This is a genomic window from Wolbachia endosymbiont (group A) of Pogonocherus hispidulus (assembly GCF_964028195.1).
Lineage (GTDB): Bacteria > Pseudomonadota > Alphaproteobacteria > Rickettsiales > Anaplasmataceae > Wolbachia.
Window position 1 is genome coordinate 173,014 of sequence record NZ_OZ034750.1, and the last position, 57,671, is coordinate 230,684.

47 protein-coding genes, 3 tRNA genes and 2 pseudogenes (2 of these 52 only partly in view) are annotated in these 57,671 nt (G+C 36.0%); 23 read left to right on the top strand and 29 right to left on the bottom strand.

What is annotated here, in order from left to right:
- Window positions 1-900 carry the 5' portion of a hypothetical protein gene (locus tag ABWU58_RS00860; protein ID WP_353283307.1) on the bottom strand. The gene continues 396 nt to the left of window position 1, outside the view, so the window shows 900 of its 1,296 coding nt (coding positions 1-900); the start codon lies at window positions 898-900; the stop codon falls past the left edge of the window.
- Window positions 901-986: 86 nt separating this feature from the next.
- Window positions 987-3,131 (bottom strand): ComEC/Rec2 family competence protein, encoded by a 2,145-nt coding sequence (locus ABWU58_RS00865; RefSeq protein ID WP_353283680.1) that lies wholly within the window; start codon window positions 3,129-3,131, stop codon window positions 987-989.
- Window positions 3,132-3,229: 98 nt separating this feature from the next.
- Between ABWU58_RS00865 and ABWU58_RS00870 the strand changes: the two genes are divergently transcribed.
- Window positions 3,230-3,306, top strand: a tRNA-Met gene (locus ABWU58_RS00870).
- A gap of 497 nt (window positions 3,307-3,803) precedes the next feature.
- On the opposite strand, the gene ABWU58_RS00875 is transcribed toward ABWU58_RS00870, so the two are convergent.
- Entirely contained in the window at window positions 3,804-3,926 is a 123-nt protein-coding gene (locus tag ABWU58_RS00875; protein WP_353283308.1) for a hypothetical protein, read from the bottom strand.
- 318 nt (window positions 3,927-4,244) lie between these two features.
- On the opposite strand from ABWU58_RS00875, the gene terL reads away from it, so the two are divergent.
- Window positions 4,245-5,687: a phage terminase large subunit gene (terL, locus tag ABWU58_RS00880; RefSeq protein WP_353283681.1), complete on the top strand. Its 1,443-nt coding sequence runs from the start codon at window positions 4,245-4,247 to the stop codon at window positions 5,685-5,687.
- A 48-nt stretch (window positions 5,688-5,735) separates the two neighbouring features.
- On the opposite strand, the gene pdxH is transcribed toward terL, so the two are convergent.
- Genes pdxH through ABWU58_RS00895 form a run of 3 tightly spaced genes read right to left on the bottom strand, consistent with a single transcriptional unit; the run spans window position 5,736 to window position 7,379 of the window.
- Entirely contained in the window at window positions 5,736-6,311 is a 576-nt protein-coding gene (pdxH, locus tag ABWU58_RS00885; RefSeq protein WP_410542050.1) for a pyridoxamine 5'-phosphate oxidase, read from the bottom strand.
- Between the two features lie 16 nt (window positions 6,312-6,327).
- Window positions 6,328-7,143, bottom strand: a complete 816-nt coding sequence (gene mutM / locus ABWU58_RS00890) for a bifunctional DNA-formamidopyrimidine glycosylase/DNA-(apurinic or apyrimidinic site) lyase (protein ID WP_353283310.1) — start codon at window positions 7,141-7,143, stop codon at window positions 6,328-6,330.
- 17 nt (window positions 7,144-7,160) lie between these two features.
- Window positions 7,161-7,379: a hypothetical protein gene (locus ABWU58_RS00895; RefSeq protein ID WP_353283311.1), complete on the bottom strand. Its 219-nt coding sequence runs from the start codon at window positions 7,377-7,379 to the stop codon at window positions 7,161-7,163.
- 19 nt (window positions 7,380-7,398) lie between these two features.
- Between ABWU58_RS00895 and ABWU58_RS00900 the strand changes: the two genes are divergently transcribed.
- Window positions 7,399-7,471: transfer RNA gene (locus ABWU58_RS00900), tRNA-Thr, on the top strand.
- A 33-nt stretch (window positions 7,472-7,504) separates the two neighbouring features.
- Here the strand turns inward: ABWU58_RS00900 and ABWU58_RS00905 are convergent.
- From ABWU58_RS00905 to ABWU58_RS00915, 3 genes are all read right to left on the bottom strand, one after another.
- Window positions 7,505-9,031, bottom strand: a complete 1,527-nt coding sequence (locus ABWU58_RS00905) for an acyl-CoA carboxylase subunit beta (RefSeq protein ID WP_353283312.1) — start codon at window positions 9,029-9,031, stop codon at window positions 7,505-7,507.
- 118 nt (window positions 9,032-9,149) lie between these two features.
- The gene (locus ABWU58_RS00910) at window positions 9,150-10,016 is read right to left on the bottom strand and encodes a hypothetical protein (protein WP_353283313.1); all 867 of its coding nucleotides are present in this window, start codon (window positions 10,014-10,016) and stop codon (window positions 9,150-9,152) included.
- 5 nt (window positions 10,017-10,021) lie between these two features.
- Window positions 10,022-10,237, bottom strand: coding sequence for a hypothetical protein (locus ABWU58_RS00915; RefSeq protein ID WP_353283314.1), 216 nt, complete (start codon window positions 10,235-10,237; stop codon window positions 10,022-10,024).
- A gap of 131 nt (window positions 10,238-10,368) precedes the next feature.
- Here ABWU58_RS00915 and der point away from each other — a divergent pair, with 131 nt between their 5' ends.
- The 7 genes from der (at window position 10,369) to ABWU58_RS00950 (ending at window position 20,482) form a co-directional block, all read left to right on the top strand.
- Window positions 10,369-11,778 (top strand): ribosome biogenesis GTPase Der, encoded by a 1,410-nt coding sequence (gene der / locus ABWU58_RS00920; RefSeq protein WP_353283315.1) that lies wholly within the window; start codon window positions 10,369-10,371, stop codon window positions 11,776-11,778.
- Window positions 11,775-12,296, top strand: a complete 522-nt coding sequence (locus tag ABWU58_RS00925) for a disulfide bond formation protein B (RefSeq protein ID WP_353283316.1) — start codon at window positions 11,775-11,777, stop codon at window positions 12,294-12,296. Before der ends, ABWU58_RS00925 begins: the two co-directional genes overlap by 4 nt.
- Window positions 12,271-12,813: a demethoxyubiquinone hydroxylase family protein gene (locus ABWU58_RS00930; RefSeq protein WP_353283317.1), complete on the top strand. Its 543-nt coding sequence runs from the start codon at window positions 12,271-12,273 to the stop codon at window positions 12,811-12,813. The genes ABWU58_RS00925 and ABWU58_RS00930 overlap by 26 nt, the downstream gene beginning before the upstream one ends.
- Before the next feature lie 171 nt (window positions 12,814-12,984).
- The gene (locus tag ABWU58_RS00935; protein ID WP_353283318.1) at window positions 12,985-17,469 is read left to right on the top strand and encodes a hypothetical protein; all 4,485 of its coding nucleotides are present in this window, start codon (window positions 12,985-12,987) and stop codon (window positions 17,467-17,469) included.
- Window positions 17,470-17,473: 4 nt separating this feature from the next.
- On the top strand, window positions 17,474-18,784 hold the full coding sequence (locus ABWU58_RS00940) for a hypothetical protein (RefSeq protein WP_353283319.1): 1,311 nt from the start codon (window positions 17,474-17,476) through the stop codon (window positions 18,782-18,784).
- A gap of 114 nt (window positions 18,785-18,898) precedes the next feature.
- Window positions 18,899-19,879, top strand: coding sequence for a phospho-N-acetylmuramoyl-pentapeptide-transferase (gene mraY, locus ABWU58_RS00945; RefSeq protein WP_353283320.1), 981 nt, complete (start codon window positions 18,899-18,901; stop codon window positions 19,877-19,879).
- Between the two features lie 6 nt (window positions 19,880-19,885).
- Window positions 19,886-20,482, top strand: a complete 597-nt coding sequence (locus tag ABWU58_RS00950) for a ribonuclease HII (protein ID WP_010082329.1) — start codon at window positions 19,886-19,888, stop codon at window positions 20,480-20,482.
- An 11-nt stretch (window positions 20,483-20,493) separates the two neighbouring features.
- Here the strand turns inward: ABWU58_RS00950 and virB9 are convergent, their stop codons facing one another.
- The 3 genes from virB9 to ABWU58_RS00965 form a co-directional block, all read right to left on the bottom strand.
- Window positions 20,494-21,276 (bottom strand): P-type conjugative transfer protein VirB9, encoded by a 783-nt coding sequence (gene virB9, locus ABWU58_RS00955; protein ID WP_353283321.1) that lies wholly within the window; start codon window positions 21,274-21,276, stop codon window positions 20,494-20,496.
- A gap of 187 nt (window positions 21,277-21,463) precedes the next feature.
- On the bottom strand, window positions 21,464-21,919 hold the full coding sequence (mlaD, locus tag ABWU58_RS00960; RefSeq protein WP_353283322.1) for an outer membrane lipid asymmetry maintenance protein MlaD: 456 nt from the start codon (window positions 21,917-21,919) through the stop codon (window positions 21,464-21,466).
- Window positions 21,920-21,921: 2 nt separating this feature from the next.
- On the bottom strand, window positions 21,922-22,236 hold the full coding sequence (locus tag ABWU58_RS00965) for an NADH-ubiquinone oxidoreductase subunit NDUFA12 family protein (RefSeq protein WP_353283323.1): 315 nt from the start codon (window positions 22,234-22,236) through the stop codon (window positions 21,922-21,924).
- A 64-nt stretch (window positions 22,237-22,300) separates the two neighbouring features.
- On the opposite strand from ABWU58_RS00965, the gene ABWU58_RS00970 reads away from it, so the two are divergent.
- Genes ABWU58_RS00970 through purF form a run of 3 tightly spaced genes read left to right on the top strand, consistent with a single transcriptional unit; the run spans window position 22,301 to window position 26,327 of the window.
- Complete coding sequence (locus ABWU58_RS00970; protein ID WP_353283324.1) at window positions 22,301-23,767, top strand: proton-conducting transporter membrane subunit; 1,467 nt, start codon at window positions 22,301-22,303, stop codon at window positions 23,765-23,767.
- 45 nt (window positions 23,768-23,812) lie between these two features.
- Window positions 23,813-24,916 (top strand): rod shape-determining protein RodA, encoded by a 1,104-nt coding sequence (gene rodA / locus ABWU58_RS00975; protein WP_353283325.1) that lies wholly within the window; start codon window positions 23,813-23,815, stop codon window positions 24,914-24,916.
- A 25-nt stretch (window positions 24,917-24,941) separates the two neighbouring features.
- Window positions 24,942-26,327: an amidophosphoribosyltransferase gene (purF, locus tag ABWU58_RS00980; RefSeq protein WP_353283326.1), complete on the top strand. Its 1,386-nt coding sequence runs from the start codon at window positions 24,942-24,944 to the stop codon at window positions 26,325-26,327.
- Window positions 26,328-26,346: 19 nt separating this feature from the next.
- Here purF and ABWU58_RS00985 read toward each other — a convergent pair whose 3' ends face one another.
- From ABWU58_RS00985 to ABWU58_RS01030, 10 genes are all read right to left on the bottom strand, one after another.
- Window positions 26,347-26,856 carry a DNA-3-methyladenine glycosylase gene (locus tag ABWU58_RS00985; RefSeq protein ID WP_353283327.1) on the bottom strand — a complete coding sequence of 170 codons (510 nt, stop codon included), beginning with the start codon at window positions 26,854-26,856 and terminating at the stop codon, window positions 26,347-26,349.
- Window positions 26,857-26,912: 56 nt separating this feature from the next.
- Window positions 26,913-27,935 (bottom strand): hypothetical protein, encoded by a 1,023-nt coding sequence (locus ABWU58_RS00990; protein ID WP_353283328.1) that lies wholly within the window; start codon window positions 27,933-27,935, stop codon window positions 26,913-26,915.
- Window positions 27,936-28,025: 90 nt separating this feature from the next.
- Complete coding sequence (gene ruvB / locus ABWU58_RS00995) at window positions 28,026-29,000, bottom strand: Holliday junction branch migration DNA helicase RuvB (RefSeq protein WP_353283329.1); 975 nt, start codon at window positions 28,998-29,000, stop codon at window positions 28,026-28,028.
- Window positions 28,997-29,578, bottom strand: a complete 582-nt coding sequence (gene ruvA, locus ABWU58_RS01000; RefSeq protein ID WP_353283330.1) for a Holliday junction branch migration protein RuvA — start codon at window positions 29,576-29,578, stop codon at window positions 28,997-28,999. The genes ruvB and ruvA overlap by 4 nt, the downstream gene beginning before the upstream one ends.
- 83 nt (window positions 29,579-29,661) lie before the next feature.
- Entirely contained in the window at window positions 29,662-29,856 is a 195-nt protein-coding gene (locus ABWU58_RS01005; protein ID WP_353283331.1) for a hypothetical protein, read from the bottom strand.
- A gap of 53 nt (window positions 29,857-29,909) precedes the next feature.
- A complete protein-coding gene (gene ltrA, locus ABWU58_RS01010) occupies window positions 29,910-31,154 on the bottom strand; it encodes a group II intron reverse transcriptase/maturase (RefSeq protein WP_353276809.1) in 1,245 nt (414 codons plus the stop codon).
- Between the two features lie 52 nt (window positions 31,155-31,206).
- Window positions 31,207-31,347: a hypothetical protein gene (locus ABWU58_RS01015; RefSeq protein ID WP_019078704.1), complete on the bottom strand. Its 141-nt coding sequence runs from the start codon at window positions 31,345-31,347 to the stop codon at window positions 31,207-31,209.
- A gap of 287 nt (window positions 31,348-31,634) precedes the next feature.
- A complete protein-coding gene (locus ABWU58_RS01020) occupies window positions 31,635-31,883 on the bottom strand; it encodes a hypothetical protein (protein WP_353283332.1) in 249 nt (82 codons plus the stop codon).
- A gap of 695 nt (window positions 31,884-32,578) precedes the next feature.
- Window positions 32,579-33,871: a cbb3-type cytochrome c oxidase subunit I gene (locus ABWU58_RS01025; RefSeq protein WP_353283333.1), complete on the bottom strand. Its 1,293-nt coding sequence runs from the start codon at window positions 33,869-33,871 to the stop codon at window positions 32,579-32,581.
- Complete coding sequence (locus tag ABWU58_RS01030) at window positions 33,864-35,159, bottom strand: Na+/H+ antiporter NhaC family protein (protein ID WP_353283334.1); 1,296 nt, start codon at window positions 35,157-35,159, stop codon at window positions 33,864-33,866. Before ABWU58_RS01030 ends, ABWU58_RS01025 begins: the two co-directional genes overlap by 8 nt.
- Before the next feature lie 192 nt (window positions 35,160-35,351).
- Between ABWU58_RS01030 and ABWU58_RS01035 the strand changes: the two genes are divergently transcribed.
- Window positions 35,352-35,684, top strand: coding sequence for a hypothetical protein (locus ABWU58_RS01035; RefSeq protein ID WP_353283335.1), 333 nt, complete (start codon window positions 35,352-35,354; stop codon window positions 35,682-35,684).
- Between the two features lie 52 nt (window positions 35,685-35,736).
- Window positions 35,737-37,128, top strand: coding sequence for an ABC transporter ATP-binding protein (locus ABWU58_RS01040; RefSeq protein ID WP_353283336.1), 1,392 nt, complete (start codon window positions 35,737-35,739; stop codon window positions 37,126-37,128).
- Window positions 37,129-37,140: 12 nt separating this feature from the next.
- Here ABWU58_RS01040 and lon read toward each other — a convergent pair whose 3' ends face one another.
- From lon to ABWU58_RS01065, 5 genes are all read right to left on the bottom strand, one after another.
- The gene (gene lon, locus ABWU58_RS01045; protein ID WP_353283337.1) at window positions 37,141-39,594 is read right to left on the bottom strand and encodes an endopeptidase La; all 2,454 of its coding nucleotides are present in this window, start codon (window positions 39,592-39,594) and stop codon (window positions 37,141-37,143) included.
- A gap of 15 nt (window positions 39,595-39,609) precedes the next feature.
- Complete coding sequence (clpX, locus tag ABWU58_RS01050; RefSeq protein WP_353283338.1) at window positions 39,610-40,887, bottom strand: ATP-dependent Clp protease ATP-binding subunit ClpX; 1,278 nt, start codon at window positions 40,885-40,887, stop codon at window positions 39,610-39,612.
- A complete protein-coding gene (clpP, locus tag ABWU58_RS01055) occupies window positions 40,887-41,513 on the bottom strand; it encodes an ATP-dependent Clp endopeptidase proteolytic subunit ClpP (RefSeq protein WP_006280254.1) in 627 nt (208 codons plus the stop codon). The genes clpX and clpP overlap by 1 nt, the downstream gene beginning before the upstream one ends.
- Before the next feature lie 11 nt (window positions 41,514-41,524).
- Complete coding sequence (tig, locus tag ABWU58_RS01060; protein ID WP_353283339.1) at window positions 41,525-42,859, bottom strand: trigger factor; 1,335 nt, start codon at window positions 42,857-42,859, stop codon at window positions 41,525-41,527.
- Between the two features lie 158 nt (window positions 42,860-43,017).
- Window positions 43,018-43,099 (bottom strand) — tRNA-Leu (locus ABWU58_RS01065).
- 140 nt (window positions 43,100-43,239) lie between these two features.
- Here ABWU58_RS01065 and ABWU58_RS01070 point away from each other — a divergent pair.
- Both ABWU58_RS01070 and gshB read left to right on the top strand, forming a co-directional pair.
- A complete protein-coding gene (locus ABWU58_RS01070; protein WP_006279461.1) occupies window positions 43,240-43,836 on the top strand; it encodes a BON domain-containing protein in 597 nt (198 codons plus the stop codon).
- 59 nt (window positions 43,837-43,895) lie between these two features.
- Window positions 43,896-44,825 (top strand): glutathione synthase, encoded by a 930-nt coding sequence (gshB, locus tag ABWU58_RS01075; protein ID WP_353283340.1) that lies wholly within the window; start codon window positions 43,896-43,898, stop codon window positions 44,823-44,825.
- Here gshB and murG read toward each other — a convergent pair.
- Entirely contained in the window at window positions 44,810-45,841 is a 1,032-nt protein-coding gene (gene murG, locus ABWU58_RS01080) for an undecaprenyldiphospho-muramoylpentapeptide beta-N-acetylglucosaminyltransferase (protein ID WP_353283341.1), read from the bottom strand. The two genes, gshB and murG, sit on opposite strands and share 16 nt — an antisense overlap.
- A 69-nt stretch (window positions 45,842-45,910) precedes the next feature.
- Between murG and ABWU58_RS01085 the strand changes: the two genes are divergently transcribed.
- Window positions 45,911-46,303: a hypothetical protein gene (locus tag ABWU58_RS01085; protein WP_353283342.1), complete on the top strand. Its 393-nt coding sequence runs from the start codon at window positions 45,911-45,913 to the stop codon at window positions 46,301-46,303.
- A 5-nt stretch (window positions 46,304-46,308) separates the two neighbouring features.
- On the opposite strand, the gene lpdA is transcribed toward ABWU58_RS01085, so the two are convergent.
- Window positions 46,309-47,682, bottom strand: coding sequence for a dihydrolipoyl dehydrogenase (gene lpdA / locus ABWU58_RS01090; RefSeq protein WP_353283343.1), 1,374 nt, complete (start codon window positions 47,680-47,682; stop codon window positions 46,309-46,311).
- Window positions 47,683-48,600: 918 nt separating this feature from the next.
- Here lpdA and ABWU58_RS01095 point away from each other — a divergent pair.
- From ABWU58_RS01095 to ABWU58_RS01115, 5 genes and pseudogenes are all read left to right on the top strand, one after another.
- Window positions 48,601-49,046: pseudogene (locus ABWU58_RS01095) on the top strand (IS110 family transposase); the annotation flags it as partial.
- A gap of 324 nt (window positions 49,047-49,370) precedes the next feature.
- Window positions 49,371-50,135 (top strand): annotated as a pseudogene (locus ABWU58_RS01100) (IS5 family transposase).
- 119 nt (window positions 50,136-50,254) lie between these two features.
- Entirely contained in the window at window positions 50,255-52,912 is a 2,658-nt protein-coding gene (locus ABWU58_RS01105; protein ID WP_353283682.1) for an ATP-dependent Clp protease ATP-binding subunit, read from the top strand.
- A 27-nt stretch (window positions 52,913-52,939) separates the two neighbouring features.
- Window positions 52,940-57,646 (top strand): NAD-glutamate dehydrogenase, encoded by a 4,707-nt coding sequence (locus ABWU58_RS01110; protein ID WP_353283683.1) that lies wholly within the window; start codon window positions 52,940-52,942, stop codon window positions 57,644-57,646.
- 5 nt (window positions 57,647-57,651) lie between these two features.
- Window positions 57,652-57,671, top strand: the 5' portion of a protein-coding gene (locus ABWU58_RS01115; RefSeq protein ID WP_353283344.1) for a hypothetical protein. It continues 277 nt past the right edge of the window; 20 of the gene's 297 nt are visible here — the first part of the coding sequence; its start codon is at window positions 57,652-57,654; the stop codon falls past the right edge of the window.

Here is a 57,671-nt window from a genome sequence, read left to right on the forward strand (position 1 = left end):
AATATTAACATTTGCAGGCTTTAAAAGACTGTTGTCAAACAGGTAACAAACTTCATTGACCAAATGAGTTAGGCGCTTATCAAGTAATTTTATCAATCGAGATATAGGATCATTCTCCTCTTTACTTTCAAATTTGTTTTCCATTACCGATACAATCGTGCCTTTTCTACATGGAAGTAAAACATCTAAATTATTGAATTTTTTAACGATATTATGTGCGTTATTTACTTCATTATTTTTTAACTTACTTAATGCTATACATATTCCAGCAATGAAGACAGTACCCACGAATGCAATGAAACCCCATTCTGCCCGACCATGAACATTGGCAAAACTAAATTTATTTTGTATCAATGCACCAGTTACAATTAGACCGCTCAGCACATATGGCACAGTAAACAAAATAACTTTATTCCTATTCTCTTGTCTTTTGTTTTCCAACATCTCTCCCTGTTTTTCAGAGATTGGTAAAACTATTGAAAAACCTTGCTTTTTATCGACCAAATCAGGAACAATTTCTATTGTTAATGCATTTTGAGCGATCTCATTTATTCCATCACTTTTTCCACCTCGAATCTTTATATCTATTGGGCTATCACCATCTTTTGATTTCTCATCTTTTATCTCTTGCCTGTTCATATGTTTTATAGCAAGAAATGCTACAAGAATCACCCCAAAAATAATAGAAGCATAAACATAGGCTGGCATTATTCGTGAATTAAGAATGTTTGTGATGAAACTTACATCACCATCAGTTATCATGACTGCAGCAATATAGGCTAGAGAAAATTGAAACCAAGCATCCACGGCTGCTATAGGTAGGGTGTTATTTATAGAATACTTTTTTATTGCGCACCATGCTTTAGGAAAATAGCCAATGGCATCATTTATTTTGCTCACATCGTGAGTTACCTTAATACCTAAGGGGTTTTTTGTGGTACCTGAGGTCATAAATTTCCTTATATTTAAATTTAATTAATTATATATTAATAACACTTTGAAATCAAGCTTTTTAACTTATGCCAAGGCCTATTAGAGCGCACTTTGTTAATCTTTACGTAACGATTTGTTAACCAAATTGAATGTGTGCCATATGGTTTTAGATTGGTGTATTTAATAGTTCTAGTATTACAAACTGAATAGTCGAATTCACTTAATTGAATTATTAAATCAACTTTATCACAATTTTCTGAAATATCTTCTTTTTTATAAGCAAGCAGTACTGATTTATTATTTCCTTTATTATATATACAGCCATAATCGTTACATTTTAGTCTTTTATCTGAGTTATTGTATTTTTTATGATTCAAAATTTGGTTCTGCCCATTTTGTTTCGCCCATGTTTTGACAACAAAGTTCCTATTTTTTCTGGTGAGAGAATATAGTAAGTTATCACTCTCCTTTGCAGCAACATTATCAGCATTTATTAGGATGTCGGGGGTTTTATATGCGGTGCTAAAGCAAATACCCAGCACAATAAAGAAAATTCCGAAGAAACGCCAATTTCTTTCCCACAAGCACAGCCACAATAAACCAAGTGTTATTATAATAATTGATGAGGCAGGAAAAGTACGAATGGGAATAACCAAATACTGAAGACTAGCGATTGCATTTGTTATATACAAAATACTGTCAATTGGGCGCTCTATAAATGGCGCTATAATCCATTCAATACCTAAAGGAATCAATAAGACATAAATTATTCCAAGTGGAATAATAATTAATGTAACTATTGGTATAGCAACTAAATTTGTGATAATGCCACTAATTGAAAAATAATTAAAATTGTATATCGTGTACGGAACAGTTGCTAAACTTGCTATTACTGAGCTGATCATTATCGATACAAAATATTTCATTATTTTTATTTTGAACAATTTATTAGCATTAATTTGATAACTGGCAACCAGTGCCAAAACAGCAAAAAATGACATCTGAAAGCCAGGCTTTAAAATTGCTTCTGGTTCTACTGAGAGTATCACTGCAGCAGCAAACGCAATTGCTATTAACCCTCGATATTTTCTCTCTATCATTATTGCAACAAGTACTAAAATCACCATGATGTAGGCACGCTGAGCAGAAATTTGCATACCGGTAATCAACAAATAAAACGTGGTTGGCAAGATAGTAAGGAATGCAGATATTTTCTTGGTGTTATACTTAAGAGTCAAAGTTTCAGATATTGCGAATAAATTACGAAACACTACAAAAAACAGACCAGCAACGAATGATAAATGCAAACCAGATATGGCAAACAAATGTGCTATACCTGAATCTCGTATTGCATCCATAGTTTTTTGATCTATGCCATCTTTTTTACCAATTAGTAATGCAGAGATTATATCCGCATGTGGTTTTTTGATATTTTGCTGCAGGTTTTCATAGATGTATTGACGGAAAGATTCTATATACTCTTGAAATTTTCTTGCTTCAGCCTTTTTGTGCAAAGCTATTTTGCTTGTTGCAAAACCTGTTGCACTTATTTTCTGGTAATATGCCATTCTTGCAAAATCATATGCATACTCCGAGGGCGCAATCTTTAGAGGGAAGAGTTTTGCTGATAATTTTACTTGATCGCCTATTTTAATGCCTTCTTCCACTTTGGTTCTAACCGATATTCTGATGTTATCTAGAGCTCTATCCGGTGTCATTCCAGCGCGTAACGCTGGAATCCATATCTTTTTTTTCTGGATCCCAGTATCAAGTACTGGGATGACAAAAGGTGGTGCTGGGATGACAGGAGAGGATTTTGAGATAGTAGAGACAGAAAGCAGAAATTGTTTGTATGAGCCCCTGTCGTTAATATCCTTCACTGTGGCAACGATATCTTTTACGTATCTCTCTTTATCAAGAATTTGAGTATCAACTAAAGCTGTTCTTAATTTACTAGCTGTAAACCCTATGAGCACTGCAATTAAAGCGATACATAATATCGCGTACCTTTTATACAATATTGCAATCAGAATTAGTATAGGTGAAAGCAAAAGAAAAATAGATATAGTGAAAGTGCAGCTTGGTTCAAAACTTAGGGAAAAATAGGTTAAAATCCCTACACACTGACACACAGGAAACCATAGTATCAAGTTATATTTTTCATTGTGTAGGTTATGACGTATATAACTAACTATTATGTCAAAGAAAGTTAACAAACATACCGATATGTGACTGTGACGCAATTTTATTCTTTTATTTTCTATTATTGTATATATAATAACTAAATAAACAACGACGCGGGATGGAGCAGCTCGGTAGCTCGTCAGGCTCATAACCTGAAGGTCGTAGGTTCAAATCCTACTCCCGCAACCATTTTCCAACTGTGCGAATATTGTGGTTTCAGGTAGTTCATGGAAACGGATTAAACGAAAAACTTACTTGACAAACTCCGCCAGCCCCCTTATCATGAAAGTGAAGCTATTTATTTATCTTCGCAATCTGCAGATTAAAACGACAAAGGGAACTTTGTATTTGGCGTAAATCATGCTTAATTTTTTGCACTATGTGCACCTCATGTCTTTATAAAACTTCTGGGTTTCTACCTATACAAGCCGAAACGCGCTTATAAAGCGTTTAAGACATCAAAAGACGTCAAATAGAACAAGGGAGAATTTGAATACTAGCTACCCTAGGTTTTCTTTGCCTTTTTTTCTGCTTAGTAAATTTCTTAAACACTTGCGGTGTAGGTTAGTTGCAAGTTAAAAGCAGCTAAATCGCTCTTAATCAAGCGTTTTAGAATAAAAAAAACGCCGATATTTTAGTACATAGTAAATAGCCAACCACCACGGGGTTTCTTTTGCCTTTTTTCTTCATTTGGTAAATTCCTTAATATTTATAGCAACATGAACTGGGCAGGAAGGTGTCATTCCAGTGCTCCTTTTTTTGTCATCCCAGTGCCCAGGCACTGGGATCCAGCCTTCCTGCAATCTCATCGAAAACGTTGTATTTTAACGTAAAACACCTATTTTTATGCTTACCAACTTAATAAAATTCCTGGATCCCAGTGTCTGGGCACTGGGATGACAGAAGAAGGAGGCACTGGGATGACAGGAGAAGGTACTAGCCTGACAACCGTCATCCCGCTACGTGTTAGCGGGATCTATGCTTTGAGATACCGCGGCGGTATGACGGTTCGCGGCAGCATGACGGTCTGCGGCGGTATGACGTCTTGCTTGCAACCTATAGCCTTGTCATTCCAGTGCTCCTTTTTTTGTCATCCCAGCGTCACGCGCTGGTTTCAACATTATATCATGAACTTTCTAAAATTCATTGAGTTATGCTTTCAAACGGTGGTGCCGGGGTGTGAGTATAATGATTATCAGTATATAAAAGTCATAGCAGACAGACTTGAAGCGGCAAACGTTGGCAAAATGAGGCGAATAATATTCAATATGCCTCCGCGTTCAATGAAGTCCCTGTGCGTTAGTGTTGCGTGGCCCGCATGGATACTGGGAAACCAGCCAACTGCAAGAGTAATAGTTGCAAGTTACTCTCGGCTGCTCAGCGAAAAGCACTCGCTCGATACAAGGTGCGTAATGCAATCTGGTTGGTATAAAAAGCTATTTCCAGAAGTAGAATTATCCAAAGATCAGAATACCAAGTACAAATTTCAAACAGTGCAGAGAGGATACAGAATCGCAACGTCCGTTGGAGGAACATTAACCGGTGAAGGTGGTGATTTCATCATCGTAGATGATCCACTGAGTCCCGCCCAAGCTTTGAGTGAAACGTTTAGAAAGCGTGCCACAAACTGGTTTGATCAGACTTTAGTAACGAGGCTCAACGACAGAAAAAAAGGAGTAATTGTTCTTGTGATGCATAGGCTCCACTTGGAAGACTTAACCGGGCACCTTCTCTCCAAACCGAAAAACATATGGCATCATATTTGTTTACCAATGATATCTGAAAATAAGGAGATCATTTATTCAATCAAAAAGCCAGCACTTTCTGTTCCTGTCGTCCAAGTAACTACAACCAGTAATAAAACAGCATCGCGTGCTAGACCTGCAAAGATGTTATACTCAAGAGAAGAAGGCCAGCTATTATATCCCCTCTATGGAGGAAAAAAAGAAGTTAAGATGATAAAAGTCGAACTTGGTAGTTACGCTTTTGCTGCCCAATATCAACAAAACCCTCTGCCACTTTCAAGTGGTATAATTAAACGAGAGTGGCTGAAGCGCTATAAAAATGTTCCTGATAATCTCTCGCATGTAACACAAAGTTGGGACACTGCGGTTTCAATAAGCGATTCTAGCGGCTTTAGCGTTTGTACCACCTGGGCAAAAGCGGATAATAAATTCTATTTACTTGATGTATATCGTGCAAAGCTTGAGTATCCAAAACTTAAAGAACAAGTTCTGTCACTAGCTGCAAGGTGGAAGCCACATGCAATTTTAATCGAAGCAAAAACGAGTGGTCAGCAATTGATTCAAGAGCTAAAGACAAATAGTGACCTACCTGTTATCGAGGTAGTACCACATAGCGGTAAACTTGCTCGATTCTACCAAATTGTTCCAATAATAGAGTCTGGTAAGGTTTTTCTGCCGCACCAAGCAGTATGGCTGAATGATTTTGAGTATGAGATTTTAATGTTTCCAGAAACTCGCCACGATGACCAAGTGGATAGTACCGTGCAATATCTGCAGTGGGTGAGAGATAGTAGCTCTAGGGTCGCAGCTGTACGGGCATTGTGATTTGAGCCTAAATTCTCAATGGTAAATCAAGAAGCAACTGCAATAACGTTAGGGATATAATTGTTCCACTTTCCAATCGCTTCCCTCAACAAGGGTGTATCTAAATCTAATATGCTTCCTATATTCACCTTCTTGCCAAAATTCAATTACTTTTGGGATTACGCAAAATCCCACCCAAAAGTCAGGACGAGGAACTTGTGTGTTGTAAAATTCCTTCTCCTTCAATTTGATGGCTTGCTCAAAATCTTGCCAATTTTTCAGAACGCTCGATTGTTTTGAGCACCATGCGCTAATTTGACTATCGCGCGCTCGAGAAGAGAAGTATTTGTCAGTTCTTTCATCGTTTAGAAGTTTAACATCTCCTTCAATTCGTACTTGCCTAGCAAATTCTATCCAATGAAACACTAACGCAGCTTTGGGGTTCTCAGTCAATTCTTTCCCTTTTTTACTGTTTACGTTAGTGAAAAACACAAAACCTTCTTTACTATATTCCTTTAGTAATACTACTCTTGCAGATGGAATGCAGTCTTTGCTACAAGTTGCTAGCGTCATTGCAGTTGATGAAACTGCTTTATACCACTTTGAAAACAAATCAAACGGATCTTTTTCAGGTGAGAATGTCATATCTAAAAATAAAATCTTAATTCTGGCACGCATTGCAAAAATAAGTGCTACGGCCATTTTGTCGTATAAGTGTTATGATATTGTTGCAGATCTTGCAAGGTTTTTGAACTTTACCATATACGTAAAAGTTATTTTGAAAGTATCCAGCAGATCCAGATGGCTGTGCATAATCTTTCAGTGTTGAACCGCCTGCAGCAATTGCATCACTCAGAGTATTTTTTATTTCAGCAGCAAGTTTTTCGCACTCCTTATAAGTCAAATCTTGTGCTGGCCTGAGTGGTGATATGCGAGCTCTAAACAAACTTTCAGAAGCATATATGTTGCCTATGCCAACTATCAATTTGTTATCCATTAATGCTGATTTGATATTCACTTTTTTGTTTTTCAGCAACTCCTGTAAATAATCTCCACTGAATTCATCCGTGAGGGGCTCTATTCCGAAATCATCAAAAAAATTTATTTCTTGTTCTTTGCTTAAAATAATAACTAATCCAAATCTTCTTGGATCATTAAAGATTATTGAAGTATTGTCGGAAAATAAAAATACCACGTGATCGTGCTTATTCCGCACTTGATCGTGGTCAGCATATATAAGCTTTCCGCTCATGCCAAGATGTATGATTACAGCCACACTACCATCTGTATTCCAGATCGTATACTTACCTCTACGCTTGATGTTGCGTATGACTTTGCCCTTTAGCATATCATCAATATTTTTTGTTATTGGCACACGTAAATTCCAATTATTAACTATAACATTACTGATTTGCTTGTTTTTAATTTTATCAAGCAAAAAATTAGAGATTATTTCCACTTCCGGTAGTTCTGGCATGATACCTCCTTCAAAACTTAAGTTTCTGATGGTAATTTTGTCGTTAAAGCTTCCTCAAATACATTCGAGTATTCTGCGGTGCTTTCTCCTAAAAATTCCTCACCATAAACAAGTTTTGAAAGGGTTCTCTGTCTACTCTGTTGCTGCTTTTTTCTTTTCAAAATATTTTGCTTTAAAGCTTTCGCTAATCTTTTTTTCTCCTCTTCTTTTTCCTTATTCCTTTTTGTATTATTCATTATCATAATATATAAACTTGCCGTTGTAGCTCAGGTGGTAGAGTACGTCATTGGTAATGACGAGGTCCCAAGTTCGAGTCTTGGTAACGGCACTGTAGACCTTATAATAAAAACTTAGAAGAAAGTTACAGAGGTAAGTTATCATGCTTTTTCCATATCCTTTCTACTTTCTTGTTTTTGAGTAGCTCTAATGCTTTACAAAAGTGATGCCTTGTTTTACTTGGCACTATAATGTCATCAATGTATCCATGTGATGCAGCAAAAAATGGATTAGCAAATTTCTCTTTATATTCTTTGATTAACGTTTGCTGGTCTTTTTCATGCCTAAATATAATTTCAACTGCACTTTCAGGGCCCATTACAGCTATTTCAGCAGTTGGCCAGGCATAATTTATATCACCTTTTAGATGTTTCGAATTCATAACAATGTATGCACCACCATACGCTTTTCTAGTGATAAGGCTAATTTTCGGCACGGTCGCTTCAGCGTAAGCGTAAAGCAGTTTCGCTCCGTGTTGTATTATATTATTGTATTCTTGATTTGTACCCGGCAGAAATCCTGGAACATCAATAAGTGTGATGATCGGAATGTTAAATGCGTCACAAAACCTCACAAACCTTGCAGCTTTTCTTGAAGAATCAATATCCAAACATCCTGCAAGGTGCATAGGTTGATTTGCAACAATACCAACAGTGTTTCCTCCAATTCTACCAAAACCAATTATGATATTACGAGCAAAGTCAGGTTTTAACTCAAAAAATTTCCTTCCATCACAAACTTTTTCAATGAGTTCATACATATCATAAGGAGTATTAGGATTGCTAGGAATTAGAGTGTTTAAGGATCCATCAATATCATTAACATCATTACAGATTGGTACAGATTTCGGTGATTCTTGATTATTTGCTGGTAAGAAAGTAAAGAATTCACGCATTTTTAGCAGCATTTCAACATCATTATTGAATGCAAAATCCGCTACTCCTGTTTTGCTTGTATGAATTTTTGCTCCACCAAGATCTTCGTGGCTTACATCTTCATATGTGACTTTTTTTACTACATCTGGCCCGGTTATAAACATGTATGAACTATTCTTTACCATGAAAGTAAAGTCAGTTAATGCTGGGGAATAAACTGCACCTCCTGCACATGGCCCCATGATTAAAGAGATTTGTGGTATAACACCCGATGCATTTACGTTTCTTTGAAAAATTTCTCCATAACCAGCAAGAGAATTTACTCCTTCCTGAATTCTGGCTCCACCAGAATCGTTTAGCCCAATGATTGGAACTCTGGCATTAATTGCCATATCCATAATTTTGCATATTTTTTTTGCATGTGACGCACCAAGTGACCCACCAAAGACAGTAAAATCTTGCGAGTAAACGAAAACTTTTCTGCCATAAATAGTACCATGACCAATCACTACTCCATCACCTAAAAAATTAGCATTTTGCATGCCAAAATCAACTGCGTGATGCTTCACGAATTTATCGTATTCTTCGAACGAATTTTCATCAAGCAATATACTGAGTCTTTCTCTAGCAGTTAATTTCCCTTTTTCGTGTTGTTTATTGATTCTGTTAGAACCGCCTCCTTTTTCAGCTTCTAGTGCTTTGGTTTTTAGATTTTCTAGTATTTTAAAGTCTTGCATACAATAAAGTAGTTTTTAAATTAGTAGTAGACTTTATTAAGCTTACAAACTCTACTACTATACACATACACTATTGCTATATGCAACAGTGTATGTGTATCGTAATCATTAAACTTTTTCAACCTAGACTTTGGCCACTACTCTGTAAACTTTCGACATTACTCTGAAGCTGCTGGACATTAGCATTGTCTATAGAAGAAAGAGGAGATTTGTTTTGCACAAAACTTTTAGCAGCTTCAACAACCTTGCTTATACGAGGTTCTTTTTCTAGCTCTTTTAGGTACTTTGAGAAGATTTCACAACTTTTATCATCCATATGTACTGTTATTGCACCAAAACTTAATGTATGATCTTTTATAGAAGATAAAGCCATTTCAAGCTTTTCATCGCCTACCCTAAAGGTCATCTTTAACTTACCTTTCATGTCATGATATTTCCCCTTGTGTAACCGGATTATATTTTCTCCTTCTCCAACCCGTAATGCACCATATTCTAACTCCTTAAATTTCGGGAAGTTCATAAATTTTGCAGGAGAGATCACACTTTTTTCTGGACATTTTACACAATAAAATTCATTGTCTCTCTCTACTATGATTCCTTCTTTTTCGTCATTTTCAATACTGCTACACACAGCTTGCTCTAGGCTCAATAAGTAGCTGTTGCGCTTTTCTTCTAGAGCTGAATCTACTGGTATATCGTTACAACATGAATCCAAAATTTCTTTTTTAACATATGTACCCGTTGAAATTAAATTGGATATTTTTGAGCAAAGGGAATTTAGCCTACCTTCATTATTTTCTTCGAGATTTAAGTTTTGTTTTTTGATTAGGCTTGCACTTTTTATCAGATAGCCTATCAATGATGTTTCTTTTATCGCTTCTTGCTCTTTTTCTTCAGGCATACCGTGCACCAACTTGCCAGGCATGCCAAACATGATTTTTTGCTCATCTGCATGCTTTATAACTTTTAATAGTTCATCTAACATTCTTCCTATAGTTGATCAGAAAGCACTTGATACTCTTTTTCTATATCTTCTACTTGCTTTAAGATCTTTTCTCGTTTCTCCTTTTCAGATTTTTGATATATTGTCATGCTTAATTGGAAATCATTTGTTTTTTCTGGACGCTCTATACTTTTATATGAACGCTTTTGTGACCCTTGTTCTTCTAATTTTTCATTACCTACACTCTCTATTCGCTCTGGCATAACCACCTCCTATTTTACATAATGAAATAAAAAAGTTCTAACTGTAGTATGCTTATGTAATCTACGAAGTCAATAGTTAAATTGAAAAATTTTGATTATAATTTACTTTACATAGAAGATGCCCTTGAATTATGCTAAAAATCGCCATAGTAGGCCTACCAAATGCTGGAAAATCTACCCTATTCAACAGATTAGTGGGAAGAAAAGCAGCGGTGGTCAGCAATATTCCAGGGGTCACACGAGATAGAAGAGAAGGAATAGGCAGAATTAGCGATTTAGAGTTTAAAGTTATAGATACAGGAGGATGGAACGACCAAACTAATTTTTCACTACAAGTTATTGAACAAATAGAATTTTCTCTATCCAATTCAAACATCATTTTCTTTCTTGTTGATGCAAAAGTGCAAAATGAGCGAAACAAAGAATTTGCAAAGTGGCTAAAGAGAAAAATGAATAAACCTGTAATCCTCATAGCAAATAAATGTGAGAGTCATAAATCCGAAAATGTTGATTATTTGCAGTTTTTTGATTTTCTTGGCCCGGTATACATCTCAGCCGAACATAATCTTGGCATGGTTGATCTTTATGATGCATTAGCTGGTGTTATTGAAAATATCAGTGCAAATAGTCCTCCTTTCGGTGTCATTCCAGTGCTTGACACTGGAATCCAGAAAAAAAATAGTATGGATCCCAGTGTCAAGCACTGGGATGACAATAAGAGCTCTAATGAGTCCGGTAAATTAAGAATTGCAATCATCGGTCGTCCAAATGTCGGAAAGTCAACTTTTTTAAATGGTTTACTTGCAGAAAACAGACTAATAACAAGTTCAGAGCCAGGCACCACACGTGATTCTGTAGATATTGTATATGATCATAATGGGGAGCTAATTACTCTCATTGATACTGCAGGAATCCGCAGAAAGGCGAATGTTATAGATGACTTAGAATCAAGATTTGTTGAAAAAAGCTTAGAATCAATCAAGCGCTCTCATGTGGTAGTTTTAATGCTAGACTCCCTAGTTGGTATTGAGCAGCAGGATTTATCAATTGGTGAAGCTGCAATTAAGGGAGGGAAAGGGATTATTGTTGTTTTAAATAAGTGGGATTTAATAGGTAAGGATGACAGAAGTAAGTTAATAAAATTTGTCAAACAACAGGAAGTGACTCGGTTATTCTTGGAAGTGCCAACTATAACAGTTTCTGCGTTAAAAGGCATGCGCTGCAGTGATGTAATAGATAAGTGTCTTGAAGTGAGTGAATCTTTGAACAAGAAAGTCAGCACTGCAAAACTGAATAAGTGGCTAATTGATGCTTTAGATAGGCACTCTCACCCGCTTGTAAAAGGCAAAGCAGTTAAAATGAAGTATATCGCTCAAATTGGTACTAAACCTCCAGCTTTTTCTTTGATATGTAACATACCTGAAAGTGTTGATGAAAGTTACAAACGCTATTTAATTAATGACCTTAGAAAAAATTTCTTTGCTGAAGGCGTGCCAGTCAGATTACTTTTGAAAAAAAATAAAAATCCCTATGCAAAATGAATACTCTGCTTTATACTTTCAGGGATAATTTACTTAAAGTCGTGTGTAATAACTCCAGAATTCCTACAATCTTTCTGCTATCAAGTGCTTTTGCTCTAATTTTTGCATATTTGCTAGAATATTTTTTCAACATGCTGCCATGCAAGTTATGTACATACGAGCGGGTAGTTTACTATGTTGCAGGGTTACTTGCAGTAGTATGCATGCTTAAAGACAACAAAATTCTAATCTATGCAATGTTTTGCAGCTACCTCATAGGTGCAGTAATATCTTTTTATCATGTAGGTCTTGAACTCCACTTATTTCATGATGTTTTAGGTTGTACAGAGCAAGCAAGTGGTAACGTGAGTATAGAAGAGCTCAGAAATAATCTACTAAATCCTAATTACTCTCCATCTTGTGACAGACCTCATTACGTTCTAGGTGTTTCCTTAGCAACATGGAATTTAATTTATCTCATAGCAGCTCTGTTCGTATCAGGTAAGGTGTATTGTGGAGAAAGAAAGAAATCTAAATAATTTAAGGTGCAGCAACAATCAGTTCTTGCAACAGGCAATTAGAGTAAATCATGCTGGGGAATATGGAGCTATTTGCATTTATTCTGGTCAAAAATTTATTCTTAAAAAATCTTCTATAATCAATGAAATAATTGAAATGGAAGAGCAGGAAAAAAAGCATTTTCACTATTTTAATGAGAAAATCAAGGAGCAAAAAGTTCGTCCTACTGTTTTGTTGCCAGTTTGGCGTGTTTTAGGAGTGTCGCTTGGTGTTGCAACTGCTATTATGGGCAAAAAAGCTGCTATGGCTTGCACTGCTGCAGTTGAAGAAGTTATAGGGGAGCACTACAGAGAGCAAGTTTCACATTTAGAAGATGGAGAATTAAAAGAAACTATAAGTAAATTTCGTGACGAGGAGTTAGAGCACAGAGATATTGCAATTCAGCACAATGCTGAAAGCGCATTTGGCTACAACATTTTATCCTCATTCATAAAAACAGGCTGCAAAGCTGCTATTTGCTTGTCTAAGTTAATTTAACTAAGCAGCTTTCTTAAAGTGTTTTTAATGTTATGATGACAATAGAAACCAGGAAGAAATTCAAGTGTAACAGTTACTTTATAACTATGTTTACATGTCACCATTATTAATCAATAATTAGCGTTTGTAAATTAACTACATCCAGAGTATAGGTCACAAAGGGGGATAAAAGTGCGTTTTGATTTAGAAGAGGGGGATGCCTCAGGTAAAGACTGTAATAGTGCAAATCATTATATAACAACTGCTAAAGTAAGAGTAAATAGCGAAACAACAGTTAGTTTACCTACTATATCTTATGTCATTATTGATGAGCCTACTTATCAGCATTTTAAAGTGTTTGATTTTAGGTGTAACACAGTGAAGGTACTAACCAGTTTATATCAAGGGCTACAATTAAAGCTAGAAAAAGTAGGAGATGACAACAAGTTAGCTTTGGTTACTAACTCAGGTGAATATTACTATTATTACCATGATGGCAATGCTATTAATATAGCTACTATTGATCTTATACCTAAGTCCAGCACAAATGGTACACACGTTAGTGTATATGATTATGATACACATTCTATGAAATTTAAACCACTTGAAAATAGTAAGGTTTTAATAGATCGAAAAGATGTGATAAGTAGTAAAAATATGAGTCTTATTGGCAATAGACTTGATATACGAATTGGAGACAATGTTTTTAAAGAATCGCAATTTGAATACAAATTTTATAAGAGCATTGAAATACATAACTTCGCTGGTAGTAAGGTTGGTATGTTGAATAATGTTGTTCCAATATTCGATCGGAGAGATGATAATTTCAAATTATTTCCTTTTCATGAAATAGAGAGATTGAATGTGAAAAATAGCTATTTCGCAGCAAAAAAGTTAGGCAGTAATTACGTTGGTTGTATATCAGACGAAAATAGCAAATGTAAGAATTTTTATGGTTTAAAACCTGATTTTGTAGGATATAACTACAGCCATAACTCAGATTTATATCCTTATTATTATAACTTAGAAAATTTTGGTAACTTTTTGGAGGTTGATATGAAAGTTGGAGAACTTATAGATTTAGAAAAAGGTTTAGAAGAAAAGATTAGAATTTTAGAAGATAAAATTAAAAAATTAAACGAAACACAAATGGTAGCAATGCCTGGACCTCCTGGGCCAAGAGGTTTGCCAGGTCAAAGAGGCGAACTAGGACCACGTGGTCTTGATGGGCTGCCAGGCATACCTGGAGAAAAAGGAGAAGAGGGCCAAGAAGGCGGGTTTTATGCAGTCTCAGAACTAACAGGAAAGCCAGGTCCTAAAGGGGATCAAGGTTGGACAGGTCAGAAGGGAGAGCCAGGTCTACAAGGGTATCCAAGTCCCAAAGGGGATCAAGGTCATCCAGGTCTAAACGGGTTGCCTGGAGAGAAAGGTGACAAGGGTGATCAAGGTTATTTGGGTTACGGCTATCCAAGCCAAAAGGGTGAGCCAGGTGCACCAGGACGACCAGGGTTAGATGGACAACCAGGAATAAAAGGTGATCAAGGTATAAAAGGTGAAATTGGTCCTCAGGGTCCGGTAGGTCCGAAAGGCGTTAATGGTACGCAAGGTCTTTCAGGTTCTCAAGGTGTGCCGGGTCAAAGAGGTGAGCCAGGTCTTGTAGGTCTTCCAGGTCAAAAAGGTGAGCCAGGTCTTGCAGGTTCTCGAGGTAATCAAGGTCTTCCAGGCTTGAAAGGACAGAAAGGTACACAAGGTGGTTCAGGTTCTCAAGGTACGCCAGGTCTAAAAGGTGAACTAGGTCAAGCTGGTAAAGACGGAACCCCGGGTTCTAAAGGAGCAGATGGAGCTCCTGGTAAAGATGGATTGCCAGGAATGCCTGGATCAAAAGGTGACCAAGGAAATGCAGGTCCAAGAGGCCCTCAAGGAAATAAAGGTGATCAAGGCTTAGTAGGTCCACAAGGTTTCAAGGGAGATAAAGGAGAACAGGGTATACAAGGTCCTAGAGGTTTCAAGGGCCTCTCTGGTTCAAGAGGCGCAAAGGGTGAACAAGGGCATAGTGGCATGGATGCAAATCCTGAAGAAGTTGCAGATAAGCTAGTCACTACTAGAGCCACTGGGTTTAAGGAGATGATGCTTAACTTCACTGATTCCAGTGGAAAAATGTTAATGGAAGAACTTGCAGGCAGTTCAAGTCTGCATACTGGGGTTGCACAAAAATTAATTAATAATGGAACCATTGCTAATGAAGTACTTGAGTATCGTAATCAAGACGGAGATTTAGTATTAGAGCAGCAAATTGCAGGAAAAGTTATCGACAGTCCAAATATTCATGAAGCAATAGCTACTGCACTAATTGATAACAGAGCTCAAGAGCTAAAAGAAGCCTTACTAAGTGATGATAATGATACATTAGTAGAAAAACTTGCAAACAGTACTGAGCTAATAAAAAGCATTTCAGAAGAATTAAAGCAAAATCCAGGAAAAGTTCAAGGACCAAAAGGTGATAAGGGAGATACTGGAGCGTCAGGTATGCCTGGTCCTAAAGGTGACAAAGGAGATGTGGGCGATAAAGGAGATACTGGATTGCCAGGAATGCCTGGATCAAAAGGTCCGGTAGGCCCTAAGGGTAATCCAGGCTTGCAAGGACTAAAAGGTGAACAAGGTACAGATGGACTAAAAGGAGAAGCTGGCCCTAAAGGAGATATTGGGGTGCAAGGTCTTAATGGACAAAAAGGTGATGTTGGTCCTCAAGGCTTGAAGGGTGAGCAAGGAGATATGGGTGCAAAAGGAGTTGATGGATTACCAGGTCTACAAGGCTTTAATGGCACGCAAGGAGAAAAAGGTGCTCAAGGTCTAGTAGGTCCAAAAGGGGATATGGGAGATAAAGGAGCAGATGGAGCGCCAGGAATACCTGGAGAAAAAGGTGACGAAGGTATACAAGGTTCTCAAGGCTTTAATGGTACGCAAGGGGAGAAAGGTTCTCAGGGTCTAAAAGGGGATAAAGGTGAATTTGGAATTGTAGGAGCGCCAGGGCAACCAGGATTAGATGGACTACCTGGAGAAAAGGGAAATAAAGGAGACATAGGTCCAAAAGGTTTAATCGGCGATAAAGGTGATACAGGAGAGCAAGGTCTTCCAGGTCCAAAAGGTGACCAAGGAGACACAGGTCCAATAGGTCCGCAAGGCTTGAATGGTACACAAGGTGTACAAGGACAAAAAGGTGATCAAGGAATACAAGGTCCTAAAGGCGTTAATGGTACACAAGGCTTGAAGGGTGATCAAGGAGATAAGGGTGAAATTGGAGCACCAGGAATGGATGGATTGCCAGGTCTACAAGGCTTTAATGGCACGCAAGGAGAAAAAGGTGTTCAAGGTCTAGTAGGTCCTAAAGGTGATAAAGGAGATTCAGGTCCAGTAGGTCCTCAAGGAGTAGATGGTGCTTCAGGTACAGATGGAGCGCCAGGTGTGTCTGGAGAAAAAGGTGATCTTGGTCTCAAGGGAGATAGAGGTGAAATTGGAGCACCAGGAATGGATGGATTGCCAGGTCTACAAGGCTTTAATGGCACGCAAGGAGAAAAAGGTGTTCAAGGTCTAGTAGGTCCTAAAGGTGATAAAGGAGATTCAGGTCCAGTAGGCCCTCAAGGAGTAGATGGAGCGCCAGGTGTGTCTGGAGAAAAAGGTGATCTTGGTCTCAAGGGAGATAGAGGTGAAATTGGAGCACCAGGAATGGATGGATTGCCAGGTCTACAAGGCTTCAATGGCACGCAAGGAGAAAAAGGTGCTCAAGGTCTAGTAGGTCCTAAAGGCAACACAGGAGCGCCTGGTCCTCATGGTCCAAAGGGAGAAGATGGGGTAGGTGCTGCAGAGGCTGATCAGTTTTTGCGCAAGATGAATCAAACAAAAATTGAAATTCAGAATGCTCAGAAAGCAGCAGAGGTAGCTAAAACCGCTTCTGAAAAATCTGCCAAAGAAGCTAAAGATTTTAAAGAAGAGGCTGACAATTTTGTTGATAAAGCATTTCGATCAGAACAAAATACTCAAGCACTTTATAGTAAGGTAAAGGATATATTTTGTAAAACAAAACCTACAGATCAAGTTTGTACTGTACGTAGAAAGAAGAGGGAAATTGAAAAATTAAATAATCCACCAGTAACAAGTGGAGCAAGTAGGCCAACTTCATTTATATCTCAAGTAATAAATTTCTTTTATCCTTCTGTAAAACAAGATGAATATAAAATAGAGAATAAAATACAAGAGCTTAATCAAGTGGCAAAAATAATAGATGCAGCAGATATTGTTATGAGATTTGGAAAAGTATTAGAAGAAACAGCTTCAAAATGCGGCATTCCAAAGAAAAGCCTAAATTTTGATCCAGTAAAACTACAGTCAACCATTCTAGATAGGTCATTATTTAATGATGAAAGTCGTAATGAGCTGTTAAAACTCTTATATTTATCTGCAAAAAAATCATGTCCAAATTACAAACAAACTGATAGATTTTTGACTATTTTCAAAGATCGTATGGAAAGAACATTAGAAAACAATGAGCAACAAAGGGGTTTTGTTAATATTGAGAAAACAGCAACAGATAACGAGCAGCCAAGGAGTTTTATGAGCGATGTCACTTCTCCAAGTAGTTTCAAGGCGATTGATCTGAAGGCTGTTAATTGTTTAAGGTAATAGTATGGGAAATACATTTAGAATAGATAATAAAGATCCGCTCTATAAGAAGCTGATTAAACTTCCTACTGCATATTATAGATTAGAGTTTAATAACAACAAGTATACTATTCGTTCACACATTGGTACGGCTGAGTTGGGTGATACTATTAGTGATTTAAAGTTACAGAAGCTGGGTGATAAAATAGTTTTATATAAGGGAAAATCACCTCTGAAAGTGAAAAATAAAGATGGTGAAGAAGAGAATCTTATTATAGAGCAAGAAGATATCATAAGTGCAAACAGGGACAATATTATAGAAAAGCTTAGATCAAAACCAATAGAGATTTCGCTTTACCACATAGAAGATAGTCCATATTTTGGTGCCAAATTACCCATTTCTAGACACAGTACAACAACTGAAGTACTAAACTTCATCAATTTTAATGATGAAAATGATCCAGTACTACAAAAGATTAAAGGAGAAAATGGTGGACTTTATTTTACAATAGAAGGTGATTATATCTATATATCAGACAAAAATGGAAAGTGTCTTCCAGTGTGTGAAGATGGCAGCTGCTATAAGTATCAATACACAAAAGATGAATGTGATGTATTAACAATAAGTGATGTATCAACAATAATAGATAGCTTAAAGCAGAAATTCACTTTGCAAAAAGGGGAAGAATTATCGCCTGATATCTATGAAGCAAATATTGTCTTGAATGATAAGCCCATAGCTACTCTTCCAAAAATAGGTTACTACATGTTCAATGATCAATTGGTCATGCGTAATCATGTTACACAAGAGAAGGTAATTATCCCAAGAGATTTTCACTATTTAAAAGTTGTTAAATTTAATAATGATGATTATAAATTAACGTTTTGTAATTTTTTAGGTAATGAATTCTTTGAATACAAAAAATACGATCCCCAGTATTCGAACGTTTCAGATGAATATAAATTCATCAGTTTAAATTGTGCGAAAAAAGAATGTAATCCGAATCTTTGGGAATTATTTAGTCATCGACCATCGTTTTTTATTACAGAAGAATCTCCTGAACCAGGCTCTCCAGGTCACTATTCAGTTGCCGTGTTCGAATTCATAAGTGGTAAAAAAGGTAGGAAAATGGCTACATTAATTGATGAATTTGGCTCTTTCAATAAAGAGGGTAAGTTTCAGTATTGTGATTACCATACAAAAGCAGAGTATGGTGTTTATGATTCTTCTGAGATTAATCTAAAAGAAATGTATACATGGACAGATGCAAATAGCGAATTTTGTTTTGCAGAAGATGACAATATAACTCTTCATACTATTCCAGAGTTATTGTAATTACACGCACCAAGTTAGGAAAGAATGAAGTGAAAGAGGAATAGGCTATAGGATGACAGAAGTTGGCTTTATTAGCTATAGGTGGTATGATACTTAGTCAATTTAAATAAGCAGATGATCTTAGCTACAAAAATATTTTTTACCTCATTTGTTTTTGGGTTTATTCTTTTTCCCTATTTTATAAAGCTTCTAAAAAAAATAAGTAAAGATGGGCAACCAATTAGATCATGTGGACCAGAAAGTCATTTAATAACAAAAAAGAATGTACCACCTATGGGCGGAATAATAATACTGATTTCTTCTTTATTACCAATTTTACTCTGGGCTCAGTTAACACTAGAAATCTTGCTGCTGATATTGATAACTCTATTTTTTGCTCTACTTGGATTTATTGATGATTATTTAAAATTGAAGACAAATCACTATCGAGGTTTAAGTGCAAAAACCAAAATACTTATTCAGTTTATTGTAACTCTGGTTAGTATGTCTATACTTAAGCTATACTCTGCTGAAGGTTTTACAAAAATGTCCCTATTTAAAGGAGTAATAATCGACTTTGGCTATCTATATGTTCCATTCGCTGCGTTTGTAATTGTCGGCTCTGCTAATGCTGTGAATCTCACAGATGGTTTGGATGGCCTTGCTGCAACTCAAGTCATCACTTCCTTTGCTTTTTTGGGGCTAATTGCATATATAACTCAAGCAGATATGAATATTACTTTATTCTGCATTGCATTTATAGGAGCTATTTTAAGTTTCTTGTGGTTTAACACACATCCAGCAAAAATATTTATGGGTGATGTTGGTAGCTTGTCGGTAGGCGCAGCTTTAGGGTTAACTAGTGTCCTAATTAAAAGAGAAATGCTTTTTGCCGTTATTGGAATAATCTTTGTAATAGAGACTCTATCTGTGATTATTCAGATATCATATTTTAAATATACAAAGTTTAAATATGGAGAAGGAAAAAGAGTTTTTCTTATGGCACCAATACATCATCACTTTGAGAAGAAGGGATGGTCAGAAAATGTAATCGTTATGAAATTTTGGATAATTTCTATTATCTGTTCAGTTTTTACTATAACTTTCTTATTATAAAAACCTATGAAATACCCAGACTTTACATTAGAAAATAAATTATCAGGAGTGATAGCAGGAGTGGATGAAGTTGGAAGAGGTCCGCTAGCTGGTCCAGTAATATCCGCAGCCGTAGTGTTTATTGATAGAAATACAATTATTGATGGAATCAACGACTCGAAAAAGTTGACTCCTCAATGTAGGCAAGTCCTATATGAAAAAATAACATCCGTTGCAAAATTTGGTATAGGAATGGCAAGCGTAGAAGAAATAAATTCATACAATATCTTGCAAGCAACAAAACTTTCAATGAAACGTGCGTTAATAGACTTGGACCTAGAGTTAGATTATGTGCTAGTTGATGGTAATCAACCACCTGAAGTGAAATGGCAAGTGAAATCCATAGTAAATGGTGATAATTTGAGTACATCAATTGCAGCAGCTTCAATCGTTGCAAAAGTTACGAGAGATCGGCTTATGCAAGAATTGCACAATAAGCATCCTGAATATAATTGGTATAAAAATAAAGGATATGGGACAAAAGAGCACCTTAACGCTATTGGCCTTTATGGAATTACAGAACATCATAGAAAAAACTTTGCACCCATATCTCGGGCATTATAGCCTTTAATCACTCACCCTTTTTTGAAAGGTATGTTTTCATTAAATAGGCAAACTGTACTCGATCCATTCCTTAAGGTAAACACTGAACTCACCCTTTCGATTATCAGGTAGTTGTCAACTGTACGGAAATTTACTAAAGACTCATATCCTGCAGAATCAACCATAAAAACTGCCGGGAAATCAGAGTTTATTTTATTGAATTGTAGATATGTAAATTTTCCATCATCAAAAACCTTGATTGGTATTATTGACTGACTGCCTTTAACGTGCGAGATGGAATAATTAAAATTTAAGCCCTTCTTTACAACTTCAATGTCGTTTATATCAGGGATAATGGTATGACTAGCTTGTTCGAAGATATCACCGTTATTTGTTGTGTAAATCTCATCACTGCTAAATAGTGGATAAAGAAACCTTACTTCATATGCTAATCTTGGATCATCTAGTCCGGTTGCTTCTTCAGCATGAAGCTCAAAGTAATAAACTCTTTTATTGGTAATTATAGTTGCGTTAGTATCGGCAATATCATCTATAGGCTTAATAAACAATCTGTTACCTTGAGGAAGGAGTTGCCAACCAGTTGAATCACCCATTGAAAGGTTTTGTATTACCTCCCCTGGTTCAAACAATATGCTGGATTGATAACCATAAAAACCCGTATACTTATGTATAGCTTGTGGGTTATAATTTATCACCTTTATGTGATCATCTCCAGCTATTGAACGTGGCTCCTGTTTTGCAAGTGCATCACTACCACAGAGGAACAACAGTACGGTAAACAGTAAACCAATCATAATATCAAAATAAATTAATCTTCATTTTATCATTGATAGACATGCACTGCAACTGTTAAGCTGTACTATAAACCCCAATTATAGGTTAGCAAGCGGTAGAAAAGGCAAGAAATAAGGCAAACTCCTTAAATACTTTAGAACTACAGGAAGCTTCACCTGAACGGATACACTTGGAATCCTGCCATTTTCACTTCGTAAACATACCAAGAATTCTGTCCATTATTCCACCCATATTTGCTTCAGCTTGAGTATACTCTATTTTACCACCGTGCAAGATTAGTTTAATATCTGATCCAGGTGATATATTAACAAATTTACTACCAACAACTCCACTGCTAGTGATCAGAGCTGAACTATCAATTGGCAATTTTATGTCTCTGCTTATACACATATCGATTCGTGCTATGTAGGTAGCTTTGTCAAGTGACACACCAGTTATGCTTCCAACGTCCACACCAGAGATCTTGACACTATCACCAACTCCTATACCGTTAGCGTTAGCAAAAAGACCATATATTTTATAGCAATCCTTATAGTTTTTCTTTATGTAAGATAGCTTATCAATAGCAAAGAAAATCAGAAAGATAGTGAAAACTAATACAAATAATCCAGCGGTTATTTCAAGTATATTTGACCTTCGCATCTTTAGTTATCAGGACTCCAGCTTTTATAATAATTTTTCACTTTTTGGTTTGGATAGTATGCATCTTTTGTACCCGTTAAATTAGGAGTATGTTTTACTTTTCTTTTTTTATTATTAACTGGTACTACATTATCAGTATAGTGAAGCCATATATGCCATTCCGGAGGCACTGTTGTAGGCTCAGAGACACTGCTATACATAACCCACCTTTTTCCTTTACTTGATTCATAGTAAGAATTTCCATTTTCATCTCTTCCTACAAATTTATCTTCCCTTCGTAATAGGCGTTTTATTGCATTACAAACTTTAGATAACATAAGGGTATTAAAACAAAAAGTATTATATATACTAATACTTTAACGATATATTAACAACAATTTAATGCAATTACCAATTTTACAAGTTATTATACCAATAATTGCATCAATGTTTTGCTTTCTTACCAAGAAACACAAGGTATCTTGGTTTATTTCTTTTATTGCAACAACAATCACTCTTATCATTTCATCAATACTACTCATAAAAACATATAGAGGCGAGATTATAACTTATCACCTTGGGGATTGGGCTCCTCCGCATGGAATAGAGTTAAGAATCGACGTGTTAAATTCCTTAATTCTAACCCTAGTGAATTTTATAGCGCTGATTAGCGTGCTTTATAGCTTTTATATTAACGAAAAAGAAATTAGCAAAAACAAAATCACTGGTTTTTACTCTCTATTTCTACTGTGCTTAAGCGGACTATTCGGAATTTTAGTAACAAACGACATATTCAATCTTTATGTTTTTTTGGAAATTTCATCTCTTTCTTCTTATGTATTAGTTTCAATGGGAAGGGATAAAAAAGCCTTGGTTGCAGCATTTGAATATCTAATTAGTGGAACAATAGGCGCAACATTTTATTTATTTGGCATCGGGCTCTTGTATTCAATGACTGGAACGCTCAATATGTCTGACATGGCTGAAAGAATAGTTCCATTATACGATAACAACATCATAAAACTTGGCACATTGTTCATTTTTGTTAGTCTCTCAATCAAAATGGCACTATTTCCATTAAGCAGGTGGCTGGTTAATGCATATAGTGAGGCGCCAAGTTTCATTAGCATATTCTTTTCAGGCACAGTAACTAAAGTGATGATATATGTTTTCATCAGAATCTTTTATACCATTTTCCAACAAAATTTTTTCTTGTTTAAGCCGCTGTTGGACAATGTGATAATTATCCTCGCACTTTGCGCTATTGTATTTGGGTCGATATTTGCAATAACCGCAAAAGACATAAAAAGACTGTTTGCTCACTCTAGTATTAGCCAAATTGGTTATATAATTTTAGCACTGAGTTTTAACTCAAAAACAGGTGTATTTGCAGCAATTCTTCACATAGTAAACCACAGCATAATAAAAACATCTTTATTCATGGCTGCAGGATGTGTTTCTTACAAATTTGATACAACAAAAATAGAGAATTTATCGGGACTCAAGAAATCAATGCCTTATGTAGCGCTTGCGTTCACTCTACTCAGTTTAGCATTAATCGGTGTGCCTTTAACAAATGGCTTTGTAAGCAAGTGGTATATAATGAAAGCAATTATCGAATCTCGCGCGTGGATTTCCCTGATAGCTTTTGCTGCCGGTTCTTTTCTTGCACTAATATACATGTGGAAGATGGTAGAGAAAATGTATTTTGAAAATGATGCAACGTCACGCACTAGAATGACACTAGGCAAAATTAATGATGTGCCATTTCCTATGCTTTTCTGTCTATTGTTTATGGCAGCTTTAACAGTAGTAACTGGAATATATAGCACTCCAATTCGGTTAGTAGTTGAGAAGTTGGTTTTTTGATTTTTATCTTTGTTTCATATTTTACTATACTTTAAGGTTATAAGTGTGGATAGGCTGAAGAAGATTCATTGGTTGTTAGTCATTAACGTGGTAGCTCTGTTTTGCGTTGGCATTGCTGTTCAATATTCTTCTGCTGGAGGAAAGTGGGTGCCATTTGCGATTCACCAACTGGTCATATTTTCCTTCTTTTTCCTACTCGCTATAGCTATGTCATTCATAGAACTAGATTTTTATTTGAAGCACGCCTACTTTTTTTATATAGTAGCAGCGATTTCGCTATTAGCAGTAAATTTTTTTGGCTCGCACATAATGGGTGCGACGAGGTGGATAAGAATTGGATCAATTAGTTTGCAACCATCAGAATTTGCAAAAGTAGGCTTAATACTTGCACTTGCTCGTTATTTTGATAAGCAAAGTGTGTATAAAATGATGGAATTTAAAAGATTGCTTAAGGCGGTAATAATTATTTTCTTGCCTGTATTCTTGGTGTTAAAGCAACCTAATTTAGGCACAGCTGTGATAATGTTGTTTATAGGAGCATCAATTATATTCACAGCAGTAATAAAAAGAGCTCATTTAGTAATTTGTGGGACGCTTGGCATTTTTGCAGTACCGGCTATTTGGCCTTTTTTACGTCCTTATCACAAGCAAAGGATATTGTCGTTTTTGGATTCATCAGTGGATCCACTTGGAATAGGTTATAATGCGCAGCAATCTCAGATAGCTATTGGTTCAGGAGGTTTGCTTGGTAAGGGCTTTGTTAACGGAAGTCAAACTCAACTTGGATTTTTGCCGGAGAAACGTACGGATTTTGCTTTTGCAGTGCTGAGTGAGGAGTGGGGCTTTTTAGGTAGCATGGCTTTAATTTTGCTTTATACCTCATTACTTGGCATAATTTTCTCTATCGCTTATAGGTCGAAAAATTATTTTTCTAAGTTAGTATCTATCGGGATTTTTGCTTTTTTTGGCGCTCATTTTTTTATAAACATTGGAATGTCAATAGGCCTCTTGCCTGTGATAGGCGATCCACTGCCATTTCTTTCCTATGGAGGAAGTACAACTGCTGCAAGCTTGATATGCATAGGATTATTGCTGGCAATAAAAGCAGATGAACAACAAAATGCTTGTATTTTACCTATGCTAAAGTAAAATTAAACTTTACTTAATAGTTTTTATGCTAGATGAAATGCGTGAGGAGTGTGGGGTATTTGGCATAAGTTGCAACCAAAGTGCTGCTTTTAACTCTATACTTGCTCTCCACGCTTTGCAGCATAGAGGTCAAGAGTCTTTTGGCGTAGTAACCAGTAACAACGATAAGCTGCACTCTTATCACTTTCAAGGTCAAGTGAGCAGCGTATTTGATGATATAGATGAAATAAAGAAATCCTTACCTGGAGATTGTGCAATAGGTCATGTTCGATACTCAACAAGTGGTAGTAAATTTGGAGTGCAGCCCATGTTTGGCAAAAGTGGTAAATTTGGGGATTTCGCCATAGCGCATAATGGTAATTTAATTAATATTTCTCCGATACGCGAACAATTAATTAAACAAGAGTGCGTTTTTCAGTCAGATATTGATACAGAAGTAGTAGTGCATCTGACAGCAAGCGGTGAAAAAGATAGCTTCTTAGAGAGTTTTATATATGCATTAAAGCAAATACAAGGTGCTTATTCTTTTGTGGCAATCAATCAAGAAGTAGTTATTGGAGTACGTGATCCATCTGGAATCAGGCCTCTTGTTTTAGGGAAGTTAAACGGTTCTTACGTTCTTGCATCTGAAACTTGTGCTCTTGATATAGTAAATGCAGAGTTTGTTAGAGAAATAGAACCAGGTGAGTTAGTCACCATTGATCGAAATGGTAATCTAGCTTCAGCATTTCCTTTCCCACAGCAAAAATCAAGTTTTTGTATTTTTGAATACGTTTACTTTTCGAGACCAGACAGCATAATGGAGAATAGGTCCATATATGATATAAGAAAAGAAATAGGAAGAATACTTGCAGAAGAGAGCCCACCAAAAAACAATGTAGATATGGTTGTACCAATACCTGATTCTGGAATACCTGCAGCTATTGGATATGCAAAGCATTCAGGATTACCTATGGAACTGGGAATAATTCGTAATCATTACATAGGAAGAACTTTTATACAACCAACCGCTGAAGTACGTAAAGTTAGAATAAAATTAAAATTCAATGCTAATAAGCACACTTTGAAAGGTAAAAACATAATTTTAATAGATGATAGTATAGTGCGTGGTAGTACGTTAACAAATATAATAGTTATGCTAAAGGATGCAGGAGTAAAAGAAATTCACCTCAAAATTTCAAGCCCACCAATTAAGCATTCTTGTTTTTATGGAATAGATACGCCAGAGTGCAAAGATTTAATTGCTGCAAATAAATCTGTAGAGGAGATTAAGGAAGTTATAGGAGTAAATAGCTTAGCCTTCTTGAGTATTGATGGACTATATCAGGCTGTTAAAGGAGAGGTGCGTAACAATGCTACACCACAATATTGTGATGCTTGTTTCACTGGTGATTATCCGATTGGCAAATAGTCTACGCAAGGTCTTAAGTTTAGAAAATCTTAAACCGCCAAAATTTCTCTTGGCCTTTACTAATTCCGATTCTTGGAGTGCAAACATAATCTGGTTTGAGGTGAGATTCATAAACACAAAATTTGTGGCTTATAGTAAGGTCTTGCTTATTATGTTCTTTTGTAATGTTTAATCTTTTGCACAATATTCCTGGTCCACCTAAATTTGCTTCAAGCGGTTCAATGAGCTTTAATCCCCGTATTAACACTGCTGCTGGGAACCCTTCTGCTTCTGTTACAATATTTAGACAATAGTACATCCCATATATAAAATATACATACGAAAACCCCGGCATACCAAACATTACTGAGGTTCGATTAGTATGGCCTCTTGCCGCGTGACAAGCTGGGTCACTCATTCCTATGTAGGCTTCAACTTCAGTTATCGTTCCACTAAAGTTAGAAAATTTCAGCATCTTTCCTAGTAATTCCCCGGCTACAACCAAAGTTGGCCGCTCGTAGAAATTTCTTGGTAGTATTATGTTGCTCATTATAAGAGTATAAGTTACTTGCAGGTGCAAGCAACTTATACTGAGCTTTCACTACTTTATCTATTTTGAGTAGCAAGAGCTTGATGCTTTTGTGGTGCGCCGCTTAAGTCTTCTACATTTGCTGAATGCTGCTCCAAAAATTTTACTTCTTCAGAGCTTTGTTGTAATTGTGTTTGTGGCAATTGTGATGCTAATGCTTCATGTAAAAACTTTGGTTCACGTCTCTTGCCTACTTTTACTTCTTTGTTTGCACGTAACTGTTCTTCAGTAACACCGTTGCTTTCAAGGAGCTTTACACCATTCTTATCGTCAATATTAATTTTACATTCTTTTCCATCAACATACCACTTTAAAGTCATTTCATATAGCCCACTAATTATTTCATAAACTCTTTCCCCTTTATCATTAATATAGCAACATGCCCCTCTCTTTTTTTCTTGATTAGGATGACAAAATGTAATTGTTTTTACATTGTACTTTTTACATATATTACCACTCAGAAGTTTAGCTATATCTACTCCTTCTTTACTAACATTCAACACAACTCTCACGGAAGGGTAAACAACATTCTCTTCCCTTTTGCCTTCTTTTATCATTATGGACCCTATGGTATTATTTTTCATACCTTCAGATATCTCTGATTTAATTTGGTCAGCAATTTTGCCTACAATCTCTTTGCCGTGATACTGAGATTCTCCTTTCTTTGGAGAAAAAGGTTTTTGGTTTGTGGTATTGGTAGAAGGGTTGTTCTGTAATGCAAAGAACTTATTCCATTCTTCATCGCTTTCTAACTCGACATATTTACGCTTATTCTTGTCTGGTGTTGATTTAGGTATATCCTGAGTGCTCAAATCGCTAGGAAGTCCTTTTGTTTTATCAGAATTACCGCTCTCCTTTGCTTTATTACTTAGAAGGATAAGATGCTCTTCTGGCTTTTTCTTATCCGGTTTTAAAGTTGTATCATCAGAAAGAAGTCCCTCCGCCATAGGCACATGAGGACTTTTAACTTTATCCTTATTGCGAAAAACTGGAATGCTTTCCCAGAGCTTTTTCCAGAGTTCTGTAATCTTGCCTAACATATACCCTCCATTATCGTTAACACATAATGCTAGCGTACGAGCATTATATCAATTGGTCAATATATAATTACAGCAACAAAATTTTTTATATTAAAGGCTCAAATACTCCTTTGCTTGGTCGGTTAGAACGCGTCCTCTTGGTGTGCGCTTTACAAAACTAATTTTGATTAAATAAGGTTCTACTGTTTCTTCAATATTGCCAACATCTTCGGATAGCGCAATAGATATGGTGTCAATTCCAACAGGTCCTGAGGTGTTGAATAAAAATCTTAGATAATGCATATCAAGTTTATTGAGTCCCATTTTGTCTACACCCAATTTTAGCAATACAGAATCAGCGACTTCATAAGTGATTTTTTTATCATCTTTCACTTCAACAAAATCCCTTATTCTCCTCAGTAATCTCAAGGCAATTCTTGGAGTGCCGCGCGCACGGCAGGCAATTTCCCGTGCGGCATCCTCTTCAATTTCAGTAGAAAGAACTCTTGCGCCTCTTTTTATAATATTAACCAGTTCTTCAAAAGAATAAAACTCAAGATGTAAGGGAATGCCAAAACGATCTCTCAGTGGCGCAGAAAGTAATCCAAGCCGTGTAGTTGCTCCGATTAACGTAAATGGTGGTAGATCTATCCTTAAAGTGCGAGTAGATGGACCTTCACCTACTAATATGTCCAGGCAAAAATCTTCCATAGCAGTATATAAAACTTCTTCGATGCTGCGATTTAATCTATGGATTTCGTCGATAAATAGAACATCTTTTGCATTTAAAGTGGTAAGCACTGCGGCCAAGTCCCCAGCTTTACTAAGTAAAGGACCAGAAGTTGCGCGAATGCTTACCCTTAATTCTTTAGAAACAATTTGTGCTAAAGTTGTTTTGCCAAGTCCTGGGGGACCATACAATAAAACGTGATCTAAAGCTTCAGTTCTCGTCTTTGCAGCATTTATAAACACTTTTAAATTTTGTATTAAGTCTTTTTGTCCGACAAAATCATCAAGTTGCTCAGGTCTGATGTTGATATTGCGCGCATCTTCAGTATATTCTTTACCGCACGATATTGATTTCATAATGTTGAGAGCTCCTTAAGCGCTATGCGAATAATATCCTTAGTGTCCAGATTTGGCGATTCGTCTTGTATTTTTTTTATCGTATCATAAGCTTTCATTTTTTCATACCCAAGATTGATCAATGCTGAAAGGGCATCTTCATTGATTGGATGAAAATTATTGTTATTTATTTCTAATTTACTCACTTTGCCACTTAATTCAGTGATGATTCGATTTATGAGTTTCAGGCCAAGTCCACTCATCTTGAGTGCTACTTTATCTTCATTCATAATTGCCAAAAACAGCTGTTCTGGAGTTAATTTACTCAAAATTGACATTGCAGTTTTATAGCTAACGCCGCTTACTTTGACAAGCAACCTCAAGCACTGCTGTTCTTCTTTGCTTATAAAACCATATAGCTGAGCGACATTTTCTCTGTTATTTGCATAGGTTTCGATAAGTAATTTAACTCTACTTCCGATGAAACATGCATTTAAAGTTTTGGCTGAAAGATACACCATATAGCCAACATCATTCACATTCAGGATTATGTGATCACTGCGCACTTCATCAACTATTCCGCTTAGATTTCCTATCATTTTTAGCACTGTATAGGGTTCAGTTTAAATACTCCTGGATCTTAGGTCAAGCAAACGAACATTATAACAGAGAGCCAAGTAGCTCATAGAAACGAAAAACTTCCTTGACACATTTTGCCAACATTTGCCGCTTCAAGTCTGTCTGCTATGACTTTTATATACTGATAATCATTATACTCACACCCCGGCACTACCGTTTGAAAGCACAGTTCAATGAATTTTAGAAAGTTCATGATATAATGTTGAAAGAGGAGAGTAGACCGGCGGAACTTCCCCACCAGTCTCTCGCAGAACTGCACGGAAACCTCTCGGCTTATACAGCTCCCATTATTTAGCCTTTTGATCCTAACCCAAGTGTCCAATGATAGAAAATACTTGGAGACCTCTTTCTCACTTTTCCTAGAAATTGCTTTGCTAGTCTTCCGTGATCACGAAGTTTCTTATATTTTGTCCTGACCCATCTTATGAGGTATCTCTCTATATTTCTGAGAGATGGATACATCTCTGATTTATAAAACCTGCCATAGTACTGAAACCAGCCTCTGACTATTGGATCTATTTTCTTCGATATTTCCTCTAGTGTGGTCCATGTAATCCGATGTATTCTCCATGACTTTATGGTTTTCTTGATCTTCTTCTTGGCTTTGTTACTAATTGCAGGTAGAAATGAGATGAAATAATTCCTCATCTTATTCTTTGCTACTCTAGGTCTAAAAGTATAACCTAGAAAATCAAAGCTTTGTTTAGGAAATTGTTCTTTTCTATCATCATCCTTACTGTACACAATCTGTGTCTTTTCAGGATGTAACTTCAATTTACACTTAGCCAATCTTTCTTCAATCATTACTTTCATAAATCCTGCCTGTCTTTTAGTTCTGCAGTGCACTATCGCATCATCTACATATCTTTCAAATGGTACTGTTGGATAATTTTGTTTCATCCACATATCAAACGCATGGTGCATAAATATGCTTGAAATGATTGGGCTTATTGAACCTCCTTGCGGAACTCCTTTATCCCTTGTTACCCTACTGCCATCTGCTTGCTGAATGGGGGCTTTCATCCACCTCTCAACATACAGTATGACCCATTTGCAGTCTGTGTGTTTCTTGATAGCCTGCAGTGCTAAATCGTGGTCCAGATTGTCGAAAAATCCAGATATATCAAGATCTACCGTCCAATCATTTTTCCAACATCTCTTCCGTGCTGTGTATACCGCATCCAGCGCAGACTTATTTGGTCTATAACCATATGAATCTTCGTGAAATTTCGGTTCTACTAACGGCTCAAGATACATTGTAGCTGCTGTTTGCGCTATCCTGTCGAATACTGAAGGCACACATAAAATTCTTTGCCCTCCTGTATCTTTTGGTATCGCAACAGCTTTTACCGGCTCTGGAAAATAACTTCCGGATGACATCCGATTCCATAATTTGTATAGATTATCCTTTAGATTTTCTTCAAACTTTGTTATCGAGACCTCATCTACACCTGCTGCACCTTTATTTTTCGATACTTGTTTATAAGCTCTCCAAATAAGTTGCTTTGGTATATCAAAAGACTTTGTTTCATTCATTAACTCCTCCCTTTCGGTTGATAAATAATTAAAACTAAATAACTTAGCCCCTTCACTCCATTTCCATTACAGAAACTTCTTCGCTACTACGAGCTAATCCGCCCCTGTTTTTCGCATCGGTACTCTCATCCTCAGAGATCAGCTCTTTGGACTTCTCCCTTTTCATCGAAACGACAGGTTCCCGTAGTTCCATGCAATAGCCTAAAATAGATTCACGCCACTTTTATGCCGGACGCCACCTACCCAGTAAACAAGCTCCCTGTAGATTCATCCCAGGTTAACGACTACCCCCTGGTTTTGACGTCGTCTCTACGCTTTCGACACTTCATCAGTGGTTCACTTGCGTTCGTCTCTCTATTTCATACATGACACATAATTGTGCCTTTTCCATAACGCTCACTACCTTAGCTCTTTACCAAAGCAGCTTATGGCTGTTTGAAGCCTGCTCTTGCAAACCGGCTCCGAGGGGCCCTCCCTCATCTACTGCACAGCTTCAACACTTTCCGTGTTTCTACGGCGCACTGTCATCCGAGTAGCTTGACTACTTGGATCCAGGAAAAAGAATGATGTCATGAAAGTAGCCCCTATGATGTTATTCCAGTCTGGAATCCAGCTTTTGATCGAAAATGTTGTATAGTACATAATCAATTTTTCTGGATCCCAGACTGGAATGACACCTCTCTTGGGCTCTTTTAGCCATGTCATCCCAGCGCCTCCTTCTCCTGTCATTCCAGTGCTCCTTTTTTTGTCATCCGAGTAGCCCCTTTTTTGTCACCCCAGTGCTTGACACTGGGATCTCATTTTACTTTATGATGAGGTCATGAAAGTAACTGACACTGGGATCCAGAAGACTTAATTTCAACCAAGTGACTGCATAATAAAGGCTAGATCCCAGTGTCACGCGCTGGAATGACACCCTACTAGCGGAAGTTACTCTCAAATGTTTGTTCATGTTGCTATAAATATTAAGAAATTTACCAAACGAAAAAAAAGGCAAAAGAAGCCCCGTGGTTGGCTAATTACTTACATTATACTTTCAAGTATGGCGTTTTTTTATTCTAAACGTTTAATAACCGCGATTCAGTTGCTTTTAAGCCGCAACTAATCTAAATTATAAACATTAAGAAATTTACTAAACAGAAAAAAAGGCAAAAGAAACCCTAGGGTAGCTAGTTATTCACTATCCATTTTTTAAGTTGGCGTTTTTTTATGTTTTAAACGCTTTATAAGCGCGTTTCAGCTTATGTAGGTAGAAATTTTATAAAGACATAAGGTGCACATAGTGCAAAAAATTAAACATGATACGCCAGATACGTGAGTTTTTTTGTCATTTAATCTGTACAGAGAAGATAAATAAATAGCTTCAGTTTCATGATAAGGGGGCTGGCGAAGCTTGTCAAGGAAGTTTTTTTTGTTTCTATGGGTCAGTTGGTATGCGCTTTGCCTTTTAACAGATGTGAAAGCACAATTATTACGAACAACATTCCACCAATAACTGATATAGCTCCACCCGCAATAAAACAAGCACGTGCCAACATTGATGAAATACTTGGCAGATCTGCAATTTTTCTTAAGGCACCATATCCACCAAGCCACACAAGGCCAGTGATATGGAGAAAATGCCCTATACTGTAGGCATAAATCTGTAACCTTACCATGGAACTTTTTACCTCTTTAAAGTTTAATTTGGGTAACAGCCAATAAATGAAATTCATAAAAGCTATAGTGATTCCAACTACAGAACCATGATAATGAGCGGGAATGGTGACATTACCTTCAATAGTCAGAACCCCAAGCATATCTCCATAAGTGAACAACAAAAATGAATGTAATAAATAGTTGCTTTTATCATTAATAAAAGTCCTGATGTTGCAGCACACTAACATTATCAAAAAGCACGGCAAAACTGCTCCAGCAATTCTCATATGCCAAGTAAAAAACTGTATTAACTTGGCACTATCAACTGGATAAACAAAATATACAAACGGTGCACCTATAGCCAAAATCGTGTTTATAAACAGCGGTAAAATAGTAATTTTATTGCTTGAAGCTAAACTAACATCACTGATTATTAAATACACTAAAAACATTCCTTGAGTAAAAGCAAACTGCAATAAATGTCCGCCTCCCCAAAAGAGATATTCGTAAAATAAATTCTTATCTGAATGATATAGACCTGGAGGCATATTATTATATGCTAAAACAAAGCAAAGAAATGACGAAACAAGTATCATAACTAGCCCAATTTGCCCCACAGAGAGAAATGAAACCTCTTTTTTTGATGTGTATGCTAGCATTGCATTTACTAATATACTGGTGGTAAACAAACCAAGACCAAATAAGAATAATTTGTTTTGTAACACGGGAATATAGTTACTTTTGATAACTTCAGTGTTTGGAACGAATGCGGATATAAACATGAGCAGCATCGAAAGGGTTGATAGAACCCATGAAAAGTTAAACCAACTATTGGTATTTTGTAGGTTTATGATAAAGAGCAGAGATATTATAGAGCACATCCACACCAGAATTGACAAGTTCACGTGTATCACCAGCGCATTATCAAAGATATATTGTGCAGAAGGAACAAGAGAGGAGATAAAAGGCAATCGTAAAAAAATAACAATTATTGACAACAATCCAGAGCAAGCAAGGGCACATACTGCTAAGAATATCCATCTTTTACAAAGTGAAGTATTGTCTTGTATGTTAAGCACAATCTTTTTTCTCAATTTTGTTCAATACAATATATAACACTGCAATAATACCTAAAACATAGCAATAGTATACGTGTGGCACAACTGCCAAAGGTGAAACTCCAGCAATAGTGCTAGCCAAAAGCAATTGAGCGCCATACGGTATTAATCCTTGAAATACACAAGAAAATATGCCTAGCCATGCTGCACTATAGTGAGGCGGTATTTCATATTTCTTAGCAATATCTCTAGCAATTTCACCGCTAAAAATTATAGCGATGGTATTATTTGCAAGTAAAATATCAAATATGCTGACTATTTTTGCAATAAATAATTGCGCAGTTTTTTGTCCACCACGTTGTATCATAACCCAAGATGAAAGTTTATCTGCAAACTCCTTAGAATTTTTACCTACTAGTCCTGAAAGTCCACTAACCATCAAAGACAGTAGCATAATTTCATGCATACTCATAAACCCTTTGGTGATGTTTTGGCTTAAAAACAATAACCCATAATTGTTGTTATTTATAAATCCAATGATTCCAGCAAAAGTTATGCTTAAAACCAATGCCGTAAATACATTGATTCCAAAGTTTGCAAGCAATATAAGTATGATGTAAGGAGCCACAAGCAATAAAGAATACTCCTTAACTGAAATAGCAACACTATTGCTTGAGCTATAAAATAATATAATTATTGTGAATATAGAAGCAATTAGTGCCACTTTTGCATTCAGTTTTAATTTTTTCTTTATATCAGCCTTTTGAGACATCACAGATGCAATTGTAGTATCAGAGATAATAGATAAATTGTCGCCAAACATTGCTCCTCCTACAACGGTTGCAACTCCTAAGGAAGAAGAAATCCCAGCTTGTGTCAGTTCAACTGCAATAGGAGCAATTGTTGCAATGGTACCCATTGATGTACCAATAGCAGTGGAGATGAAAGCTGCTACAAAAAATAATCCTATGAGTAAAAATTGTGTTGGTATAAATGAAAGAGCCAAATTAACTGTGGCATCAGCACTACCGATTGCTTTAGTTACTTCACTGAATGCACCTGCAAGTAAAAAAATGATGCACATAGTGATAATATTACGATCTCTTACCCCATCTAGAAAGGCATACATTTTTTCTTCAGTATTGCCCTTGTATAAAACCCAACCCAGAGCTATGGCAGGAACAATGGCTACCAGTGGAGATAACTGATAAAAAGCATTTGACACGCCAAGAACAGTAAAATATATACCACTTCCTACAAAAAGAAATAGGAACAGTAAAATAGGCAAAAAATTTGTAAGATAAAACATACCTCTACTCCAGATCTGATAAACGCAAATCAACTATGATATGATTTATATTATTATAAACCACAGTTAGCACCTTGACCAATGTTTTTCTAGAAAGCAATCTACCAGAAAAGGTTTTCATGAAAAGGATTATTATAATATGATTGTTATCATCCACTTGAATTAAACTGGGAGATAGAATAAGTAAAAAATATGAATGACATCACAGCAAAGCAAGTCATATCCTTCATCCTGAAAATGCTGCGTCCATTTCTGTTTCATATTGGGATAGTATTACTGACAGCATTAGTCTGGGCTATCGATATTTCCTTTAATCCATATTTAATAAAAGTTATTATAGATCGTATCAGTGCAGATGATCTTTTTCGTAGCATAGCAACTCCTGCTGTATCCTATGTATTAATATTATTTTTACTTGAGTGTATGAATAGATTATACAACTATTTTTTTGAAATTAAGATGATTCCTAATCTTCGTAAAAACATTGTTAAAGCAAGTATTGACACATTATTAGATCAAAGATAATAGCTACTACCAAAATAACTTCTCTGGCAGCCTTGCTAATAAGGTTAACGATTTGACAAATTATATTCCTGATGTTGTGCAAATTGCACTTGATAGATTTGTAGGCCGTGCGTTAGCACTGGGCATTGGAATCTATTTTTTATGGCAAGTGAATATTTACTTTGCCTTGTTAATATTAACTTGGTCAGCATTATTTGTTTTGTCTTCTCTCTTGCTTGCAGGGAAGATAACATATCTTGCAGATGCATGGTCAGAGCTAGGTTCAAGCATTACTGGCAAAATGGTAGATGTATTCTCAAACATTATGTCTGTAAGGTTGTTTGCAAGCAAATACCAGGAAAAATTGTCTTTGCAAGCCACCCATAGCGAAGCTGTTAAAGCAGAACAAAAACTTCAGTGGTTATATATGTGGATTTTCACTTTCTATGGCTTCTTATTTTTGATCATGCAAATACTTAACTTGTATTTCTTAGTTAAAGGAAGAGAACAAGAATTAATTACTACTGGAGATTTTGCTTTTGTTATGACCGTTAATATAGCAATAGCTAATTTTCTTTGGATGATAGCCAAAGACTTCTCACAATTTTCTAAATCATGGGGAAAGATTACTCAAGCTTTGAGAACGATTACTTCAATCCCTGAAATCCAAGATCAGCCAAATGCAGCAGATCTGCTTGTTAAAAAGGGGAAAATTATTTTTGAAAAAGTCCATTTTCATTACAAAGGTGCAGAACCAATATTTCAAAATAAATCGGTAACAATTAAACCTGGTCAAAAAGTTGGACTTGTTGGCTATTCAGGTGGTGGTAAATCTACTTTTGTGAACCTGATATTAAGGCTTTACGATGTAACTGATGGTGCAATTCTCATAGATGATCAAGATATTTGTAATGTTACGCAGGATTCTTTGCGTGCAAAAATCGCAATGATCCCACAAGATCCATCGCTTTTTCATAGGACTTTGATGGAGAATATTCGCTATGGAAAAACAGATGCTAGCGATGATGAAGTAATTGAAGCGGCAAAAAAAGCACATGCTCATGAATTTATTTCAAAATTACCCCAAGGTTATGAGTCTCTTGTTGGAGAAAGAGGCGTAAAACTTTCAGGAGGGCAAAGGCAGCGTATTGCAATTGCAAGAGCTATTTTAAAAAATGCTCCTATCTTAATTCTGGATGAAGCAACTTCACAACTTGATTCTGTGACTGAAAGTAATATTCAAGAATCTTTATGGGAGTTGATGCAAGATAAAACTACAATAGTAATAGCCCACCGCCTATCTACGCTTTTGCATATGGATCGCATTTTAGTGTTTGATCAAGGCAAGATTGTAGAAGATGGCACGCATCAGGAACTTCTTGATAAAAATGGAATGTATAAAACTCTGTGGGATGCACAAGTTGGTGGATTTTTGCCGGACAAAAGAGAAATGGAGATTGTATAATATCTTCTTAATCTAATGCTTCAATGTTTCCGACATAGGAAAAGTATCATCTTTATTTTCTATAGAGGAAGGTATACTATTTTGATTATCATCACCATCAATTGGAGTAGTAGGGTGCATTAAAGCAACTTTCATAACTTCATCAATATTCTTAGCAAAAACTACGTTGATCCCCTCTTTGATGCTTGCAGGAATCTCTTGCATATCTTTCTCATTTTCACTTGGTATAATCACAGTTTTGATTGATCCTCTGAGCGCTGCAAGCAATTTTTCTCTCAAGCCCCCAATAGCTAAAACTCTACCACGCAATGTCACTTCGCCTGTCATAGCAACGTTTTTGTTAACCGGTATATTTGTCATAAGAGAAACAATAGACGTACATACCGCGCCGCCAGCAGAAGGGCCATCTTTTGGTACAGCACCCTCAGGTACATGCAAATGTATATCATTATTTTGGAATTTTTCGGGCTTTATACCAAAAAACAAACAATTTGATCGAATATAACTATACGCAGCTTTTATAGATTCTTGCATAACCTCTCCAAGCTTTCCTGTGTATTTTATTTCTCCCTTGCCCGGAATTAGGACTGATTCTATCATCAAAATATCACCACCTGTTTCAGTATAGGCAAGCCCAGTTACTACTCCCACTAAACTCTCATTTTCTGCAATACCAAAGGTATATTTACGTACCCCTAAATAATCTTGTAAATTGTCAACCCCTACGGATATTTTCTTATTTTTATCAGTCAATATTTCTTTAACTGCCTTTCTCATGAGCTTTGCAAGCTCCCTTTCCATACTCCGCACACCACTTTCACGTGTATATAAACGTATCAACTTGTATAACGCCTCATTAGTTATGTCCCATTCCTTCTGATACAAACCATGCTCCTTCTTTAACTTCGGAATAAGGTGGTGTGTAGCAATACTGATTTTTTCATCTTCAGTATACCCGGACAATTGTATAATTTCCATCCTATCACGCAAAGGATGTGGCAAATTTAAGCTATTTGCCGTAGCTACAAACATTACACTTGAAAGATCAAACTCAACTTCCAAGTAATGATCCGTAAAGTGTTTATTGTGCTCAGTATCTAAAACCTCAAGTAATGCAGATGCAGGATCGCCACGCGAATCAGAACCCATCTTATCTATTTCATCAAGCAGAAAAAGCGGGTTGCATGAATTAGCTTTTTTCATATGTTGAATAATTTTACCAGGCATTGAGCCAATATAAGTTTTCCTATGCCCTCGTATCTCGGACTCATCACGCACACCACCAAGAGCTATACGAACAAAATCTCTTCCTACTGCTCTTGCCATAGACTTAGCTAAAGAAGTTTTACCAACACCTGGCGGTCCAACCAAGCAAAGTATGGGACCTTTTATCTCTTTTACTCTTTTTAATACTGCTAAAAATTCTATTATCCTATCTTTTACTTTCTCTATGCCATAATGATTTTCATCTAAGATTTTCTTAGCTGCATTTAAGTTAATTTTTGCATCTTTGTACTTTCCCCACGGCAAATCAAGTAACCAATGCAAGTAACTAGATATAACTGTAGCTTCAGGAGAAATGGGATTCATTTTCTTGTATCTCTTCAAATCAGTTATAGCTTTCTCTCTTGCTTCCTGAGAAAGCTTTGTTTCATTTATCTTTTTTTCAAATTCATTGAGTATATTCCTTTCATCACCATTCTCAAATTCGTCTAATTCTTTCTGTATAGCTTTCAATTGCTCGTTAAGGTAGTAAACTTTCTGAGTGCTTTCAACTTGCGATTTAATTGTCTTATATAAACGGTTTTGTGCGTTCAAAATACTTATTTCTCTCTCAATAAAAGCAAAAGCTTTTTTTAAACGCTCTTTTGGGTCATAAGCCTCAAGTATGCTTTGTTTACCCGATACTTTTATATTTAAATGTGAAGCTACCTTGTCTACAAGTTGATCAACTTCTTTGATTTGATCAATGGGGTTAATGGCAACTTCAGGCTGATTTTTCTTGTTTAGCTTACACCAGCTATCGAACGCGTCTATAACAGATCGCCTTAAAGCTTCTAAATCAATATTGTCTTCATCTTCTTTATAATGATTGTCTAACTCTACCCTGGCTTGTAATAAAGTATGAGAGCTAATATATTCTACAACTCTTCCCCTTCTTATCCCCCGGATTATAACTTTTACTGCATTGTCAGGCAATTTTATTAATGGTTGTATAATGTTTGCTAACACACCTACTTCATAAAGATCTTCTGGCTCCGGATTATCAACAGAGCCATCTTTCTGTGCTACAAGAAAAATCTCATTTTGGTGACTACTACTACTTGTTGCATATTCTAGTGCATTAACAGATTTTTCTCTGCCTATGAATAAAGGCACCATTATATTTGGAAAAATTACTACATCTCTTAAAGGTAATACTGGCAATGCAGTAAAACTAGAGCTCACAGCACGTTCAATGTTCATAATATATGCCTCAAATTAATCATTAACCGTTATAACATTGCCATTATTGTTATGATTAACCGTTGCTTTTCCTAATTCTACCATTTTCTTAGTGATTACTATAGTGCTACCTTCAAAATCTCCGTTTCCAGCTGTATACATAACGTCAAGCAAAAGTGACTCCAAGATAGCACGTAACATTCTTGCACCTGTTTTATAGCTTATAGCCTTTTTAGCAATAGCTGATATTGCTTCATCTGAAAACTCAAGGTTTACTTTGCTAAACGCAAGCAATGCTTTGTACTGTTTTATTAGTGCATTCCTTGGCTCTGTCAACACATGTATTAAATCTTCATGATCCAACTCATCTAAAACAGCAGTTATTGGAACCCGCCCTACAAATTCGGGTATTAAACCGAATTTGATTAAATCTTCAGGTTGAACATCATGTAAAGCATTCTTTTTCTTTTGCTCTTTAGACTGACTTATATCTGCTCCAAAGCCAACTGACGTTCCCTTTTTTCTCGCTTCAATAATTTTATCGAGGCCTTCAAAAGCTCCTCCACAAATAAACAATATGTTACTAGTATTCACTTGTATAAACTCTTGTTGTGGGTGTTTTCGCCCTCCTTGTGGCGGAACATAAGCAACTGTACCCTCCATAATCTTAAGCAGAGCTTGCTGGACCCCTTCACCTGAAACGTCACGGGTTATTGAAGTGCTTTCAGATTTTCTTGTAATCTTGTCTATTTCATCTATAAACACTATACCACGCTGTGCTTTTACAACGTCATAATTTGCAGCTTGTAATAAACGCGACAACACGCTTTCTACATCATCACCCACATAACCTGCCTCAGTTAAAGTTGTCGCATCAGCCATAGCAAATGGCACATCTGAAACTTTAGCAAGTGTTTTGGCTAGCAAAGTCTTACCAGAACCAGTGGGACCAATAAGCATTATATTTGACTTCTCGATTTCAATATCACTTATAGCATGAAATTGTACCATGGATTGACAATGGTTATACATAGCTACAGATAAAACGTGTTGCGCGTGTTCTTGACCTACAACATGCTTGCTGAGAAAGTTTTTTATATCCTCAGGTTTCTTTAGTAATAGCTTCATATCAGATATACGATCTGAATTAAAAGATCTATCTTTCTTTTGACTTATTGCTTTATGGGATAATTCTATGCACTCATTACAAATAAACACCTTTAAACCATCCGAAGAGTTAGTAATCAATTTATCTACTTCATCTTGCGCCTTGTTGCAAAAAGAACAGTAGTGTAAATCATTATTGTTATCCATTAACCCACCTTTTGTTTAACTTTAATATTTTCAATTTCAATATCTGTACGCTCAGCTATCACCCTGTCAATTAAGCCAATTTTCCTTGCTTCTTCAGGATCCATGAATTTATCTCTTTCCATCATTCCTTCAATTTTCTTCAGTGAATTTCCAGTATGTTTTTCATAAATTTGATTTAGTTTTTTCTTAACCCGCAAAATTTCATTAGCATGTATTTCTATATCAGTTGCTTGACCATGATAACCACCAGATGGCTGATGTATCATAATTCTTGAATGAGGTAGAGAGTAGCGCTTACCTTTTGTACCAGCTGCAAGCAATAAAGAACCCATAGACGCAGCTTGACCTATACATAAAGTTGAAACGTCTGGGTTTATATATTGCATTGTATCGTAGATCGACAAACCAGCAGTTACAACACCACCTGGTGAGTTGATGTACATACAAATGTCTTTATCGGGATTTTCCGATTCTAAAAATAAAAGCTGTGCTACTATTACACTGGCCATGTTGTCCTCAATAGGACCTGTTACAAAAATTATTCTTTCTTTCACCAGTCTTGAATATATGTCATAAGCGCGCTCACCGCGACTAGTTTGTTCAACTACAATTGGTATAAGAGTCATACCTTTTCCTACTAAATATTATCAAATAATTCCTTTAATTCTTTCACAGAAACAATCTGCTCTTCTTTACTAACTTTTTCTATTATATAATCTGTCACTTTATACTCAAGCGCTTGCCCTCTAACTAATTCTTGAAATTGTTTATTTGATTCAAAATGCTTAAGTACTCTGTCGAACTGCACATCTTTACTGACATATTGATTTACAATAACGCTCAAAACATCATTTTGAGTTAATGATATTTTATGTTCTGCACTAAATTTCATAAATAACATAGCAAGCTTTACACGTTTTTCAGCTTCTTTACGAGAATCATTTTGAGCACCCAATTCTCCTTCCACTCTTTGTTGCTCCTGTTTTACTATGTCTATGGGTAAATCAAAGCTATAATTAGCATCCAAATAATCAAACAGCTCCTTTTTAATTAAGAGATTTCTCATTTCGGTGCACTGATCACCAATCATTTTTTTTGCATGATTTATTAGCAAAGAATAATCTTTAAACCCAATACTCTTAGCTATTTCATCATCATTTTCAAAATCTTTGGCAATTTGAATCTCATTAACTCGCACAGAAAAATCAGCTTCCTGTCCTGCAAGGGAAATGGCTTGGTAATTTTCGGGAAATTTCAACTTAAAGTTCTTTGTTTCTCCCTTTTTCATACCAGTTAATTGATCTTCAAAACCATTAATAAATGTGCCAGACCCTAAATTAACGGCAAAATTTTTGCTACTTCCACCCTGAAAGAGCTTATTCCTAATCCGCCCTTCAAAATCAATTATCAATTTATCCCCATCTTTCGCTTGATAAGAAGCATCATCAACAGAGGCGAAATTGGGGAACTTTGTTTTAATAGAATCAATAAATTCTTTTATATCTTCCTCTTCAATCTTTGCTTCAATTTTCTTTAAGTTTATTTTGTCAAGATCTATCACTGGTACTTCAGGCATCGACTCAAAAGATAGCTTGTATACAAAATTGCCCTCCTCATTTTCTTTGCCCAGATCTGGTAATGATATAACATCAACCTTAGGATAAATGTGAGACTTGACTTCAATTTTTTTCATCAAATCACTTGAGCAATAATCAATTGTATTATTTATCACATATTCCAAAGCTTCATTTTTATAATTTGCAACAACAAGGTCATAGGGCATCTTTCCAGCCCTAAATCCAGGTGATTTTGCATTTTCTGCTATCTCTTGCAACCTGGAATTTACCTTTTGTTTTATATAATCACTACTAACTGTGATTTCATACTCATACTTTAGTTTATCTATACTAAGCTCTTTGTAGGTATATACGCTACTTACTTCGACTGTATTTTGAGGTATATTATTAGACATCATAATTCATTTATTAATATTTTAATTCACATCTTAATAGAGCTATTTTACCAGAATTTAAGTTAAACACAATCCTTAAGAACAGATTTTTATACAAACAAAAGTGTATTTAGTGATTATAAATTTTCCCTTAAAACCTAAGTTACATGACTTTAAAGTGCGGATAGAGGGACTTGAACCCCCACGAGCAAGCTCACCAGGACCTAAACCTGGCACGTCTACCAATTTCGCCATATCCGCAAGAAATTTTCAGTACCCTATTATAGGTATTCCATTAAGAATATTCAAGGTTTAAAGTCTTACTTAATTTATGGTATTTACACAATCAAAAAAGCTTATTAACATTTCTTAATGAAAGCTCTAAACCCTGAAAATCAATAATGAGATTAATAACAAGCTTCTTACTCGCAATTTTTTTGATTACACAAAGTGGTTGCACAACCCTTATAATAGGTGGTGTGGTGGCTACAGCGACAGCAACAGCAATAACAATGCAGGACAAATCCTTGGGAAATATCATTGATGATACGACTATGGTCATCAGAATTAATAAGGGGCTCTTAAAACATGGGCTATTTTCATCCATAAAGGTTAAAGTAAGTGAAGGAAGAGTGTTGCTCATTGGAAGTGTTGACACTCCTGAAAAACAACTTACAGCAGAAAAAATAGCTTGGCAGCAAAAAGAAATTAAAGAAGTGATAAATGAAATAAGAGTAATACCAATTCAAATGGCTTCCATGCTAGACACCACTGTAGATGGCATGATAACAGCGGAAATAAGAACAAGACTCCTGGGAAAAAGAAATATTAAGTCAATTAATTATAGCGTTAATACGGTTGATAGAGTTGTTTATTTGATGGGTATAGCCCAAAATAAAGCGGAATTAAAAGCTGTAATAGCAATTGCAAGAAAAGTAAAGGGAGTAAAACAAGTTGTAAGTTATGTACGATATAGGTACAGTAAGTTACGCCATTAGGCAAAATCGCCTTCAAATTATAACATTTGTACAATTGTGACAATAGGTAGAGAACATAAATGAAAGTTGCCTTTCAGATGGATGAAAATATAAATTTTGAAACTGACACTACATTCGTGCTAATAAAGGAAGCACAAAGGAGGAAGCACGAAGTTTTTGTCTATGCTCCTAACAATTTAGCACTAAAGCTAAACCATCCAATTGCTCTGGCTCAGAAAGTCAGTGTTGATGATTTTAGTTTTATCTCCAAAAAAGATGTAGCTATCAACTTGAATGAAATGGACATCATATTTATCAGACAGGATCCACCCTTTGATATGCGTTATGTTACAACAACATATATCTTAGAAAAAACCAGCGCATTGGTAATTAACAATCCAACAGAAATAAGAAATTGTCCTGAAAAATTGATAACTTCATTATTTCCAGAGCTAATTCCGCCAACTTTGATCACTGAAAATATATCGATGATTAGAGATTTTTACTGCAGCTATAAAGATATTATTCTGAAGCCGTTGTATAGTTATGGAGGAAACGATGTAATAAGAATACGAGATAAAAACAGTATTCAAGTGGTAGTGGATCTCATGATAGCAAAATATGAATGTCCTGTAATTGCGCAATCATTTTGTAAAAACATAGATAAAGATAAAAGAATATTGCTACTTTATGGCCAACCAATTGGAGTAATAAAACGAGTTCCAAAAGTTAGTGGAGAGATCAGAACAAACATGCGACTTGGAGCAAGTTTTGAACCCGCTCAAATGAACGATAGAGACAATGAAATATGTAACAAAATTGGTCCTGAATTAAAGAAAAGAGGGCTAATATTTGTTGGTATTGATATTATAGATGACTTCCTGCTCGAAATTAACACAACTTCACCCACGGGAGTAGTTTATATCAATAAATTGTACAATATATCGCTAGAAAAGGATCTTTGGAACGTGTTTGAAGAAAAAGCAAGCAGCCATCAACTAAACCTGTGAACAATCACCTTAACAAACTCAGTAGTCCCATTCTTTATCCCTGTTTTTTCTGTACTATTGGTCATATCACGCAATTTTTGAGAATTATTTAATAGATCAAATAGTACCTCTGTTAGATTTTTTTTTGCTTCACTATTCTGCTCAACTATTATAGCTGCTCTCGAGTCTTCAATATATTTTGCGTTATAAAATTGGTGATTATCTTTTGAGTAAGGATAAGGAATATATATAGCAGAACGCCTAGCAAGAGTGATCTCTGCTATTGAAGTTGCTCCTGCTCTGCTAATTACCAAGTGAGCATTGGCCAATCTATTTTCCATATCATCAAAAAATTCACTCAATTCACAATCGATCTTTTCACTTTTGTATAGACTCTTGACCTTGTTTACATTTTTCTTCGTACATTGCTGCGTCACTCTAATTTTCTTTTTCATTTTAATAGGTAAATCACAAATTACGCTGCTTACTACATCATCAAAAAAATTTGCACCTTGGCTGCCTGCTATGACCAATATATTTAGGATTTTCTCAGTGCTAGAATGGCTCTGTGCTTTTATATCAACAAAATTTCCTGTAAAAATACATTTATTGCCCTCTGCATATTTAGTCTCCGGAAAGCTGGTTGCAATTAATTTTGCACTCTTGAAAAAGAATCTATTTACTCTCCCTAAAACTGTGTTTTGTTCATGTAAAATTATAGGTATAGAAAGAACTCTTGCTGCAAGAAGAGTTGGAAAAGAAGCATAGCTACCAAAACCAATGACCGATTTTGGTTTTAATTTTCTTACTTGATACAGTGCTAACACAGAGCTGTATATCAAGAAAAGGAAAAACTTAAATTTGTTGCCGCTTGATCTACGTAATGGTAAGGTGTAGCTTTCTATGTCGATATTTTTATTTGTTTTTTTATCAGTGAATAATATGCAATTGTATCCTTGTGTCTTTAGTGCTTTTGCTAAGGCTATGGCCGGAAAGATATGCCCACCTGTGCCACCTGTTGCTAAAATAATATCCATCTGTAAATAATAAATTCTAGAGTGTTAACTGTTATTTAATAATTTGCACGTAGAATTTTATTAAGCTTTATGATAGTTGAGTTAAAAATGCCTAAAAATAATAGTAAAAAAGAACCTAATGAGAAAAATAAACCTCAAGAACAAAGAGAAGGCAGAAGCGGAGGTTTTTTAGAACTGCTAAAAAATATAATAAAAATTCTTTTCAATTCGGTTGTTGACCTACCTGAGCACGAGCAGCATAATAAAATGAAAAGCACTAATCTACAACAAGGTTTGGATACTAAAGGAAAAGGCCCAGAAAATCTTCATCCAAAGGCAAAGCTTGAAGTCAAAGAAGCAGCTAAGGGATTGAAAGAAGAGTTACAGAATTCTGATGCTGGTGGTAATCAATCTATTGAAACTAAAGTGCCTAATCAAACTACTACTCAAGACATTGACAACTCTAAAACAATGGAACGTTAGTTCAACTATTTAACATCTGCAGCAAGCACTGATTCGTGTATCATCTCTGAAATGGTTGGATGAGGAAAAATCGTAGATTGTATGTCGAAGTCTGTTCCTTCTAGTTGCTTTGCTAGGGCAAAATTGCTAATTAACTCCGTTACTTCTGCACCTATCATGTGGCTACCCAGAATTTCTCCGGTTTTTTTATCTATAATCGTTTTCACTAACCCTTCAGTTTCACTGAGTGCAACAGACTTACCATTAAAGTTAGAGTGAAATTTTCCTATTTTTATATCATACCCACCTTTTATTGCCTGTTCCTCAGTAAGGCCGATGCTCGCTATTTGTGGATGAGAATAAGTGCAATTTGGTATGCATTCTTTTTTTAACGCATGAGCATTTTTACCAGCAATCTTTTCAATGCAGATCACGGCTTCATGGCTCGCTTTATGTGCTAAACATGGTGGGCCAGCTACATCACCTATTGCATACACATTTGATTCACTAGTTTCATACCATTCATTCGTTTCAATAAAACCAGAAGGGCTTAATTTAATTTTTGTATTTTCTAAACCTATATTTTCAATATTTGCTTGAATTCCAACCGCAACAATCACCCTATCAAATTCTTTGCTCTCGCCACTACTTAGTAGCACTTGAGCAGAGTCTTTACTTTTAGTAAGAGCTTTTACGCTACTGTTTGTATATATTTTTATCCCCTGTTTTGTAAATATTTCTTCTGCTAGGCCTGAAATGTCTTTATCCTCCAGCGGCAAAATAGTGCTCTTTATCTCTATGATTGTTACATCAACCCCTAAAGTGCTATAAAAACTTGCAAATTCTATTCCAATTGCACCAGACCCTATAATTAGTAGTGATTTTGGTAATCTCTCTGGAGTCATAGCGTGCTGCGCATTCCATATTAAATCTCCATCTGCCTCTATTCCAGGCAGATTCCGTGCCCTCACGCCTGTTGCTAAAATAATATGCTTGGAAACAATTCCTTGTTCTTCCTTATCGCCAGCAACTTTTATAGTACTATTGCCTGCAAGTTTACCAAAGCCTTGATGAACTTTGATGTTATTTTTTTTCATCAAATATGCAACACCGCTTGACAATTTATCAACAACGTTTCTTGAGTATTTCACTATTGATTGTATATCAAAACTCGCTCCCTTTACTTCTATACCAAACTCTTTTGATCTTTTTATTAGCCTATAAACCTCAGATGCCCTAAGTAGCGATTTTGTTGGTATACATCCCCAATTTAAGCATATACCGCCTAAATTCTTCTCTTTCTCAACAATTGCAGTTTTAAACCCAAGCTGTGCCGCCCTAATTGCTGCTATATAACCACCAGGACCGCTACCTATAACCGTAATATCATACTCATTCATCAGTTTTCTTCGTATTCAAAAAGATTATATATAACAGATGGAACCCGTATGATCAATATTCAGGTAGCTGACAACATAGAAACGGAAAAACTTGCTTGACACATTTCGCCAGCCCCCTTATCATGAAACTGAAGGTATTCAGTTATCTTCATCTGTGCAGATTAAACAGCAAGAAAACAACGTAGTTGGCGTCTTATTTTTAATTTTTTGCACTATGTGCACCTTATGTCTTCACAATATTTCTAGGTTTTTACCTATATAAGCTGAAACGCGCTTATAAGTCGTTTAAGACAGTATAGTACGCCAATTTGCAGGATTAGGGAGTGAACACTAATTACCACGGGGTTTCTTTTGCCTTTTTTTCTGCTTAGTAAATTTCTTAAACATTTAAGCTAAGGTTAGTTGCACTTAAAAGCAGCTAAATTGCAGCGTTTAAGGCTTAAAAAACGCCAATACTGAAAATAGACAATGACCAGGGCTTCTTTTGCCTTTTTTTTCGCTTGGTAAATTTCTTAAATATTTGTAGCTGAAGTAATTTAGGCTTACCGACAACCGTCATACCGCTTTGTTAGCGGATGAGATACCGCGGCGGTATGACGGTTAAGTATCCCGCTACTTGTTAGCGGCTAAGAGATACCGCGGCGGTATGACGGTTCGCGGTGGTATCTCGTCATCCCGCTACTTGTTAGCGGGATCTAGAGATACCGCAGCAGTTGTAAGTTAAAAATATGTTATAAAAGAAACAAGAGGGAAGATAACTCTACTCACTATAGGAATAGCGGGCGTGTGCGACCGACGCGGCATTGGCAACCGTTTATATCAAGGTACACTAGCCCTCGATACGTTTGAATAGTTGCATGGGACATATGTATGCACCCGTTTACAATCTTAAATCAATAAACTATCGAGGTTATTAATATGGTTACATCTTATCAAAACTTTATTGGTATTGACATCGGAAAATTTAAAAATGTTGTTGCGGTTCACACACAGAAGAGTGTTGTCGAATTTGATAATAATGCTTCTGGTTGGCAACAATTGTTTAAAAAGTTTTCAGATATCTTACCTAATTCTTTAGTAACTTTAGAAAATACAGGGAATTGGTTTATCGCATTTTCTTAGATAAAGATCTAGAGTTACAGAAGCGCCAAAAAATTCTGAGAACAGTGCCAGGCAAAGTTATCTCAAGATTTTGTGTGTCTGATGCCAGAGCTTGGCTACTTAAACAGAAAAGAAGTAGCAAGTCTTGCTGGCGCATCCAAAAGAAAGTGGAAAAGCTATTGGTTATCGAAGAATAACAGGCGGTAGAAGCAATGTTCGTACTAACGGCTGCAATGGCTGCTGCAAAGTCCAAATCTGTTGTTTGATATAAAATTTTTCTATGATAAATTAGGGTGTTTATTGTCAAAAATGCATTTTCTAATTGAATAAAAATACAAAATTATAAACAAGAGTTGTAATAAAACTAAATTCAAAAAATTTAAAAAAAACATAGTTGATATGACGTAGGGTTGCTGTCATCCCGCTGCTTGTTAGCGGATGAGATACCGCGGCAGTGTGACGGTTCGCAGCGGAATGACGATAACCTCGTCATTCCGCTACGTGTTAGCGGGATCTATGCTAAGAACCTGTTTAAAATCTCGGAGAGAAGAGGTAAAATAGTGGTAGATTAAGAATGAGGTGTATATATGCAAAAAAGTTATCCAAGCGATATAAGTCGAGAGCAATTTGAAAAAATCAGACCGATACTAGAGAGTAGCAGGAAGAAAACGAGACTAAGAAAACTTGATTTGTATGATGTATTTCGTACAGTGTTATACGTCCTAAAAAGTGGTTGCCAGTGGAGGATATTGCCAAAAGATTTTCCAAGGTGGGAGAGCGTATATTACTATTTTCAAATGTGGAATAAAAAGAATGGAGAAGAGGCAAGCTTGTTGGAATTAGTCTTAAAAAAAATTAGTTGGAGAGAGCAATGGTCGGAAAGAGAAAACCAGTTTCTGTATAATTGATGCTCAAAGCGTTAAAAACGCAGATACTGCTGAGGAAAAGGGCTATGATGCAGGCAAAAAGATTTCAGGGCCATATTGCAGTAGATACACAAACATGCAATTTATGTAACAACTGCAGAAGCAATTGATCGTAGTAGCGCTGTGAGAATGATCGAAAATGCTAAAGAAAACCTCTCTGAAGTTAAAAACATATTGGTTGATGCTGGCTACACAGGAGAAAATTTTGCAACTCAAATAAAAACGACTATTGGTGCAACCGTTGAAGTAATAAAACGAAGTGAATTATATACCTTTGTTGTATTGCCAAAGAGATGGGTCGTTGAGCGCTCTTTTGCTTGGTTGGAAAAGTGTAGGCGGTTGTGGAAAAATTGCGAACGTAAACTCAATACCAGCTTGCAAATGATTGTCCTTTCCTTCATTTCTCTCCTATTACGAAGATTTTAAACAGGTTCTTAAGAAAGTTTTAAATTTTTGCAGACCATACCTAACAATAAACAACTTTAGGTTTAAATTTATGAAATCAGTTGTTATATACATCAGCAAATACGGATTTAACTGGTGTTATGGACTTAAATAAATTTACCGAAAAAGCAAAAAGTCTAATTCAAAGTGCTCAGATGAAAGCGTTGGGAGCTGGGCATCAGATTTTTATGCCTGAGCATTTACTAAAAGTAATGCTTGAGGATGAATTAGGTTTAGTTCAGGATTTGATAAACGCTTGTGGTGGAAATGTGCAAAGTATTTCTGATGCTGTGGATAGCGCAATAAAAAAGTTGCCAGTAATTGAAGGGCCAGGAAGTGGTGGCCTTCAACTTTCAAGAGAAATAGCAAAAGTTTTTGAAGATTCAATTGGTATTGCTCGGAGGAATAAAGATTCGTTTGTTGCCGTTGAGCGTTTACTGCAGGGCCTCACTGCACAAAAAGATGATACTGTAGGCAAAGTTCTGGCAGAGAATGGTGTGACTTCACAAAAACTGAACTCAGTTATTGCAGAAATGAGAAAAGGCAACAGTGCGGACTCGCCAAATAGTGAGGAAAAATTAAACGCGGCAAAGAAATATACAAAAGATATTACAGAGCTTGCTATGCAAGGCAAGCTTGATCCTGTAATTGGTCGTGATGAAGAGATCAGAAGAACTATGCAGGTATCACTGAGGCGGACAAAAAATAATCCAGTGCTGATCGGTGAACCTGGTGTTGGAAAAACTGCAATAGTTGAGGGGCTTGCAAACAGAATTGTTGCAAACGATGTGCCACTTGGTTTGCGTAATGCAAAAGTTTTAGCCCTCGATCTTGGCGCATTAATTGCTGGAACAAAATTTAGAGGGGAGTTTGAAGAAAGGCTAAAAGCAGTGATTAATGAGCTTTCGAGAGCGGAGGGAAAAGTTATCTTGTTTATAGATGAGCTTCATACTTTAGTTGGAGCAGGAGCAACAAGTGGTGCAATGGATGCCTCGAATCTGCTGAAGCCTGCTCTTGCGCGTGGAGAAATTCGCTGTATAGGAGCCACAACTTTAGATGAATATCGTGAACATATAGAAAAAGATCCTGCACTTGCACGGCGTTTCCAGCCTGTGTTTATCTCTCAACCAACTGAAACTGATACCATTTCAATACTCAGGGGTTTGAAGGAAAGATATGAAGTGCATCATGGTATAAGAATTACAGACGGTGCAATAATTGCTGCTGCAACGTTGTCCAATAGATATATAACAGACAGGTTTTTACCTGATAAAGCAATTGATTTGATTGATGAAGCAGCAAGTAGGGTGAGAATTGAAATGGATAGCAAGCCTGAAGTTATTGATGAACTTGAGAGAAAGGTTATACAGCTAAAGATTGAAGCAGAAGCTCTAAAAAAAGAAAGTGATGAAAATTCTAAACAGCGTTTAAAAAAGATAAATGAAGAGATCGAAAATCTAAACAGTAAATTTGCTGACTTGAACAGCAAATGGCAGATGGAAAAGAATAAAATAGCTAGAATACAAGAAACAGTTGAAAAATTAGATAACGCCAGAAAAGAGCTGGAATTGGCTCAGCGGAGTGGAAATTTAGGAAAAGCAGGAGAGCTGATGTATGGTGTGATTCCTCAGCTTGAGAATGAATTAAAAAATCAGGAAAAGGTTACTGATAGTTTCTTAAAGAAAGAAGTGACTGGAGATGATATCGCAAACATTGTTTCAAAGTGGACAGGAATTCCAGTTGATAACATGATGCACAGCGAAAAGGAAAAACTTCTTAACATGGAGAATGAAATAGGAAGAAGAGTAATAGGGCAAAAAGGCGCGATAGAAGCAATAAGTAATGCAGTTAGGCGCTCTCGCTCTGGTGTGCAAGATACTAATCGACCTTTCGGTTCATTTTTATTCTTAGGCCCAACCGGGGTTGGAAAAACAGAACTAGCAAAAGCCCTTGCTGAATTTCTGTTTGACGATCAATCAGCGCTTTTGCGTTTTGATATGTCAGAATATATGGAAAAACATTCTGTTTCAAAGCTAATTGGCGCGCCTCCAGGGTATGTTGGCTATGAGCAAGGTGGCAGATTAACCGAAGCAGTAAGAAGAAGGCCATATCAGGTTATTCTGTTTGATGAAATAGAGAAGGCAAATCCAGATATATTTAATCTATTGCTGCAAATCTTGGATGAGGGTAGACTCACTGATAGTCATGGCAAATTAGTTGATTTTCGCAATACCATACTGATTTTAACTTCTAACCTTGGCGCTGAGATAATGCTTAAAGGAGCAAAAGAAAATAGCTCTCTTGAAAAGCCCTCTGTCATCCCAGTGCTTGACACTGGGATCCAGGAAAAAAAGTGGATTCCAGCGTCACGCACTGGAATGACACCAGAGAGATCAAATGAAGTGATGCAAATAGTTAAATCAACATTTCGTCCAGAATTTTTAAACAGGCTGGATGAAATTATTATATTCCACAGTTTAACCAGAGATGACATCTATAAAATTATAGATGTTCAATTTTCTTATTTACAAAAAACACTTGCTAAGCGTAAACTGAGTATAAGTTTGTCACAGGAAGCTAAAGAACTAATAGCACAAACTGGCTATGACCCTGAATATGGAGCAAGGCCCTTAAAAAGGGTTATACAAGAGTGTATTCAAAATAATTTAGCTAAATTAGTTTTATCAGGGGAAGTAGTAGAAAATGATGAGCTAATAGTGTACGCTCTTGATAATGAAATCTTAGTTAAAAAGGTTTAAGTTCACTGTGTATTTTTGTTAAAAAAAATGTGTATAGATCATAATGTTGACACTGAGTCTTTATTTAAGTTAGCTGATCAAGAAAATCAGCAAGATAAAGAAAAAATTAAAAAATTCATTAAGTATTTTTATAGTTTTGTTTATAAAAGCGACCTAAAAGCCAATGATAAGTTTTTGCTATATATTGTAAACGATGCTTACAATTTTATTTCTCAAAAAGAGAAAGATGAAAGTAAGTTAGTAGTAAGTAATATAGATGATATACCAGGAATAGAAGGCGATTTTACCACGATTAAGATAACAAACGATGATATGCCATTTTTGGTTGATTCTGTTATTGCAACTATTAAATCGCACAATTTAACCATATGCTATTACAGTAACAGCATAATTAACATTAAAAGAAAAGATGGCCTAATAGACGAGATTTGCTCTTTGGAAGAAAGCAATGGAGTCAAAGAGTCAGTTATATATGTAATTATCAAAGGTATAAGTGACAGTTTTGTTGATACATTAAAAGAATCTCTACAAAAAACGCTGAAAGCAGTTAATTGCGTTGTGAAAGATTGGCACTTAATGCTCAAGAAACTTGATAAAGCAAAAAGTCTTCTTTTTGCCATCGAGCAGCCAGCGTCGAATGCTGGAGTGACACCAGGAAAGGATTTCTTAGATTGGCTAAAAAACAATAATTTTGTATTTCTAGGTTATCAAGAATATATTGCTGGTAAAGATGAAAAACTCGTCTGTGATAGCAAAAAGGACCTTGGCCTGATAAGAGTAGGTCAAAGTACGTTGATTCCTTCTGCAAACCTTGATTCCTTATACATATTGAGATCAGATCTAATCTCAATAGTCCATCGGCGTACATACATGAATTGTATAGGAGTAAAAGAATTTGATGACCAGGGTAATGTAGTAAAGGAACGGCGTTTTTTCGGGCTATTTACTTCTGTAGCGGAGGTCCAAGATATTCGAACTATTCCAATAATAAGAGATAAAGTTAAAGTTATAGAAAAAAGTGCAGGGTTTGTAACCGGGGGCCACAATAACAAAGCTTTAATTTCTATTTTACAAGCATTCTCTTGTGATGAATTATTCCAATCAAATGAAGACGAATTATTTAAAATTTGCATTTCGATCATGTCTCTTGCGATTAGGCCAAGGGTCAGATTATTTTTAAGAAGAGTAGGGGATTTTATTAGTTGCATAGTGCTGATACCAATGCGTTATGCTAGCGCTAGGCTAATGTTCAAGATACGTGACATATTGAAGGATGAGACAAGTGCAGAAAGTTCAGATATTTATAACAATCACATTATCAATGAATATGATTTGATGAAATTGCATGTAGTGCTAAAGACCAAAAATGCTAGTGTTCCTGATGATGAAGTTTTGCGTATTGAAAACAAATTAAGGAACATTACGGAAAAATGGGAAGATCGTTTTATAGACAATTTATATAATACTTTCAGCACTGTTGAGGATATATTCATCCGTTATTGCAAGGCATTTCCAATAAGCTATCAAGAGAGTTTCGAACCTAATGACGCATATTACGATATGAAAAAATTGGAGATAGTGAGGAAAAAAGGAGTTAGCGAGGTCGATTTAAGACTTACTCGTGACAATCTTAATTATCAATTAAAGGTTTACACTTCGAGCAATGGAGGTCTTGAATTATCGAAGATATTAAGAATTACTAAGAATTTGGGAGCTAAGATTCTATCTCATAATGGCTATTACATAGAAATTAACGGCGGAATATGGATACACCATTTTGTGTTGTCAAGAGTCGACGAATTAATAGACAACATTACTCTAAAAGAGCAATTTGAAATAACACTTGCGAAAGTGTTTAGAAAGGAAATTAAAAATGATTATTTCAATAGTTTGGTCATTATTGCTGGACTGGAGTGGAAAGAAGTGCTTCTGGTTAGAGCGTTAAGTGCTTACCTAAAGCAGATGTCATTTAACTACAATCCAGAATATATCCAAAAGGTAGTCTCAGAGTATCCCAAAATAGTAAAGTATTTGATACAACTATTTCATGCAAGATTTGATCCTAACATAGACATTGATAGAGCAGAAACCACGGACATTTTCAGAGAAAAAATTGAGGAACTTTTAAAAGAGATCAGCAATGTTTCACATGATTACGTTTTGCGCTCGATATTTAACTTGATAATGGCTATTTTAAGGACCAGTTATTATCAAGATAATAAACCATATTTATCTACAAAATTTGACTCAAGTAAAATAAATGGTTTGCCTGATCCTCGCCCGTATCGTGAATTATATATTTATTCAAACCTTTTTGAGGGAATACATCTAAGAGGAGGGAAATTAGCCCGTGGTGGCTTAAGGTGGTCGGATAGGACGGAAGATTTTCGCACTGAAGTTTTGGGGCTTATGAAAGCTCAGATGACAAAAAATGCGGTTATTGTACCTGTTGGCGCAAAGGGTGGGTTTGTAATTAAGCAAGTTTATAAAGACAAAGATATTTTAAGAGAGAAAGGTGTTGAATGCTATAAGAGTTTTATCAGAGGAATGCTTGATATTACTGATAACGTGGTTGATGGTGAAATAATTCCGCCAAAAAATGTCATTAGGTATGATGAGGATGATCCATACTTGGTAGTTGCAGCGGATAAAGGCACTGCTTCATTTTCTGATTATGCCAACCAGATAGCCTCTGAATACAATTTTTGGCTTGGCGATGCATTTGCATCTGGTGGATCAGCAGGTTATGATCACAAAAAAATGGGTATTACAGCCAGAGGTGCATGGATTGCAGCACAGAGGCATTTTTGGAAAATGAATAAGGATATTTACCAAAATGCAACTGTTATTGGAATTGGGGATATGGCTGGCGACTTATTTGGAAATGGTATGCTGCTTTCAAAAAATATACATTTAATCGGCGCATTTAACCATATGCATATTTTTGTTGACCCAAACCCTGATGCAGAAAAGAGTTTCACAGAGCGTAAACGTCTCTTTGAGTTACCATTTTCAACTTGGATGGATTATAACAAAGATTTGATTTCTCAAGGTGGGGGAGTATTTGAGCGTAGCAGCAAGCAAGTAAACATTTCTCAAGAAATAAAAAAATGCTTTGATATAACAGAAGATATGCTACCTCCAAGTGATTTGATTAGATATCTACTCAAAGCAGAAGTGGACTTCATATGGAATGGAGGAATTGGCACGTTTGTTAAGGCAAAGAGTGAAAATCATAGCATGGTCGGTGACAAAGCAAACGATGAGTTAAGAGTGAATGGTAAAGATATTAGAGCTTCTATGTTTATAGAGGGTGGGAACCTTGGTTGTACACAGCTTGGAAGAATAGAATATGCTGAGAGAGGTGGATATATCAATGCAGATTTTGTTGATAATTCAGCCGGAGTGATATGTTCGGACCTTGAAGTCAACATCAAGATTGCATTTGTTTCAGCTATAAAAGCAGGAAATGTTTCTTTAGAAAAAAGGAATGAAATACTGGCAAGTATGGTGGATGAAGTTGCATCCAAAGTGCTTGAGAACCACAACAGAATTGAAACAAAAGCATTACTTCTTGAGTGTTTGCAAGCTAAAGAGAGATTGGAACAGCACCACAGGTTACTGCTCAGTTTAGAAAAATCTGGGCTGTTAAACCGAAGCGTAGAATTTCTTCCAGCTGAAGAAGAGATAGCAAGGATGTTAACTGGTGCAGAAGGTTTCAGTTCTCCTCAGCTTTCTATTCTAATGTCTTATGCTAGAACGGCAATAAAAAATGAAATTATACATTCCGATCTGCCTGAAAAAGATCTTATATCTAATGACTACTTGCTAGGTTATTTTCCTAAAAAGATGGTAATAGAGTTTAAGGATTTCATATTAAAACACCAACTTCGTAGAGAAATTATCTCTACTTGCATTGCAAATGATGTAGTGAATAGAATGGGCTGTATATTCATCAATAATTTGGCTGAGAACACTGGAATTAAGGTACACGAAGCAGTTAACATATATATCGTTGTTAACCACCTATATGATTTAAATAACCTGTGGCAGAAAATTGATGAATTGGATGGAAAAATTGATATTAACTCATACTTACAAATAGTGAGAAATGTGCAGAAATTTATTGGCAGAGTATCGTTTTGGTTAGTAAAAAATCTTGGCAAGCTTAGCTTTGTAGAATTGGATGATGTTACAAAATTTAAAGATGCAATTGAAACTTTAGGCCAGAACTTAACTGATGTTTTAGATGAACACCTATTAAAGGTCTATAATCATGGATTAACTTCTTTAGTAGAACTTAATATAAATAAAGATCCAGCAAAAAAAGTTGCTGACCTATGCGTTCTTGCTTATGCACTGGACGTTATATCCATTGCTGAGCAAACATCTTTGCCCATTCTTAACGCTGGTAAAATATACTTTGAGTTAAAATCTCTGCTAAGATTCGACCTGATTAGAACAATTGCCATCAAGATGAAAAGCCGCTCTTCTTATTGGGATCGCAGCTTAGTTAATGATTTATTGGACGATTTAAGCAATTATCATTATAAGCTAGCTGTTAAAGTCATAAAAGCTACTGATAACCCCGAAGATAAGGTTCAAACCTGGGCTTATAATGATAAGGACTACATAGAACGTTATAATAGTTTTTTAGATGAGATGGTTGCTTCTAAACTTGATTTAAGCAAACTAATATTTATAATTAGGAGGATTAAAGTACTTGCTTCATAGGAAAAATGTTCAATATAGGTCTTTC

Excerpts from the sequence above, each read along its gene's own strand:
- ABWU58_RS00875 (WP_353283308.1), bottom strand. The coding sequence starts at position 3,926 with ATGAGATTGCAGGAAGGCTGGATCCCAGTGCCTGGGCACTGGGATGAC.
- terL (WP_353283681.1), top strand. The coding sequence starts at position 4,245 with ATGAACTTTCTAAAATTCATTGAGTTATGCTTTCAAACGGTGGTGCCG.
- pdxH (WP_410542050.1), bottom strand. The coding sequence starts at position 6,311 with ATGACATTCTCACCTGAAAAAGATCCGTTTGATTTGTTTTCAAAGTGG.
- mutM (WP_353283310.1), bottom strand. The coding sequence starts at position 7,143 with ATGCCAGAACTACCGGAAGTGGAAATAATCTCTAATTTTTTGCTTGAT.
- ABWU58_RS00895 (WP_353283311.1), bottom strand. The coding sequence starts at position 7,379 with ATGAATAATACAAAAAGGAATAAGGAAAAAGAAGAGGAGAAAAAAAGA.
- ABWU58_RS00905 (WP_353283312.1), bottom strand. The coding sequence starts at position 9,031 with ATGCAAGACTTTAAAATACTAGAAAATCTAAAAACCAAAGCACTAGAA.
- ABWU58_RS00910 (WP_353283313.1), bottom strand. The coding sequence starts at position 10,016 with ATGTTAGATGAACTATTAAAAGTTATAAAGCATGCAGATGAGCAAAAA.
- ABWU58_RS00915 (WP_353283314.1), bottom strand. The coding sequence starts at position 10,237 with ATGCCAGAGCGAATAGAGAGTGTAGGTAATGAAAAATTAGAAGAACAA.
- der (WP_353283315.1), top strand. The coding sequence starts at position 10,369 with ATGCTAAAAATCGCCATAGTAGGCCTACCAAATGCTGGAAAATCTACC.
- ABWU58_RS00925 (WP_353283316.1), top strand. The coding sequence starts at position 11,775 with ATGAATACTCTGCTTTATACTTTCAGGGATAATTTACTTAAAGTCGTG.
- ABWU58_RS00940 (WP_353283319.1), top strand. The coding sequence starts at position 17,474 with ATGGGAAATACATTTAGAATAGATAATAAAGATCCGCTCTATAAGAAG.
- mraY (WP_353283320.1), top strand. The coding sequence starts at position 18,899 with ATGATCTTAGCTACAAAAATATTTTTTACCTCATTTGTTTTTGGGTTT.
- ABWU58_RS00950 (WP_010082329.1), top strand. The coding sequence starts at position 19,886 with ATGAAATACCCAGACTTTACATTAGAAAATAAATTATCAGGAGTGATA.
- virB9 (WP_353283321.1), bottom strand. The coding sequence starts at position 21,276 with ATGATTGGTTTACTGTTTACCGTACTGTTGTTCCTCTGTGGTAGTGAT.
- mlaD (WP_353283322.1), bottom strand. The coding sequence starts at position 21,919 with ATGCGAAGGTCAAATATACTTGAAATAACCGCTGGATTATTTGTATTA.
- ABWU58_RS00965 (WP_353283323.1), bottom strand. The coding sequence starts at position 22,236 with ATGTTATCTAAAGTTTGTAATGCAATAAAACGCCTATTACGAAGGGAA.
- ABWU58_RS00970 (WP_353283324.1), top strand. The coding sequence starts at position 22,301 with ATGCAATTACCAATTTTACAAGTTATTATACCAATAATTGCATCAATG.
- purF (WP_353283326.1), top strand. The coding sequence starts at position 24,942 with ATGCTAGATGAAATGCGTGAGGAGTGTGGGGTATTTGGCATAAGTTGC.
- ABWU58_RS00985 (WP_353283327.1), bottom strand. The coding sequence starts at position 26,856 with ATGAGCAACATAATACTACCAAGAAATTTCTACGAGCGGCCAACTTTG.
- ABWU58_RS00990 (WP_353283328.1), bottom strand. The coding sequence starts at position 27,935 with ATGTTAGGCAAGATTACAGAACTCTGGAAAAAGCTCTGGGAAAGCATT.
- ruvB (WP_353283329.1), bottom strand. The coding sequence starts at position 29,000 with ATGAAATCAATATCGTGCGGTAAAGAATATACTGAAGATGCGCGCAAT.
- ruvA (WP_353283330.1), bottom strand. The coding sequence starts at position 29,578 with ATGATAGGAAATCTAAGCGGAATAGTTGATGAAGTGCGCAGTGATCAC.
- ltrA (WP_353276809.1), bottom strand. The coding sequence starts at position 31,154 with ATGAATGAAACAAAGTCTTTTGATATACCAAAGCAACTTATTTGGAGA.
- ABWU58_RS01015 (WP_019078704.1), bottom strand. The coding sequence starts at position 31,347 with ATGGAACTACGGGAACCTGTCGTTTCGATGAAAAGGGAGAAGTCCAAA.
- ABWU58_RS01020 (WP_353283332.1), bottom strand. The coding sequence starts at position 31,883 with ATGACAGGAGAAGGAGGCGCTGGGATGACATGGCTAAAAGAGCCCAAG.
- ABWU58_RS01030 (WP_353283334.1), bottom strand. The coding sequence starts at position 35,159 with ATGTTTTATCTTACAAATTTTTTGCCTATTTTACTGTTCCTATTTCTT.
- ABWU58_RS01035 (WP_353283335.1), top strand. The coding sequence starts at position 35,352 with ATGAATGACATCACAGCAAAGCAAGTCATATCCTTCATCCTGAAAATG.
- lon (WP_353283337.1), bottom strand. The coding sequence starts at position 39,594 with ATGAACATTGAACGTGCTGTGAGCTCTAGTTTTACTGCATTGCCAGTA.
- clpX (WP_353283338.1), bottom strand. The coding sequence starts at position 40,887 with ATGGATAACAATAATGATTTACACTACTGTTCTTTTTGCAACAAGGCG.
- clpP (WP_006280254.1), bottom strand. The coding sequence starts at position 41,513 with ATGACTCTTATACCAATTGTAGTTGAACAAACTAGTCGCGGTGAGCGC.
- tig (WP_353283339.1), bottom strand. The coding sequence starts at position 42,859 with ATGTCTAATAATATACCTCAAAATACAGTCGAAGTAAGTAGCGTATAT.
- ABWU58_RS01070 (WP_006279461.1), top strand. The coding sequence starts at position 43,240 with ATGAGATTAATAACAAGCTTCTTACTCGCAATTTTTTTGATTACACAA.
- gshB (WP_353283340.1), top strand. The coding sequence starts at position 43,896 with ATGAAAGTTGCCTTTCAGATGGATGAAAATATAAATTTTGAAACTGAC.
- murG (WP_353283341.1), bottom strand. The coding sequence starts at position 45,841 with ATGGATATTATTTTAGCAACAGGTGGCACAGGTGGGCATATCTTTCCG.
- ABWU58_RS01085 (WP_353283342.1), top strand. The coding sequence starts at position 45,911 with ATGATAGTTGAGTTAAAAATGCCTAAAAATAATAGTAAAAAAGAACCT.
- lpdA (WP_353283343.1), bottom strand. The coding sequence starts at position 47,682 with ATGAATGAGTATGATATTACGGTTATAGGTAGCGGTCCTGGTGGTTAT.
- ABWU58_RS01105 (WP_353283682.1), top strand. The coding sequence starts at position 50,255 with ATGGACTTAAATAAATTTACCGAAAAAGCAAAAAGTCTAATTCAAAGT.
- ABWU58_RS01110 (WP_353283683.1), top strand. The coding sequence starts at position 52,940 with ATGTGTATAGATCATAATGTTGACACTGAGTCTTTATTTAAGTTAGCT.